The 57671-nt window shown below is 47.4% G+C and carries 44 protein-coding genes (2 of these 44 only partly in view); 20 read left to right on the top strand and 24 right to left on the bottom strand.

Features of this window, described 5'->3' with window-relative positions; all coding sequences use genetic code 11:
• The 4 genes in view from artM to artP are tightly spaced (at most 19 nt apart) and all read right to left on the bottom strand, a layout consistent with a single transcriptional unit that may run on beyond the window.
• Positions 1–80, bottom strand: partial view of an arginine ABC transporter permease ArtM gene (gene artM, locus Q1A40_RS02975; protein WP_299997560.1) — the start only. The gene continues 589 nt to the left of window position 1, outside the view; 80 of the gene's 669 nt are visible here — the first part of the coding sequence; it begins with the start codon at positions 78–80; its stop codon lies beyond the left edge, outside the window.
• Positions 80–796 carry an arginine ABC transporter permease ArtQ gene (artQ, locus tag Q1A40_RS02970; protein WP_299997558.1) on the bottom strand — a complete coding sequence of 239 codons (717 nt, stop codon included), beginning with the start codon at positions 794–796 and terminating at the stop codon, positions 80–82. Before artQ ends, artM begins: the two co-directional genes overlap by 1 nt.
• Before the next feature lie 8 nt (positions 797–804).
• Positions 805–1536, bottom strand: a complete 732-nt coding sequence (artJ, locus tag Q1A40_RS02965) for an arginine ABC transporter substrate-binding protein (protein WP_299997556.1) — start codon at positions 1534–1536, stop codon at positions 805–807.
• A 19-nt stretch (positions 1537–1555) separates the two neighbouring features.
• The gene (gene artP, locus Q1A40_RS02960) at positions 1556–2284 is read right to left on the bottom strand and encodes an arginine ABC transporter ATP-binding protein ArtP (RefSeq protein ID WP_299997554.1); all 729 of its coding nucleotides are present in this window, start codon (positions 2282–2284) and stop codon (positions 1556–1558) included.
• A 371-nt stretch (positions 2285–2655) separates the two neighbouring features.
• On the opposite strand from artP, the gene Q1A40_RS02955 reads away from it, so the two are divergent.
• On the top strand, positions 2656–3486 hold the full coding sequence (locus Q1A40_RS02955) for an N-acetylmuramoyl-L-alanine amidase (protein WP_299997552.1): 831 nt from the start codon (positions 2656–2658) through the stop codon (positions 3484–3486).
• A 138-nt stretch (positions 3487–3624) separates the two neighbouring features.
• On the opposite strand, the gene Q1A40_RS02950 is transcribed toward Q1A40_RS02955, so the two are convergent.
• The 3 genes from Q1A40_RS02950 to poxB all read right to left on the bottom strand — a co-directional run bounded on the left by Q1A40_RS02950 (position 3625) and on the right by poxB (position 7876).
• Entirely contained in the window at positions 3625–5073 is a 1449-nt protein-coding gene (locus Q1A40_RS02950; RefSeq protein WP_299997550.1) for a DUF2867 domain-containing protein, read from the bottom strand.
• Positions 5074–5086: 13 nt separating this feature from the next.
• The gene (gene ltaE, locus Q1A40_RS02945; RefSeq protein WP_299997548.1) at positions 5087–6088 is read right to left on the bottom strand and encodes a low-specificity L-threonine aldolase; all 1002 of its coding nucleotides are present in this window, start codon (positions 6086–6088) and stop codon (positions 5087–5089) included.
• Between the two features lie 66 nt (positions 6089–6154).
• Positions 6155–7876, bottom strand: coding sequence for a ubiquinone-dependent pyruvate dehydrogenase (gene poxB, locus Q1A40_RS02940; protein ID WP_299997546.1), 1722 nt, complete (start codon positions 7874–7876; stop codon positions 6155–6157).
• Between the two features lie 230 nt (positions 7877–8106).
• Here poxB and Q1A40_RS02935 point away from each other — a divergent pair, with 230 nt between their 5' ends.
• Positions 8107–9762, top strand: a complete 1656-nt coding sequence (locus tag Q1A40_RS02935; protein ID WP_299997544.1) for an ATP-dependent endonuclease — start codon at positions 8107–8109, stop codon at positions 9760–9762.
• 38 nt (positions 9763–9800) lie between these two features.
• Here Q1A40_RS02935 and Q1A40_RS02930 read toward each other — a convergent pair whose 3' ends face one another.
• Positions 9801–10748 carry a VirK/YbjX family protein gene (locus tag Q1A40_RS02930; RefSeq protein WP_299997542.1) on the bottom strand — a complete coding sequence of 316 codons (948 nt, stop codon included), beginning with the start codon at positions 10746–10748 and terminating at the stop codon, positions 9801–9803.
• Between the two features lie 151 nt (positions 10749–10899).
• Between Q1A40_RS02930 and macA the strand changes: the two genes are divergently transcribed.
• On the top strand, positions 10900–12015 hold the full coding sequence (gene macA / locus Q1A40_RS02925; protein WP_299997540.1) for a macrolide transporter subunit MacA: 1116 nt from the start codon (positions 10900–10902) through the stop codon (positions 12013–12015).
• A complete protein-coding gene (macB, locus tag Q1A40_RS02920; RefSeq protein ID WP_299997539.1) occupies positions 12012–13958 on the top strand; it encodes a macrolide ABC transporter ATP-binding protein/permease MacB in 1947 nt (648 codons plus the stop codon). The genes macA and macB overlap by 4 nt, the downstream gene beginning before the upstream one ends.
• A gap of 78 nt (positions 13959–14036) precedes the next feature.
• On the opposite strand, the gene cspD is transcribed toward macB, so the two are convergent.
• Positions 14037–14264, bottom strand: a complete 228-nt coding sequence (gene cspD / locus Q1A40_RS02915) for a cold shock-like protein CspD (protein ID WP_299997537.1) — start codon at positions 14262–14264, stop codon at positions 14037–14039.
• Between the two features lie 318 nt (positions 14265–14582).
• Here cspD and clpS point away from each other — a divergent pair, with 318 nt between their 5' ends.
• On the top strand, positions 14583–14903 hold the full coding sequence (gene clpS / locus Q1A40_RS02910) for an ATP-dependent Clp protease adapter ClpS (RefSeq protein WP_299997535.1): 321 nt from the start codon (positions 14583–14585) through the stop codon (positions 14901–14903).
• A 26-nt stretch (positions 14904–14929) separates the two neighbouring features.
• On the top strand, positions 14930–17203 hold the full coding sequence (gene clpA, locus Q1A40_RS02905) for an ATP-dependent Clp protease ATP-binding subunit ClpA (protein ID WP_299997533.1): 2274 nt from the start codon (positions 14930–14932) through the stop codon (positions 17201–17203).
• Positions 17204–17517: 314 nt separating this feature from the next.
• Here clpA and araD read toward each other — a convergent pair whose 3' ends face one another.
• From araD to Q1A40_RS02890, 3 genes are read right to left on the bottom strand one after another with little or no spacing between them, the layout of a single operon-like run.
• Complete coding sequence (gene araD / locus Q1A40_RS02900; protein ID WP_299997531.1) at positions 17518–18213, bottom strand: L-ribulose-5-phosphate 4-epimerase; 696 nt, start codon at positions 18211–18213, stop codon at positions 17518–17520.
• Between the two features lie 47 nt (positions 18214–18260).
• On the bottom strand, positions 18261–19763 hold the full coding sequence (araA, locus tag Q1A40_RS02895) for an L-arabinose isomerase (protein WP_299997529.1): 1503 nt from the start codon (positions 19761–19763) through the stop codon (positions 18261–18263).
• A gap of 32 nt (positions 19764–19795) precedes the next feature.
• On the bottom strand, positions 19796–21484 hold the full coding sequence (locus Q1A40_RS02890) for a ribulokinase (RefSeq protein ID WP_299997527.1): 1689 nt from the start codon (positions 21482–21484) through the stop codon (positions 19796–19798).
• 339 nt (positions 21485–21823) lie between these two features.
• On the opposite strand from Q1A40_RS02890, the gene araC reads away from it, so the two are divergent.
• The 8 genes from araC (at position 21824) to yjfF (ending at position 31596) form a co-directional block, all read left to right on the top strand.
• Positions 21824–22675 (top strand): arabinose operon transcriptional regulator AraC, encoded by an 852-nt coding sequence (gene araC / locus Q1A40_RS02885; RefSeq protein WP_299997525.1) that lies wholly within the window; start codon positions 21824–21826, stop codon positions 22673–22675.
• Positions 22676–23087: 412 nt separating this feature from the next.
• Positions 23088–24077, top strand: coding sequence for an arabinose ABC transporter substrate-binding protein (locus Q1A40_RS02880; protein WP_299997524.1), 990 nt, complete (start codon positions 23088–23090; stop codon positions 24075–24077).
• Positions 24078–24141: 64 nt separating this feature from the next.
• Positions 24142–25662, top strand: coding sequence for an L-arabinose ABC transporter ATP-binding protein AraG (araG, locus tag Q1A40_RS02875; protein ID WP_299997521.1), 1521 nt, complete (start codon positions 24142–24144; stop codon positions 25660–25662).
• A gap of 14 nt (positions 25663–25676) precedes the next feature.
• A complete protein-coding gene (gene araH / locus Q1A40_RS02870; protein WP_299997518.1) occupies positions 25677–26657 on the top strand; it encodes an L-arabinose ABC transporter permease AraH in 981 nt (326 codons plus the stop codon).
• A gap of 281 nt (positions 26658–26938) precedes the next feature.
• Entirely contained in the window at positions 26939–27895 is a 957-nt protein-coding gene (gene ytfQ / locus Q1A40_RS02865; RefSeq protein ID WP_299997516.1) for a galactofuranose ABC transporter, galactofuranose-binding protein YtfQ, read from the top strand.
• Between the two features lie 165 nt (positions 27896–28060).
• Entirely contained in the window at positions 28061–29563 is a 1503-nt protein-coding gene (locus Q1A40_RS02860) for a sugar ABC transporter ATP-binding protein (RefSeq protein ID WP_299997512.1), read from the top strand.
• Between the two features lie 10 nt (positions 29564–29573).
• Entirely contained in the window at positions 29574–30593 is a 1020-nt protein-coding gene (gene ytfT, locus Q1A40_RS02855; protein WP_299997509.1) for a galactofuranose ABC transporter, ATP-binding protein YtfT, read from the top strand.
• Entirely contained in the window at positions 30580–31596 is a 1017-nt protein-coding gene (gene yjfF / locus Q1A40_RS02850) for a galactofuranose ABC transporter, permease protein YjfF (RefSeq protein WP_299997506.1), read from the top strand. The genes ytfT and yjfF overlap by 14 nt, the downstream gene beginning before the upstream one ends.
• A 341-nt stretch (positions 31597–31937) precedes the next feature.
• Here yjfF and infA read toward each other — a convergent pair whose 3' ends face one another.
• The 5 genes from infA to trxB form a co-directional block, all read right to left on the bottom strand.
• The gene (gene infA / locus Q1A40_RS02845; protein WP_002211347.1) at positions 31938–32156 is read right to left on the bottom strand and encodes a translation initiation factor IF-1; all 219 of its coding nucleotides are present in this window, start codon (positions 32154–32156) and stop codon (positions 31938–31940) included.
• 284 nt (positions 32157–32440) lie between these two features.
• Positions 32441–33133, bottom strand: coding sequence for a leucyl/phenylalanyl-tRNA--protein transferase (aat, locus tag Q1A40_RS02840; RefSeq protein ID WP_299997498.1), 693 nt, complete (start codon positions 33131–33133; stop codon positions 32441–32443).
• A 55-nt stretch (positions 33134–33188) separates the two neighbouring features.
• Positions 33189–34907 carry a cysteine/glutathione ABC transporter ATP-binding protein/permease CydC gene (gene cydC / locus Q1A40_RS02835; protein ID WP_299997495.1) on the bottom strand — a complete coding sequence of 573 codons (1719 nt, stop codon included), beginning with the start codon at positions 34905–34907 and terminating at the stop codon, positions 33189–33191.
• Entirely contained in the window at positions 34907–36673 is a 1767-nt protein-coding gene (gene cydD, locus Q1A40_RS02830; protein ID WP_299997493.1) for a cysteine/glutathione ABC transporter permease/ATP-binding protein CydD, read from the bottom strand. The genes cydC and cydD overlap by 1 nt, the downstream gene beginning before the upstream one ends.
• Before the next feature lie 117 nt (positions 36674–36790).
• Entirely contained in the window at positions 36791–37759 is a 969-nt protein-coding gene (gene trxB, locus Q1A40_RS02825) for a thioredoxin-disulfide reductase (protein ID WP_299997490.1), read from the bottom strand.
• A 497-nt stretch (positions 37760–38256) separates the two neighbouring features.
• On the opposite strand from trxB, the gene lrp reads away from it, so the two are divergent.
• The 5 genes from lrp (at position 38257) to serS (ending at position 46298) form a co-directional block, all read left to right on the top strand.
• Positions 38257–38751, top strand: coding sequence for a leucine-responsive transcriptional regulator Lrp (lrp, locus tag Q1A40_RS02820; RefSeq protein WP_002439523.1), 495 nt, complete (start codon positions 38257–38259; stop codon positions 38749–38751).
• 120 nt (positions 38752–38871) lie between these two features.
• Complete coding sequence (locus Q1A40_RS02815; protein WP_299997481.1) at positions 38872–42801, top strand: DNA translocase FtsK 4TM domain-containing protein; 3930 nt, start codon at positions 38872–38874, stop codon at positions 42799–42801.
• Between the two features lie 148 nt (positions 42802–42949).
• Positions 42950–43561 (top strand): outer membrane lipoprotein chaperone LolA, encoded by a 612-nt coding sequence (gene lolA / locus Q1A40_RS02810; RefSeq protein ID WP_299997478.1) that lies wholly within the window; start codon positions 42950–42952, stop codon positions 43559–43561.
• 8 nt (positions 43562–43569) lie between these two features.
• Positions 43570–44913, top strand: coding sequence for a replication-associated recombination protein A (locus tag Q1A40_RS02805; protein ID WP_299997475.1), 1344 nt, complete (start codon positions 43570–43572; stop codon positions 44911–44913).
• Between the two features lie 92 nt (positions 44914–45005).
• A complete protein-coding gene (gene serS, locus Q1A40_RS02800) occupies positions 45006–46298 on the top strand; it encodes a serine--tRNA ligase (RefSeq protein WP_299997472.1) in 1293 nt (430 codons plus the stop codon).
• Positions 46299–46500: 202 nt separating this feature from the next.
• On the opposite strand, the gene Q1A40_RS02795 is transcribed toward serS, so the two are convergent.
• Positions 46501–48003, bottom strand: coding sequence for a hypothetical protein (locus tag Q1A40_RS02795; protein ID WP_299997469.1), 1503 nt, complete (start codon positions 48001–48003; stop codon positions 46501–46503).
• A 223-nt stretch (positions 48004–48226) separates the two neighbouring features.
• Complete coding sequence (locus tag Q1A40_RS02790; protein ID WP_299997466.1) at positions 48227–49723, bottom strand: hypothetical protein; 1497 nt, start codon at positions 49721–49723, stop codon at positions 48227–48229.
• Positions 49724–50296: 573 nt separating this feature from the next.
• On the opposite strand from Q1A40_RS02790, the gene Q1A40_RS02785 reads away from it, so the two are divergent.
• Positions 50297–51445 (top strand): MFS transporter, encoded by a 1149-nt coding sequence (locus Q1A40_RS02785; protein WP_299997906.1) that lies wholly within the window; start codon positions 50297–50299, stop codon positions 51443–51445.
• A gap of 81 nt (positions 51446–51526) precedes the next feature.
• Here the strand turns inward: Q1A40_RS02785 and pflA are convergent, their stop codons facing one another.
• From pflA to Q1A40_RS02760, 5 genes are all read right to left on the bottom strand, one after another.
• Positions 51527–52267, bottom strand: coding sequence for a pyruvate formate lyase 1-activating protein (gene pflA, locus Q1A40_RS02780; protein WP_299997463.1), 741 nt, complete (start codon positions 52265–52267; stop codon positions 51527–51529).
• A gap of 286 nt (positions 52268–52553) precedes the next feature.
• Positions 52554–54836 (bottom strand): formate C-acetyltransferase, encoded by a 2283-nt coding sequence (gene pflB / locus Q1A40_RS02775; protein ID WP_299997460.1) that lies wholly within the window; start codon positions 54834–54836, stop codon positions 52554–52556.
• A gap of 52 nt (positions 54837–54888) precedes the next feature.
• Positions 54889–55746: a formate transporter FocA gene (gene focA, locus Q1A40_RS02770; protein WP_299997457.1), complete on the bottom strand. Its 858-nt coding sequence runs from the start codon at positions 55744–55746 to the stop codon at positions 54889–54891.
• Positions 55747–56370: 624 nt separating this feature from the next.
• Positions 56371–57171: an inositol monophosphatase family protein gene (locus tag Q1A40_RS02765; RefSeq protein ID WP_299997455.1), complete on the bottom strand. Its 801-nt coding sequence runs from the start codon at positions 57169–57171 to the stop codon at positions 56371–56373.
• 14 nt (positions 57172–57185) lie between these two features.
• Positions 57186–57671, bottom strand: the 3' end of a protein-coding gene (locus Q1A40_RS02760; protein WP_299997452.1) for an ABC transporter ATP-binding protein. The gene runs 576 nt beyond the window's last position; only the last 486 of its 1062 coding nucleotides appear in the window; the start codon falls outside the window, past its right edge; its stop codon occupies positions 57186–57188.

Genomic DNA, 57671 nt, shown 5'->3' with positions numbered 1-57671 from the left:
AATGACAGGAAGATTGATGCCGCGGTGAGGGTCAGACTGGTATGCAGACCTTTCATCAGCTCTGGCAGGAAATCGAGCATCAGCCTGGTCTCCGTTCAAAGCGTGTGGCACGCAGGTCAATACGTTTCAATATATACTGACTGAATAACGTGATAACCAGATAAATTGCCGCGGCAACCATATACCAGGTAAAGGGTTCCTGAGTACGTGTCGCGATACTTTTGGTCTGTAGCATGAGATCATTTACGCTTATCAGTGAAACCAGCGCGGTATCCTTCAGTAATACCAGCCATTGGTTGCCTAACCCAGGCAGTGCATGACGCCACATTTGTGGCATCACCAGACGAAAGAATATCGCTGACTTAGATAAACCTAAAGCCTGGCCAGACTCCCATTGTCCAATTGGCACAGCTTTCAGGGCGCCACGTAAAGTTTGTGATGCATAAGCGGCATACAGTAGCGAGAGCGCAATTACCCCGCAAAGGAAGGGGCTGACATCAAAATTGGTGATCGGCACCTGAATCTGAAACGAGGCAAAGCCCAGATTCAGCGTAAAGCCATCTGCCAGTATCAACAGGATCTGTGATGAGCCAAAGTAGATAAACAGTACCACCAGAATCTCAGGCAAACCGCGCAGAATAGTAACCAGGGCGGTGGCTGTCCATGAGACTGGACGATATTTGCTTGACTCCCACACAGCAAAAAACATTGCCAGTGCAAGGCCAACTACCAAGGCACATACGGCAAGGCCGACGGTCATACCGGCGGCACTTGCTAATGGAAAAAATTCATTCATCGAATTGATTACTTCTGGAACCATTTGTCATAGATGGCCTGATAAGTACCATCTTTCTTCACTTTTTCCAGGGCCGCATTCAGTTTTGCTTGCAGCTCGGTGTTGCCCTGACGTACAGCGATGCCTAGTCCCGTACCAAAGTAATCTTTATCGGTGACTTTATCACCGATTGGAGCCAGATTAGAGCTGTCTTGCAGCCATTCTGTTACTACCGCAGTATCACCAAATACGGCATTGATACGGCCGCTTTGTAAATCCAGTCTGGCATTCTGATAACTGTCATACGGGACAGTGGTAATTTCTGGGTGCTTATCGGTAATAAATTTCTGGTGAGTGGTGCCGTTCTGAACACCCACTTTCTTACCTTTTAATGCTGCGATATCGGCATTTTTACCTGTCTGACCGACAAACAACGCAGAGTTGTCATAGTACGGCTGGGTAAACAGAACTTGTTTTTCACGCTCAGGAGTAATGTCCATACCGGCCATCACGACATCGAAACGACGGAATTTTAATCCCGGGATTAAGCTATCGAATGCCTGGTTAGTAAAAGTACAGGTGGCATCAATTTCTTTACACAGTGCGTTGGCTAAATCGACATCAAAACCAACGATTTGGTTACTGGCATCAATAGACTCAAACGGAGGGTAGGAGGCTTCGGTTGCGAAACGCAGCGTTTGCGCAGCGCTTGCTGAGAAAGTAACGGCAGCTAACAGTGTTGCCAACAGAACTTTTTTCATTGTCGTTTCCCGTTCAACATCAGTGAGAGAGGTAGGATTTAAACGCTTCGGTTTGCGGGTTGCTAAAACAGCTCGCATCACCTTGTTCAACAATATGGCCATTTTCCATATAAATCACACGACTGGCTGTTTTACGTGCCACTTCCACTTCGTGTGTGACAATGACCTGAGTAATCTTGGTTTCTGCCAGTTCGTTAATGATACTGACAATTTGCGCGGTGATTTCTGGATCCAGTGCCGCGGTAGGTTCATCAAATAACAAAACCTGTGGCTCCATCATTAACGCCCGGGCAATAGCAACACGTTGCTGCTGTCCACCGGAAAGATGCAGAGGATACCTGTCCATATAGGGTGTCAGGCGCAGACGATCCAGCAATTTATCAGCACGAGCGCGTGCTTTTTCCTTGCTTAGACCCAACACCCGGCAAGGAGCTTCAATCAGGTTATCCAACACGCTCAGATGCGGCCAGAGGTTATACTGCTGAAATACCATACCGACATTTTGTCGTAATTCACGAATGGCTTTATCACTGGGTACTTTTGAAAAATCGTATGTATTGCCAGCAATACTCAAAGTACCGGAGCGAGGCATTTCCAGCAAATTAAGCACACGCAATAGCGAGCTCTTACCCGCGCCGCTTGGGCCTAGCAACACCAGTGTTTCACCCTGCGGGCAATGTAGTGTGATATCAAATAGTGCCTGATGGACACCATAGAAGCAGTTAACGCCGTTTAGTTGAATACTCATGGGTTGCAGTTTGGAGGTTGAATAGCTCATTGAAGTCGAAAAGGGTACCTTTAACAGAATAGTTATGCAATCTTTGCGCGTTAAATCTTAAAACAAACCGATTTAGTCCCTTAAAATTAGCACAAAATAGTGTCTGGTGTCGGTGATGATGAGTAAATTGTCTGGAATTAAGCGTTGGTGGCCTTAATACGGGTTACAATGGCAATAAAGCTTGAACAGATATATACCCGTCATACTTCAAGTTGCTTGGGTGTTGCGTGCATGAGGCGCGCTGAATCACAGAGTTTATCTGTGCTCATCGACGCGCCTCACTTCGCGCCTACAAGCAATTCGAATTACTTGGGGTATAGCTGAAAAACAGAGAGGCTGGAATGTATTCACGGATGATATTGTGGTGTGTAATGATATTACTGACGGGCTGTGCCGGGCAGCAGGGGATAGTGGATAAAGGGGAATACCAGGTTGACTTACGGCATCCTGCCCGGGCTTCTTATCCACGAGTGAAAGTTGTGGTGATTCACTATACTGCCGATCACTTTCATGGCTCACTGCGTACCCTGACCGGGCCTGATGTCAGTTCACATTATCTTATTCCTGCACAACCCCCGCACTTATCGGGTAAACCGGTTATCTGGCAGTTGGTTCCGGAACAACAACTGGCCTGGCATGCTGGAGTCAGTTATTGGCGGGGAAATCAACGTATCAATGACATCTCCGTCGGTATTGAGTTAGAAAATAGCGGTTTTACGCAGCATGGGGATAAAAGACAGTTCTACCCGTTTGCGCCTTCACAGATAGCCGTACTGGAAAAATTACTGTCAGATATCATTGAGCGTTACCAGATTGCCCCCGAAAATATCGTGGCACACGGCGATATTGCCCCTCAGCGCAAAGTGGATCCTGGGCCGCTATTTCCCTGGGAACAATTAGCAGAACGTGGGATTGGCGCCTGGCCCTCCTCAGATCGAGTGGCCTTCTATTTAAATGGGCGATCGGTTTTCGAACCTGTCGACCAGGCCCATTTACTGGACTTACTGGCTCGTTATGGTTATCAAGTTACGCCTGAGATGACGGCCATGCAGTTACAGCAGGTGATTACTGCTTTTCAGATGCATTTTCGGCCACAAAATTACAGCGGACAAGCGGATGCGGAAACGCAGGCGATTGTTGAAGCGCTACTGGAGAAATATGGTCAAGGTTAACGTCGGGCAATAATACCCGGTACAGGATAAACCTGAGAGTGTATATCTGGCGCATCAATCTTCATGTCACTTAACTCAGAGAGACGAAGTTAATGTTACGTATTTTTCGTGAGATAATACGTAACGCAATGAAAATTATTATTTGATGCCGGAGGCTGAATAGTTTTCTGCTAAACGGACTATTTTGTGCGCCATTCCTCTGAAGATAAACAGGTGAGCGGGGCTCATCACTAACCAGTAGAGTAATCCAGGCATGCCTGCCGGATGCCACCATGCCCGGACATCCAGTTGACGTTGATGCCCATTATCTGAAAGTTGGAAGGTCAGACGTCCAAGTCCCGGTGCTTTCATCCCAAACAATAGCGTCAGTTCTTGCTGAGGTTCGACGACAATCACTTTCCAGCTATCAACATAATCACCGACTTCCAGCAGATCTCTTTCCGGACGACCACTCGCCAGTTTATGACCGATAACCCGGTCCATGAACGCACGCGTTTTCCACAGAGCATTACCGAAGAAATAGCCTTGTTCGCCGCCCAGTTGATTGACGACTTGCCACAGGTCTTCAAGACTTGCGTCAGTGGTGACGGTACAACCTGCCTGCCGGGCAAAAAAACCGTAATCAGGCTGCCAGCGATTGAGGGCTTGAGGATCATTCCCCCAGTTAAGTGCATCAGACAGTTTATGCTGATGATTGAGAGCAGATCGCACCGCATCATCAAAAGGAATCAGCGGCTGGGGGATAAGTTCACGTAGCTGACGATCATCTGCCAGCAAATCATGTTTTAACCCTTGAATCAGCGCGCTGGCAAGCGTTGGCGGGACGGACGTTATCAGGTTAAGAAACCAGACCGAAATCCAGCTTACCGGAAGCGGAATTGGAATCAAGGGCCGCTGCTTGCCACTTATAGCCATAAAACGCTTAAACTGTTGCTGATAACTGAGAACTTCGGGTCCCGCGGCTTCAAGGATACGATGCTCAGAAGCCGGAATATCTAACAGGTGCACCATGTAGTAGAGCAGATTATCCAGTGCAATGGGTGTGGTGCGTGAACGTACCCAGCGCGGTGGCGTTAATACTGGCAGATTTATGACCATATCCCGCATCACTTCAAAGGCTGCTGAACCTGAACCAATCACGATACCGGCACGTAATTCCGTTACCGGAATACCCGCGTCACGTAAGACTTCAGCCGTTAACTGGCGAGCCTGCAAATGCGGTGAATGTTGATTCTCAGCGACTTGTAATGAACTGAGAAAGATTATCTGCTTAACCGGCTGCTGTTTCAGCGCATTACGAAGTTGAGTCGCAGCCTGCTGTTCAAGGGCAATAAAATCAGCGCCATCCCCCATGCTGTGAACTAAATAGTAGAGAGTATCGACCTGTTCGAGAAGAGAGAGCGGAAACTGCGGGTCATGTAAGTCAACTTTACGATACTCAATCCCGGCTATGGCTTGTTTTTTTAGCGCATCGATATGCCGGGCTGCGGCGATGACCTGATGCCCGGCTTCGGCAAGCTGCCTAATCAGGTGCCGGCCAATATAGCCACTGGCACCCAGGACCAAAATTTTTTTCGGTTGTGTCATGACCCGTTCTCGTCTAGCGCTGAGTGAAGGTGCGCCAGTGAGCAACCACTTCTGCCAGTTGTTCACGGCTGACATCAAGGTGCGTCACTAGTCGCATATTTGCCCCCGCGCTGATGATAATATTTTTTTCGCGCATAAATTGACCAAATGCATGGGTCTGTTCAGCGGGCATACGCACAAAGACCATATTGGTATCCTGACGGATGACATCAACCCCAATCTCTTTTAATGCACAAGCAAGCCAGTGAGCATTTTCATGGTCTTCTTGCAGGCGAGAGATATTATTTTCCAGAGCAAACAGTCCGCCCGCCGCTAAAATTCCCGCCTGACGCATACCGCCCCCGGTCATTTTACGCCAGCGTTTTGCCCGCTGAATATAGTCATGGCTGCCGACTAACAGTGAGCCGACTGCTGTCCCAAGACCTTTTGAGAGGCAAAGCGTAAAGGTGTCACAGTAGCGGGTAACTTCTTCCAGCGTGCAGCCGTAGACAACGGTGGCGTTAAACAGTCGGGCACCATCAATATGCAATGCCAGATTATGCTCACGGGTAAATTCCCAGGCTTGCTGAAGATATTCACGCGGCAGCACTTTACCGTTATGGGTATTTTCCAGACTCAACAGTTTCGTGCGCGCGAAATGAATATCATCTGGCTTGATTTTAGCCGCCACTTTATCCAGTGGCAGTGAACCATCAGGATTAGCGTCAATAGGTTGTGGCTGAATACTGCCGAGTACTGCCGCACCTCCGGCTTCATAAAGATAATTATGGGCAACCTGACCGACAATATACTCTTCTCCACGTTCACAGTGACTCAATAAGGCGACCAAATTAGCCTGAGTACCGGTAGGTAAAAAAAGAGCCGCTTCTTTACCGCTGAGTTGAGCGACGAACGCCTGCAACTGATTAACGGTAGGGTCATCACCATAAACATCATCCCCGGTAGGGGCCGCCATCATTCTTTCCAGCATGGCTCGGCTTGGACGGGTTACGGTATCACTGCGTAAATCTATCATGGAAAGTCCTTTTGGCTTAGAATGAACACCCGAAATTTATTCAGGTGTTCAGAGAGGTTGGTTGTGCTATCGGAACCAATTTGTTTTCGCTAAATCGATAATCTCGTCACCGCGTCCATTAATGATGGCGCGCAGCATATACAAACTGAAGCCTTTTGCTTGCTCAAGTTTGATTTCGGGTGGCATAGCCAGTTCTTCTTTTGCTACCACGACATCAACCAGCGCCGGGCCGTCAAAAGCGAAGGCTTGTTCAAGAGCGTCATTCAGTTGCTCCGGCTGTTCCACCCGAAAGCTTTTGATTCCGCAGGCACTGGCAATAGCAGCAAAGTTGGTAGGATGTAAATCAGTACCGTTGGTCAGATAACCCCCCGCTTTCATTTCCATGGCGACAAAACCAAGTACACTATTGTTAAAAATGACGATTTTTATCGGCAGATTTAACTGCACCACTGAAAGAAAATCACCCATCAGCATACTGAATCCGCCGTCACCACACATGGCGACGACTTGGCGATCAGGTACGGTCGCTTTAGCACCTAAGGCTTGTGGCATGGCGTTAGCCATTGAACCATGGTTAAACGAACCAAGCAGCCGGCGTTTACCATTCATTTTCAGGTAGCGGGCAGCCCAGACGGTCGGAGTACCCACATCACAAGTGAAGATGGCATCTTCCTGGGCATAATGGCTAATTTGCTGTGCCAGATACTGAGGATGAATCGGTTTATCAGGTATCGGTTGCGCCAGAGCATCGAGTTCTTCCCGTGTTTTCTGGTAATGTTTTCTGGCTTTCTCGAGGAAATGTAGATCGGTTTTCTCTTCGAGCAACGGCAGTAATGCCTTCAAGGTTGCTTTAACATCGCCGACGATGGCCATATCGATTTTGCTGTGTGCTCCGATACTACCAGGATTAATGTCGATCTGGACAATATTGGCGTTAGTCGGATAGAACGCGCGATAGGGGAACTGGGTCCCGATTAATACCAGAATATCGGCATTCAACATTGTATGATAACCGGAGCTAAAACCTATCAACCCGGTCATACCGACATCATAGGGGTTGTCATACTCTACGTGCTCTTTACCTCGCAGGGCATGCACAATGGGGGCTTTCAGTTTTTCAGCCAGTTGAATCAGTTCCTGATGTGCTCCTGCGCAACCACTTCCGCACATCAAGGCGATATCGGCATCAGATTTTAACAGTTCCGCGAGCTTCTCAAGTTCTTCTAAAGGCGGAGTGATAATAGGTTGTGGTGCAGGATACCAGTCAGTACTGGCTGACTCAGGAGCCAACTTAAGGGCGATATCCCCCGGTAATACCACGACAGACACTCCCCGGTTAAGCACGGCTTTACGCATTGCTATGGCTAAAACCTGGGGGATTTGCTCGGGATTAGTGACTAATTCACAGTAGTGACTACATTCGCGGAATAACTCTTGCGGATGGGTTTCTTGAAAATATCCGGTGCCTATTTCGCTGGAAGGGATATGAGCTGCAATCGCCAGAACCGGAACATGATTACGGTGGCAGTCATATAATCCATTGATCAGATGCAGGTTGCCAGGACCGCATGATCCGGCACAGACTGCGAGTTCTCCCGTTAATGCTGCTTCTGCGCCAGCAGCAAACGCCGCAACCTCTTCGTGACGGGTTGCCATCCATTTGATGGTTCCCATACGATTGAGGCTGTCGCTGATGCCATTAAGTGAGTCACCAGTGACACCCCAAATACGTTTAACTCCTGCGCTTTCGAGCGTTTTTGCAAGGTAGGTTGCTACGTTCTGTTTCATCGTTTTCCTTATCTATTAACATAGTAAACAGGCCCTATCTCGGTCAGGAGATAGAAGAAGGCGTCAGATTGACGAGAGCAGGTATCATAGAAAGCCACAGACCAGGGCAAGCAAGCAAGAAGAAAGTGCCTGGGCAGACTCTGTGATTCGACTCTCGTCATGATAGCGATATCCAAGTATCCTGGATTATGGCAGGTATACTGGAAGCAGTTTGCACAGCAGGAGAAGCTATGTTTCTTGAACGGATAGAAATTGTGGGGTTTCGGGGTATTAATCGTCTGTCGTTAATGCTTGAAAAAAATAACGTCCTGATCGGTGAAAATGCCTGGGGTAAGTCGAGTTTGCTGGATGCACTCACGTTACTTCTTGCTGCTGATAATCGCTTGTATGAATTTACGGCGAATGACTTCTATTTTCCGCCAGGTGAGCAACAGGGGCGGGAAAACCATTTACATATCATTTTAACTTTCAGAGAACAGGCAGAAGGGAGTAGCCACAGCAGGCGCTGTCGCGGGCTGGCTCCGGTATGGATTACTGATACCGATAATGTTCAGCGCATCTTCTATCGCTTAGAAGGAGAACTGGGTGACGATGGTTCCGTCCTGACATTACGCTCGTTTCTTGATGAGCAGGGGCACCCGCTGGCGCTGGGTGACATTGATGCTTTAGCCAGAAAATTGATCGGTCTGATCCCGGTATTGCGCCTGAGAGATGCGCGTTTTATGCGACGTCTGAAAAGCGGTGCCGTACCGAAGATGCCAGATACTGAAATTACGGCACGACAGCTTGATTTTTTAACCCGTGAGTTGGTTGCTAATCCACAAAATCTTAGCGATCTTCAGGTGCGGAAAGGACTTTCCGCCATGGTGCAGTTGCTGGAGCACTATTTCTCTGAGCAGGGGAGTGAGTCTCATCAGCGATTATTGCGTCGTCAGACACATGATGAGAAAAAAGACTGGCGTTATCTGGATGCGATTAACCGCATGATAGATAAATCTAATACTCGTGCTTATCGCATGATTTTGCTGGGGATGTTTGCCACATTATTACAGGCTAAAGGTAATGTGTTACTGAGTCGTGATGCGCAGCCCTTATTGCTGGTGGAAGATCCTGAAACTCGGCTGCATCCTATTATGCTGTCAGTGGCCTGGAATCTGCTAAATGTGTTGCCGTTACAGAAAATTACCACGACTAACTCAGGTGAACTGCTGTCACTCACCCCGGTAGAGCAGGTTTGCCGTCTGGTTCGCGAGTCATCAAAAGTGGCTGCGTGGCGTCTGGGGCCTGGCGGAATGAATGCCGAAGAGAGTCGGCGAATAGCCTTCCATATTCGTTTTAATCGTGCTTCTTCACTGTTTGCCCGTTGCTGGCTGCTGGTTGAAGGCGAAACGGAGATTTGGATGATGAATGAACTGGCGCGACAGTGCGGGCATCATTTTGATACGGAAGGAGTTAAAGTCATTGAATTTGCACAGTCTGGTTTGAAACCACTGGTCAAATTTGCCCGTCGCATGGGTATTGAGTGGCATGTCCTGGTCGATGGCGATGAGGCTGGAAAGAAATATGCCGCTACGGTACGCAGTATTCTGGGGGATGATTCTCAGCATCTACGCGATCGTCTGACCACCTTACCGGCGCCAGATATGGAACATTTTATGTACCGACAGGGGTTTTCTGATGTCTTTCATCGGATTGCACAGCTGCCGCCAGGCGTCCCCATGAATACACGCCGTATTATCACCAAAGCCATTAGTCGTTCGTCAAAACCTGACCTGGCTATCGAGGTTGCGCTGGAAGCTGGACGGCGTGGGGAGAATGCCATTCCGTCCTTGCTGAAAAATATGTTTGCACGGGTTCTCTGGCTTGCAAGAGGACGTGCCGGATAAGAGTAGAGCACTGTAAACCTGCTGGGGAAGGTTCTGCGCTAAAAATGGCTGTCAATGCTATGAGTCAGCTTGTCGAGTAGCTCATAGCGACGGCGATATTCGGCGCGTTTTTTACTGGCAATATCTTCCAGTGATTTACGTTCAATCGCGGCTGGCAACAGAAACAGACCGTCGTTACGTAGTACACCGTTCATGGATAACCAGAAACTGTCGTAATCGGCATGCATCAGCTGTTTTTTCTTTTTTTCATAACGCCAGGAACGAAAGATATGGGTGCTATTCCCGACAGCCAGAATTTGCTCAACATGAAAGAATCCTGCGAGTTCACAGACTGTTTCTAACAACAAACGTTTAGGGAATAAGCCGTGGCAAGCTTTGGTTGCTACCTGAATAGATTCATGAGGAATCCAAGGTTTAGCTCCCTGCAGGCCGCCAATAAATAAAGTTTTTTTATGATCGTGCAGGCAAAGAGTAAAGGTTAATTTCGCCAGAATAACGCGTTTGCTATCGCAGAAATTCAACGTCACTTCCCCCTCTTTTCCTTGCATATCAAAGGCTGAAAGATCGATGAAATAAGATTCACCGTTTTTCCCCTGAATTTCTGCCAGGCAATAGCCCTGTTCAGTGAAATATTCTTTGAGCATCTGCTCAGAAAAGATGTCTGAGATATCCTTGTAGTGGCAAGCTATTGCTTCAACCGTTTCCGCACGCGGAATATTGACTGCAAGATAAGGGCGATGCAAACGACAAGGTAAACCCGGCTGGGCGGTCAACATGGAGGCCAGAAAAGGCTGACTAACCAAGTTTTTCATTAGCTTAACTGTTCTGAATGGCATGGCTAATGAACGTAAGATAAATTTGCACCGATAGGCGGGTTTATTCCATGAATGTCCTGGCTGCCATTTCCCTTGAGCCAGTAACATAAAAAGCTGCCAGCTATTTTTTGGTAAACTACCAGGGACTGAATGGACATTAATGTGTGACATAATACAGTGCTCAAAGAACGATGAATGAAAGAATTACAGCACAGCGTTTATCAACTGACGTTCAATAAACGGTACTTTCTTCACAAAAAACTACGTTTTGGTTGTTTTTTGAACAAACCATGTGATGGTTTTAAATGTCATTAGGACACTTATGAAAAATAAGAGACATATCAAGAAACTTTATTGGTTACTATTCCTGCTGGCAGGAATAGGCTTTTTCTGGTTGTGGTCAGTTTTGAATACGCCAGTTCCTCAGTACCAGACGTTAATTGTGCGTAAAAGCTCATTACAGCAAAGCGTACTGGCGACAGGAAAACTGGATGCACTGCGCAAAGTAGATGTGGGGGCTCAGGTTAGCGGGCAACTTCAGACTTTGTCGGTGAGTATCGGTGACAAGGTCAAAAAAGATCAGCTATTAGGTGTCATTGATCCTGAGCAGGCAGAAAACCAAATTAAAGAGGTGGATGCCACCTTGATGGAGCTGCGTGCTCAGAGAAAACAGGCTGTTGCACAAAGCGAACTGGCACGTTTGACACTCAACCGACAACAGGCTCTGGCGAAAACGCAATTGATTTCGCACCAGGACCTGGATATCGCCAGGACCGATTTGGCTGTCAAACAAGCACAAGTTGCCACTATTGACGCACAAATTAAACGCAATCAGGCGAGCCTGAGTAGCGCACAAACTAACCTCGAGTTCACCCGAATTATTGCCCCCATGGCCGGGGAAGTCACTCAAATCACCACTCTGCAAGGGCAAACGGTTATTGCTGCTCAACAGGCCCCTAATATTCTGACGCTGGCTGACTTAAGTACCATGCTGGTAAAAGCTCAGGTATCTGAGGCCGATGTCATTCATATAAAACCGGGGCTAAAAGTCTGGTTTACTGTGCTGGGTGCACCGACGGAACGTTATGAAGGGGTGATTAAAGATATCTTACCCACGCCGGACAAAGTGAATGAGGCTATCTTCTACAATGCCCGCTTTGAAGTGCCGAATTTAAATGGGCTGCTTCGTCTGGATATGACCGCACAAGTGCATATTCAACTGGCAGAAATTAAAGATATTATCACTATTCCTCTGGCAGCACTGGGCGAGCCGGTAGGCGATAATCGTTATAACGTGACTATCTTGCGCAATGGCGAAACCAAAGTGCGGGAGGTGACGATTGGAACCCGTAACGATACACAGGTCCAGATACTCAAGGGACTTGAGGAAGGCGAAGAGGTTGTCACGGGGAAACTCAGTGATGGAGGCTCATCATGACGGTGTTGCTCGAGCTAAAAGATATCCGCCGTAGTTATCCTTCCGGTGAAGAACAGGTGGAGGTACTAAAAGGTATCTCGCTGAATATTGAAGCGGGAGAGATGGTGGCGATTGTCGGTGCTTCTGGCTCGGGAAAGTCCACTCTGATGAATATTCTGGGATGCCTGGATAAACCGAGTAGCGGCAGTTATAAGGTTGCGGGTGTCGATACCGCTACGCTTGATGAAGACCAACTGGCGACGTTACGTCGCGAGCATTTTGGTTTTATCTTTCAGCGCTATCATTTGCTATCACATCTGAATGCGTCACAAAATGTCGAAGTTCCTGCTGTCTATGCCGGAACGACGCGAACCCAGCGTAAACAACGCGCAACTGAGTTACTCGCCCGGCTGGGATTGGGTGACCGAGTTGGCTACCGGCCTTCTCAGTTATCAGGTGGTCAGCAGCAGCGTGTCAGTATCGCGCGTGCGTTGATGAACGGTGGACAGGTGATACTGGCGGACGAACCCACGGGAGCACTGGACAGTCACTCTGGTGAAGAGGTCATGGCTACCCTGAAACAACTGTGCCAGCAGGGACACACGGTTATTATCGTCACCCATGACCCTACGGTTGCCGCCGAGGCGCAGCGAGTTATCGAGATCCGTGATGGTGAAATTGTGCGTAATCCTCCCGCTTTACCCCGGGATAGCGCATCTTTCACCGACAAACCGCAGTTAGCGAAAAATACCTCATTTCAGCAAATATTCAGTCGTTTCCGTGAAGCACTGAGTATGGCCTGGCTGGCCTTAGCTGCGAATAAAATGCGTACCTTGTTGACGATGCTGGGGATTATTATCGGTATTGCTTCTGTGGTGTCTATCGTGGTGATTGGTGATGCCGCCAAACAGCTGGTACTGGCGGATATTCGGGCAATAGGAACCAACACGATTGATATCTATCCCGGTAAGGATTTTGGTGATGATGATCCCCGATTTCAACAGTCGCTAAAGGACGCAGATTTAGCCGCTATTCTTAAACAACCTTGGGTCAGTTCTGCTACAGCCTCAATCTCCAGTAATCTCCGATTACGTTATGGCAATGTGGATGTTGCAGCCAGTGTCAACGGTGTCAGTGGCGACTATTTTAATGTCTACGGTATGACTATCAGTCAGGGGACGAGTTTCAATAATGAGCAAGTGCTTGAGCGTGCTCAGGTAGTCGTGATTGACGAAAACAGTAAGCGTCAATTGTTTCCTCATAAAACTCAGGTAGTGGGCGAAGTTATTCTGGTCGGTAATGTACCCGCTACGGTGATTGGGGTTGCCACTGAGAAGCAGTCGATGTTTGGTAGCAGTAAGGTATTACGTGTTTGGTTACCTTATAACACCATGGCGAGTCGGGTGATGGGGCAGCGTTGGCTGAATTCAATAACGGTGCGTGTTAAAGATGATTACGACAGTCAGGATGTAGAACGTCAGCTGAATCGGTTGCTTAATTTACGCCATGGTCAGCAAGACTTTTTTACTTATAATATGGATGGTCTGTTGAAAACGGCAGAAAAGACCACACGTACATTACAGATGTTCTTAACACTGGTGGCGGTGATTTCTCTTTTGGTGGGTGGAATTGGTGTAATGAATATTATGCTTGTTTCGGTTACTGAACGTACTAAAGAGATTGGTATTCGTATGGCGGTTGGGGCCAGAGCAAGTGACGTATTACAGCAGTTTTTAATCGAAGCTGTGCTGGTTTGTTTAGTCGGTGGGGCATTGGGCGTCGCGCTTTCATTGCTGATAGCGGTGGCCTTGCAGCTCGTCTTACCGGGTTGGGAAATCGGTTTTTCACCAGTCGCGTTACTGACCGCGTTTGGCTGTTCTACGGCTATCGGGGTTCTTTTTGGCTGGTTACCCGCTCGCAATGCGGCACGCTTGAACCCGATTGATGCCCTGGCAAGAGAGTAAATAAGAGCTGGTCGGTAAAATGTCAGCCCTGATGTGGCTGACATTTTACGCCAGTGGCTTAAGCTATGATGAGTGACCTCAGGCTATCGCTTCTGTCTCTGTCGTTAGTGGAACGATCAGGCTGGCATGATTACCTTTGGGTCCTTGATGAGTATCGAACTTGACAGTCTGTCCGGCTTTAAGCGTTCTGTAACCGTCCATTTGAATGGTTGAATAGTGTGCGAAGATATCTTCACCACCACCTTCCGGACAGATAAAGCCAAACCCTTTTGAATTATTAAACCATTTAACAGTACCCGTTCCCATACTTCTGCATCCTTCGTAAGACGTAATAGTGAGAGAATGAATCGGTGGTTAGAGCCGATTGTTCAAAAAATAACAGGCTCAAGCTGCTACTATGGAAATAAATGGCCAGTTTCGTCAAGCATGGTCAGGTGGGTTTACAGGTTAAATGTCTAAAAGTTTGAAGCAGTTAACGCTATTTCCCATTATGTGATCTTGGTCTCGTATACGGGTAAATAAACAGAAACATTTACTACGCGATGTATTACTGAAAGCATAGTAAACTCAATTTAAAACCTTGCCTGATACGCTTCGGGCTACAACAAATGATGAATTGCTGGAATGGGTAAGACAAAAGATTGGTTAAAATTAGACTTGGTGGCAAAGGATAAATTGCGTGAAGAGCTGCAGCCGCCTTCTATGTATAAAATCATTTTGTTAAATGATGATTACACGCCAATGGAATTTGTTGTTGACGTGTTGCAGAAGTTCTTTTCTTATGATGTAGAACGCGCGACGCAATTGATGCTCACGGTTCACTATCAGGGAAGAGCGATTTGTGGCATTTTTACTGCTGAAGTAGCAGAAACCAAAGTGGCACTGGTAAATCAGTACGCGAAGGACAATGAGTACCCTTTGTTATGTACGCTTGAAAAGGCCTGAATCGGGCAATATTTGGGGAGGTCTCTATGCTCAACCAAGAACTGGAACTCAGTTTAAATATGGCTTTCGCCAGAGCGCGCGAGCGTCGGCATGAGTTTATGACCGTCGAGCATTTGTTACTGGCATTACTCAGTAACCCATCGGCACGAGAAGCGCTTGAAGCCTGTTCGGTGGATCTCGTCGCGTTGCGGCAAGAACTTGAAACCTTTATTGAGCAAACCACTCCGGTTTTACCAGAAAGCCAGGATGAGCGTGAAACACAACCGACGCTCAGTTTCCAGCGTGTGTTACAGCGCGCGGTATTCCATGTTCAGTCTTCTGGGCGCAATGAGGTATCAGGAGCCAATGTGCTGGTCGCTATTTTCAGCGAGCAGGAATCACAGGCCGCCTACTTACTGCGTAAATACGAAGTTAGCCGCCTGGATGTGGTTAATTTCCTGTCACACGGTACGCGTAAAGATGAACCCGGCCAGGCGCCTGGCAATGAAAGTCAGGCTAGCGAGGAAGCTTCAGGCGGTGAAGACCGGCTGGAAAACTTTACGACTAACCTTAATCAGCTTGCCCGCGTCGGTGGTATTGATCCACTTATCGGGCGTGATAAAGAACTTGAGCGTGCTATCCAGGTGCTATGCCGTCGGCGTAAGAATAACCCATTGTTAGTGGGTGAGTCGGGCGTCGGTAAAACGGCAATTGCGGAAGGCCTGGCGTGGAGAATTGTTCAGGGCACTGTGCCAGAAGTGATTGCTGATTGTACGCTTTACTCGCTGGATATTGGTTCACTGCTGGCGGGTACCAAGTATCGCGGTGACTTTGAAAAGCGTTTTAAAGCGTTACTTAAACATCTGGAACAGGATAAAAACAGTATTCTGTTTATCGATGAAATTCATACTATCATCGGAGCGGGTGCGGCATCGGGTGGTCAAGTTGATGCGGCTAATCTGATCAAACCGTTGCTTTCCAGCGGTAAGATTCGGGTTATGGGCTCCACGACTTACCAGGAGTTCAGTAATATTTTTGAAAAGGATCGTGCTCTGGCACGTCGTTTCCAGAAAATAGATGTTACCGAACCGACAGTCGAAGAAACGGTTCAGATAATCAATGGCCTGAAACCGAAATACGAAGCACACCATGATGTTCGCTATAGCGCGAAAGCGGTTCGTGCGGCGGTAGAGCTGGCGGTAAAATATATTAATGACCGCCATCTGCCTGATAAAGCCATTGATGTCATTGATGAGGCCGGCGCACGTAGTCGCCTGGTACCTGTCAGTAAACGTAAGAAAACAGTTAACGTCACTGATATCGAAACGGTAGTGGCGCGCATTGCCCGTATTCCTGAGAAAAGTGTCTCTGTCAGTGATCGGGATACGCTGAAAGGGTTGGGCGATCGTCTTAAAATGCTGGTATTCGGTCAGGATAAAGCCATTGAAGCGCTGACCGAGGCGATTAAAATGAGCCGTGCCGGGCTTGGGCATGAGAATAAACCTGTTGGTTCATTCTTGTTCGCTGGTCCTACCGGGGTAGGTAAAACAGAAGTCACCGTTCAGCTTGCCAAATCTTTAGGCATCGAACTGCTACGTTTTGATATGTCTGAGTATATGGAGCGCCATACCGTCAGCCGCTTGATTGGTGCGCCTCCGGGCTATGTTGGATTTGACCAGGGAGGATTGTTAACGGATGCAGTTATTAAACATCCTCATGCGGTTCTGTTGCTTGATGAAATAGAAAAAGCACACCCGGATGTCTTTAACTTGTTGCTCCAGGTCATGGATAACGGGACGTTAACCGACAACAACGGCCGTAAAGCTGATTTCCGAAATGTGATTCTGGTCATGACGACTAACGCCGGGGTACGGGAAACAGAACGTAAATCGATTGGTCTTATCCGTCAGGACAACAGCACTGACGCGATGGAAGAGATTAAAAAGGTCTTTACACCTGAGTTCCGTAACCGTCTTGATAATATCATCTGGTTTAACCACCTCTCTACCGAGGTGATTCAGCAAGTGGTTGATAAGTTCATCGTTGAACTTCAGGTCCAGTTGGATCAGAAAGGAGTATCACTGGAGGTCAGCCAGGATGCACGTAACTGGTTAGCAGAAAAAGGCTACGATCGCGCTATGGGGGCTCGCCCTATGACACGTGTGGTTCAGGATTACCTGAAAAAGCCACTGGCTAATGAACTGCTATTCGGTAGCCTGGTTGATGGTGGGCAGGTAACAGTTGCGTTGGATAAACCACAGCAGCAGTTAACCTATAACTTTATCAGTGCTCAGAAACGTAAACCGGAAATTGCCCATTAATGGGGAATCGCAAAACCTAACTCAAAGGCCGGACTGATGTTCGGCCTTTGATTATGGCAACGATATTAGCACCACATCGTACCGGGATTTTCAATCCATTCTGGTCGATATGCCTCGTTCGCCAAAATTCCCCCTTGTTGCACCGAGAGGATACTCAAGAGCCCCCTCTGGCGTAGATGTTCACTTTGGCTGAGTCAAGGTTCAGGTCATGCCGAACGGCAAAGACGTTATGCCCCATCTTTGTTATAGGCTCACCGCTAAAAGAGCAGGTTAAGGAACTCCCCAATCCTGAGATCCTTAACCAGTTTGCCTGTTTATTGCCCGTAGTAAGCTTTCGCCCCGTGTTTACGCAGGTAATGTTTGTCCAGCAGTGTTTGCTGCATCGCGGGTAGTTCAGGGTTCAACTGGCGGCAGAAAATCCCCATATAAGCCACTTCTTCCATGACGATAGCGTTGTGTACTGCATCCTCGGCACTGACCCCCCATGCGAAAGGTCCGTGAGAATGGACCAGTACACCGGGTATCTGCATCGCATCGATGCCCTGCTCATCAAACATACTGGCGATTAGTTCGCCGGTCTGCCACTCATACTCACCGTTAATTTCCTCGTCCGTCATTTTACGGGTGCAAGGGATCGCACCGTAAAAATAATCAGCCTGAGTGGTACCGGTTGCTGGGATGGCTTGCCCGGCCTGCGCCCAGATAGTGGCGTGGCGAGAGTGTGTATGCACAATGCCGCCAATGTGCGGAAAACGCAGATACAGCAGGCGGTGAGTCGGGGTATCTGACGACGGTTTTTTGCTACCTTCGACGACTTTACCGGTTTCCAGACTGACCACCACCATATCTTCAGCTTTCATGGCACGATAGTCGACACCTGAAGGTTTGATAACAAGTACTCCCTGCTCGCGATCGACAGCACTGACGTTACCCCAGGTTAGCGTTACCAGATTATGTTCTGGCAGAGCCAGGTTAGCGTCGAGAACCTGGCGTTTAAGTTGTTCAAACATGATGTCCTCCGCAAAAGAAGAAGTCCCTCAGAGAGGGACCGCCCGAGTTAACGTTTAAAGTGGTAATACACTTCGTTCCAGCGCAGGGCATCTTTAAATGCAGGAAGCTGTGTATCATTGTCGATAACCGCAATTTCAATATCATGCAGTTCAGCAAAAAGACGCATATCATCAAGATTAAGTGCATGGCTGAACACGGTATGATGGGCGCCCCCGGCAAGGATCCAGGCTTCAGATGCCGTTGGCAGATCTGGCTGAGCTTTCCACAGGGCATTGGCAACCGGCAGTTTGGGTAATGCATGTGGCATGGCTACCGAGTCGACACAATTCACCAGCAGACGGAAACGATCGCCCAGATCAATCAGGCTGGCATTCACCGCCGGGCCTGTTTTAGAGGCGAAAATCAGACGAGCAGGATCGTCTTTTCCGCCGATCCCAAGATATTGCACATCAAGAATGGGTTTTTCATCAGTGGCAATAGTCGGACACACTTCCAGCATATGAGAGCCGAGGACGATATCGTTGCCATGCTCAAAGTTATAGGTGTAGTCCTCCATAAACGAGGTGCCGCCTGGCAGGCCTGTCGCCATCACTTTCATAATGCGTGTCAGCGCTGCTGTCTTCCAGTCACCTTCACCAGCAAACCCGTATCCTTTCTGCATCAAGCGCTGTACAGCCAGCCCCGGAAGCTGTTTTAAGCCATGAAGATCTTCAAATGTAGTGGTAAAGGCATGGAATCCTCCCTCTTTGAGGAAACGCTCCATACCTAACTCGATTCGGGCGGCATCGAGGACATTCTGCCGTTTATTACCATTAATTTGTGCCGCCGGTGTCAGACGATAACTTTGTTCATATTCATCGACCAGGGCATTGATATCCCCTATGCTTACGGCATTTACGACTGCAACCAGGTCGCCCACCGCCCAAGTATTGACCGAGAAACCGAACTTAATCTGAGCCGCGACTTTATCGCCATCGGTAACGGCGACTTCGCGCATATTATCGCCAAAGCGGGCCACTTTAAGTAACCGAGTATCCTGTTTTGAAACAGCCTGCCGCATCCATGAAGCAATACGTTGATGCGCTTGTGGGTCCTGCCAGTGACCAGTGACTACACTATGCTGCTGGCGCATACGGGCACCAATAAAGCCGAACTCACGACCACCATGAGCGGTTTGGTTCAGGTTCATAAAGTCCATATCAATGCTGCTCCATGGAATTTGCGCATTGAACTGGGTATGAAACTGTAATAATGGTTTATTCAGAAGCGTGAGACCATTAATCCACATTTTGGCCGGCGAGAAAGTATGCAGCCAGACGATGACTCCGGCGCACTTTTCATCATGATTTGCATCACGACAGATAGCGGTAATTTCATCCGGACGGGTACCCAGTGGCTTAAGCACCAGTTTGCACGGTAACTTCGCTTCGGCATTCAGGGCGGTCATCACTTGTTCAGCGTGCTGAGTGACTTGGTTCAACGTTTCCGGGCCATATAAGTGCTGACTGCCAATCACGAACCACACTTCATAATTATTAAAAATAGTCATTGTTTTTATCCTTAAAGGGCGGTCACAGCCGGTTAGTCTGCGCGAGCAGAAAGGGCAGGGACTAGGGGAAGATAATGTTGCTCTGCGCTGTTGGCCCATTGCTGGTAACGGCGGTAGAGCTGTTCAAACTGTTCAGCGCGTTGGGGGTCAGGTTGCAATGTCCATTCGATTTGACAGGCCATTGCGTTTTGTGCGCTGGAGATATCTTTATGCTGGCCGGAAGCAACGGCGGCAAAAATGGCGGCGCCTAAGGCACAGCACTGATCGGAAGCGGCAATCTGTACCGGACGGTTCAGAACATCGCAGCAGACCTGCATAATCACCGGTGATTTACGTGCGATACCGCCAAGCGTGATGACGTTTGTAACCGGGATATTCTGTTCGGTGAAACACTCCATAATGGCGCGAGCTCCGAATGCCGTCGCGGCGATTAGCCCACCGAAAAGGGCGGGAGCATCGGTCGCGAGATTTAAATCGGTTATTACACCTTTCAGGCGCTGATTAGCATCAGGTGTACGGCGGCCATTAAACCAGTCAAGGATCACTGGTAAATGTTCCAGTGAAGGCTGCTGTGCCCAGGCTTCTGTCAGGGCGGGAAGTAAATCTTTTTTACTGGTTTCGATTTGCTGACTGAGTTCTGGATGTTGTTGGGCTAGCCTGTCCAGTGGCCAGCAGAGTACGCGGCTAAACCAGGCATAAATATCACCGAACGCAGACTGCCCGGCTTCCAGACCAACAAAATCTGGGATAACACTGCCGTCGACCTGGCCACAAATACCTTTGATTGCCCGTTCGCCTACGGTAGTGTAGTCAGCAATCAGAATATCGCAGGTAGATGTACCTATAACTTTGACCAGCGTATTAGGCTGCGCCCCAGCACCCACTGCGCCCATATGACAGTCGAATGCGCCGCCAGAAATCACTACATTCTCAGATAATCCAAGACGGGCTGCCCACTCAGGACTCAGGTGACCGACAGGACGATCCGCAGTCCAGGTTTCGGTGAATAAAGGGTAGCTAAGATGCTGATTAATTGATGGATCCAGTTCATCAAAAAAGGATGCCGGTGGTAATCCTCCCCAGCTTTCATGCCATAAACTTTTATGGCCGGCGCTACAGCGTCCGCGCCGGATATCCTGGGGGCGGGTGGTGCCAGAAAGCAGGGCAGGAACCCAGTCACAGAGTTCAACCCAGGACACGGCAGCTTCAGCAACGGCAGCATCGGCCCGGGTAACATGTAAAATCTTTGCCCAGAACCATTCACTGGAGTAGGTCCCCCCAATATAGCGAGAGTAATCAACCTTATCGGGTTGGTGGCACAGGCGGGTTATCTCATCAGCTTCTTCGACTGCAGTATGATCTTTCCACAATACAAACATGGCATTAGGGTTATCCATAAATTCTGGATTAAGTGCCAGTACGTTCCCATTGGCGTCGACAGGTGCTGGCGTTGATCCGGTACTGTCAACACCAATACCTCTGATAGCTGCCCGTTGTTCGTCAGAGAGAGAGAGCAGAACCGAGACCAAAGCCCGCTCCATTGATTCGATATAGTCCAAAGGGTGGTGACGGAATTGATTTTTAGCAGCATTGCAGTAGCGTCCGTCCTTCCAGCGGGGATACCACTCGACACTGGTGGCCAGTTCAGCACCGTTTTGACAATCAACGGCTAATGCCCTTACAGAATCACTTCCAAAATCCAGACCCAGTGCAATTGACATGTTTTTGCTCCAGCACAGTAAACAGACATGTCATGAACAGTAAGTTTTGTAGCTGAAAAGAGTCAGGCGGGATCCGCTGAACTTATGGATTAAATTGCTGTTAAGAGAGAAACTGTGATGCTGTGCAAATATTCGATATGGATTTATTTGGCAAAAATATAGTAAAACTAATTATGCCATCCAGTCGCTATTTCACGCGCGGATATTGCATTGTCGCAGGTGAAACACGACGTTATCGAGAAATACAGGCTTTTCAGACTTCCCATAGTACCCCGCAGGCGCGTGAAAAATAGATATGGACAAATGGTTTCTGTTTTTCTTACTGGAGCGAATATCACGATGGCTGAAACACAAAACGATCCCCTGTTACCGGGCTACTCCTTTAATGCCCATCTTGTCGCCGGATTAACGCCGATAGAGGCCGGCGGCCCCCTGGATTTTTTTATTGACCGACCGCTGGGAATGAAAGGTTATATTCTTAATTTAACCATTCGTGGCGAGGGTATTATTAGCAATCAGGATCAGAGCTTCATTTGTAAACCCGGTGACATGTTACTGTTCCCGCCTGGTGAAATTCATCACTATGGGCGGGTGCCGCAGAGTAAAGAGTGGTATCACCAATGGGTCTATTTTCGTCCTCGGGCCTACTGGCTGGAGTGGCTAAACTGGGATCCTATCTTTGCAAAAACCGGTTTTTATCGACCTGATGAACAGCGACTTGATGATTTTTATAAATTTTTTCAGCAAATTATCGATGCGGGTCAGTCAGAGGGGCGTTACGCGGAATTACAGGCGATAAATCTGCTGGAACAGTTATTGTTGCGTCGAATGGAAATGCTCAATGCCACGCTACATCCGCCACTGGATAATCGGGTACGGGACGCCTGTCATTACATCAGCGAACATCTGGCAGACAGTGATTTTGATATTGCCAGTGTTGCTCAGCATGTCTGCCTTTCTGCATCACGTCTTTCACATCTTTTTCGTCAGCAGTTAGGGGTAAGTATTTTGAGCTGGCGTGAGGATCAACGTATTAGCCAGGCGAAATTATTACTCAGTACTACCCGCATGCCGATTGCCAGTGTCGGAAGAAATATCGGTTTTGAAGATCAGCTCTATTTTTCGCGCGTCTTTAAAAAATCGACGGGGGCCAGCCCAAGTGAGTTCCGTGCCGGGTACGAATCATCCTGACTATTTTTTGCTTATTCTTGCATGGTGCGGGAATAAGCAAATTTAATAAAACTATTCAAACTGTCATCTGCCAGTAAGATTTAATTATTTTTATAATATTACTGGGATTGATTAACGATATTTTATTCCTTATCAGTCATGCGAATTATTACAGCGAGAGAAATTGCTGGCCATATGGATAATTCGACCATTGCCTGATGAGTTCATTAACAATTGCTGTTTTTTTTATGGCAATAATCGCTGAATTCATGCACTGAATTACTGTATTTCTGCCATGTGACTCCGCTCAAATATGGACGATTAATTTTCCGTTAAAACTATCGTAGGCATCTGAGTATTGACTCATAAGTGCTAATACATTGTTTTAAATCGAACTTACTTGAAAAACCCTACAAGCAAGCTGGAGCATGTCATGCACAAATTTACTAAAGCGCTGGCAATAATTGGCCTGACCGCTGTTATGTCACAATCCGCTATCGCAGAAACAATGAAGCTCGGTTTTTTGGTGAAACAACCGGAGGAACCTTGGTTCCAGACGGAATGGAAATTTGCCGATAAAGCAGGAAAAGATCTTGGGTTTGAAGTCATTAAAATCGCAGTTCCCGATGGGGAAAAAACGCTGAATGCCATCGATAGCCTGGCAGCCAATGGCGCGAAAGGATTTGTTATTTGTACCCCAGACCCCAAACTAGGATCGGCCATCGTCGCTAAAGCGAACAGCTACGGTATGAAAGTGATTGCGGTCGACGATCAGTTTGTGACTGCCAAAGGTAAGCCGATGGATACGGTGCCATTAGTGATGATGGCCGCGACCAAAATTGGTGAACGGCAGGGACAGGAATTATATCAGGAGATGCAAAAACGCGGCTGGGATGTGGGTAACACGGCAGTGATGGCGATTACCGCTGATGAGCTGGATACTGCCCGGCGTCGTACTTCTGGCTCAATGGATGCCCTGAAAGCTGCAGGCTTCCCGGAAAAGCAAATTTATAAAGTTCCGACGAAATCAAACGATATTCCTGGCGCATTCGATGCCGCTAACTCCATGCTAGTTCAGCATCCTGAAGTAAAACACTGGTTAATTGTCGGAATGAACGACAACACGGTGCTGGGTGGCGTTCGTGCCACAGAAGGGCAGGGATTTAAGGCCGCAGATGTCGTCGGTATTGGGATCAATGGCGTTGATGCCGTCAGTGAACTGTCAAAACAACAGGCGACAGGCTTCTATGGTTCTCTGCTGCCAAGCCCCGATGTCCATGGCTATAAGAGTAGCGAAATGCTGTATGAGTGGGTGACAAAAGGTGTTGAACCACCAAAATTCACCGAAGTCACGGATGTCGTGTTGATAACAAGAGATAACTTTAAAGAAGAACTTGATAAGAAAGGGCTGGGTGGTAAGTAAATTCCAGACGAACGTCAGAGAGGCGGGGATAAAACCCCGTCGATGGCTTAAATATGGAGACATTATGCAACAGCAAACACCCCACTCGCCGTATCTTTCATTTCGCGGAATCAGCAAAACCTTCCCCGGCGTGAAGGCATTGCAGGATATCAGCTTTGACTGTTACGCCGGTCAGATCCATGCCCTGATGGGGGAAAACGGTGCAGGGAAATCAACCCTGTTAAAAATCCTTAGCGGTAACTATTCACCGACACAAGGCAGCATCATTTTGCGCGGTGAAGAAGTCACGTTTGCTGATACGCCTGCGGCGCTCAATGCAGGGGTAGCGATTATTTACCAGGAGTTACATCTGATCCCTGAAATGACGGTGGCGGAGAATATTTATCTCGGCCAGCTGCCTCATAAAAGCGGGATTGTGAATCGGTCTTTGCTCAATTACGAGGCCCGGTTGCAACTTGAACATTTAGGGCTGGATATCAGCCCTGATACGCCACTTAAATATTTATCTATTGGTCAGTGGCAGATGGTGGAAATTGCCAAGGCACTGGCCCGTAATGCCAAGGTTATTGCTTTTGATGAACCCACCAGCTCGCTGTCACGCCGCGAAATTGACAATTTGTTTCGGGTTGTTCGTGAGTTGCGCAGTGAAGGACGGGTGATCCTTTATGTTTCTCACCGTATGGAAGAAATTTTTGCTCTCAGTGATGCCATCACTGTATTTAAGGATGGGCGTTATGTCACCACCTTTGATGATATGCAGCAGGTCAATCATGACTCATTAGTTCAGGCAATGGTTGGACGGGAGTTGGGGGATATCTATGGCTGGCAGCCACGTGAGCAGGGCTCTGTTTGTCTGAAACTGGATAATGTTAAAGCTCCTGGAGTCAGGACACCGATTTCACTGACGGTGCGTTGCGGCGAAATTGTCGGATTATTTGGCCTGGTCGGGGCGGGCAGAAGTGAATTAATGAAAGGTTTATTTGGCGGAACACGTATTACCGGTGGCAAAGTTTTCATTGATGGCATGGAAGTGAATATCACTAAACCTGCTGATGCGATTCGGGCGGGAATGATGCTCTGCCCGGAAGACCGAAAAGCTGACGGGATCATTCCGGTTCATTCAGTACGCGATAACATCAATATCAGTGCCAGACGTAAGTCTGTCGGTGCCGGCTTCTATATTAATCGTCAGTGGGAAACGGATAACGCAGATAAACACATCCGTGCTTTGAACATTAAAACCCCCTCTGCTGAACAGCTGATCATGAATCTCTCAGGAGGAAATCAACAGAAAGCGATTCTGGGACGCTGGTTATCAGAAGAAATGAAAGTGATTTTGCTTGATGAACCAACCCGCGGTATTGACGTGGGAGCAAAACATGAAATTTATAACGTGATTTACGCCCTGGCAAAGCAGGGTGTCGCGGTGTTATTTGCCTCAAGCGATTTACCGGAAGTGCTTGGCCTTGCTGACAGAATTATCGTGATGCGTGAAGGTGAAATAGCCGGGGAGTTATTACATTCCGAAGGGAGTGAACAACAGGCGCTTAGCCTGGCTATGCCGAAACAGAGTGAGCCCGTATGATTAAGGAGCATAAAATGTCTACATTATCGCCCAGTGCTACCGGCAAATCGGCCTTCAGTTTTGGTCGCATTTGGGATAACTACGGTATGCTGGTGGTCTTTGCCGTATTATTTATTGTTTGCGCAATTTTTGTGCCTAACTTCGCTTCCTTCATCAATATTAAGGGGCTGGGTCTGGCTGTTTCTATGTCGGGAATGGTAGCGTGTGGCATGCTATTTTGCCTGGCATCGGGCGATTTTGACTTATCGGTCGCCTCTGTTATTGCTTGCGCTGGCGTCACCACGGCAGTGGTTATCAATATGACCGAAAGTTTGTGGTTGGGCGTATCGGCAGGGTTACTGCTTGGTATGCTGAGCGGTTTGGTCAATGGGTTTGTCATTGCTCGCCTGAAAATCAATGCACTGATCACAACGCTTGCCACCATGCAAATTGTCCGGGGGCTGGCCTATATCATTTCTGATGGTAAAGCGGTCGGGATCGAAGATGAGCGTTTCTTTGCTTTAGGGTATGAAACGTGGTTTGGACTTCCGGCGCCGATCTGGCTGACGGTAAGTTGTCTGATTATCTTTGGTTTTTTACTGAATAAAACCACTTTCGGACGTAATACTCTGGCGATCGGCGGTAATGAAGAAGCGGCAAGGCTGGCGGGTGTCCCGGTGGTACGCACTAAAATTATTATTTTTGTGCTTTCCGGATTAGTCGCTGCGGCTGCGGGGATTATTCTTGCTTCACGTATGACCAGTGGCCAGCCGATGACCTCTATCGGTTATGAACTGATAGTTATCTCGGCTTGTGTATTGGGTGGGGTATCGCTAAAAGGCGGTATTGGAAAAATTTCCTATGTTGTCGCCGGGGTGCTTATTCTCGGTACTGTTGAAAATGCCATGAACTTACTTAATATTTCACCTTTCTCGCAATATGTGGTTCGAGGTGTGATTTTACTGGCGGCGGTTATCTTTGACCGATATAAACAAAAATCAAAGCATGCTGTTTAAATTTAAAATAGCGTGGCTGTGAATTTGGTTTTTTATTTGAAGGCTGTCTGTGAAAATTTGTGCTTATCTTTTAATGCGTGATTTTATTTTATTGGAGGAAAGTGACGGCATAAAAATCCATATGGATAGTTGTTCTTTAATGTGTGCATAAATATGGGTTAATTATAAGGTTGTTATTAAATTTTTGCGATTTGTGACACAGCTTAATCAACTGTTTTGTTTTATTATTTATATGTAAACACGTTTGAGCCAATATTAATCATCATTCATGAGGATTTATTATGTGGAAGCGCCTGGTTTTAGTTACTGCAGTATCCGCAGCAATGTCATCTATGGTTATTGCTGCTCCCTTAACAGTAGGATTTTCTCAAGTTGGTTCTGAGTCTGGATGGCGGGCGGCAGAAACCAGCGTAGCGAAAAGTGAAGCTGAGAAACGTGGTATTACTTTAAAAATTGCCGATGCCCAGCAAAAACAAGAAAATCAGATTAAAGCAGTTCGTTCGTTTATTGCTCAAGGGGTGGATGCCATTTTCATTGCACCTATTGTTGCAACAGGCTGGGAACCCGTGCTGAAAGAAGCAAAAGATTATGAAATTCCTGTGTTTTTATTGGATCGTTCTATTGATGTAAAAGATAATTCACTCTATATGACAACCGTCAGAGCTGACAATGAACTGGAAGGTAAATTGATTGGTGAGTGGCTAATTAAAACCCTTGATGGTAAGCCTTGCAATGTCGTCGAATTACAGGGAACCGTGGGAGCCAGTGTCGCAATTGATCGTAAAAAAGGTTTCGCAGAATCTATTGCTAATGCACCTAATATTAAAGTAATCCGCTCTCAGTCCGGCGACTTTACCCGTAGTAAAGGTAAAGAAGTCATGGAGAGTTTTATTAAAGCAGAGAATAATGGTAAGAATATCTGCATGGTCTATGCCCATAATGATGATATGGTTATAGGCGCCATTCAGGCCATCAGAGAAGCCGGTCTGAAACCAGGAAGTGATATTCTTACCGGGTCAATAGATGGTGTTCCTGATATTTATAAAGCAATGCTTGATAAAGAAGCGAATGCCAGTGTTGAGTTGACGCCTAATATGGCGGGGCCTGCTTTTGATGCGCTGGAAAAATTCAAAAAAGATGGCGTAGTACCTGAAAAACTGATTATTACTGAGTCTAATCTCTATTTGCCTGATACCGCAGCAGCAGAATTAGAGAAAAAGAAAAATATGGGATATTAATTTTATATCTCCTGAGGAATTCGAGTTGCTTGTCGAAGTTGATTTTATTTAATTAATGGTAATGGATGATTTTACAGGATGTTGAAATCAACGCCCAAGCAACTTGAAGTATGACGGGTATAGCCCTCTTTTTACAGAGGGCTAATTTGTAGCGAGGAGAATAATATGACTGCGGAGCGGCATGGAGAGATCCTGCGTACCGAAGGACTCAGTAAAATATTTCCCGGTGTAAAAGCGCTGAGCAATGTTAATTTCAGCCTGAAAAAAGGGGAAATTATGGCTCTGCTGGGTGAAAATGGTGCCGGGAAATCGACCCTGATAAAAACACTGACCGGGGTCTATCATGCCAGTCAGGGAACCATCTGGCTTGATGGCAAACTTATTTCCCCACGTGATACCGCACATGCTCAGCAGTTAGGGATTGGTACGGTTTATCAGGAAGTGAATCTGCTGCCTAATATGTCGATTGCCGATAATCTTTTTATTGGTCGCGAGCCGCGACGTCTGGGCTTTATCTGCCGCAAAAAAATGGAAGAACAGGCAACCAAATTGATGGCCGAGTACGGCTTCTCTCTGGATGTCCGGGAACCACTCAATCGTTTTTCAGTGGCTATGCAGCAAATTGTCGCTATCTGCCGTGCAATTGACCTTTCTGCTAAGGTCTTAATCCTCGACGAACCCACCGCCAGTCTCGATAGTCAGGAAGTTGAAATGCTATTTACCTTGATGCGTCAGCTACGAGCTCAAGGGGTTAGTTTGATTTTTGTCACCCATTTTCTTGATCAAGTCTATGAAGTGAGCGATCGCATTACGGTGCTGCGTAATGGCGAATTCGTTGGCTGCCATGAAACCGCGAAGTTACCACAAATAGAACTGGTCAAAATGATGTTAGGCCGGGAGCTGGATACCAAAGCATTGCAGCGTGCCGGACGTACCTTATTGAGTGATAAACCGGTTGCTGAATTCAAAAATTTTGGCAAAAAAGGCACGATTTATCCCTTTGACCTACAAGTCAGACCGGGGGAGATTGTTGGTCTGGCGGGTTTGCTAGGGTCAGGACGCACAGAAACCGCAGAAGTCATTTTTGGTATTAAGCCAGCTGACAGCGGCGAGGCCTGGATAAAAGGCAAGTCTGTGAATATTCGGTCTCCGTCCTGTGCTTCTCGCACCGGAATGGGTTTCTGTCCTGAAGATCGTAAGACCGATGGCATTATCGGTGCGGCATCAGTGAGAGAGAATATTATTTTAGCACTACAGGCCCAGCGTGGCTGGCTAAGACCTATTTCACGTAAAGAACAGCAGGCTGTCGCCGAGCGGTTTATTCGCCAGCTTGGCATTCGGACCCCGAATTCAGAACAACCGATAGAATTGTTATCGGGTGGAAACCAGCAAAAAGTGTTGCTGTCGCGCTGGTTACTGACTAAACCCCAATTTTTAATCCTTGATGAGCCTACCAGAGGCATTGATGTTGGGGCGCACGCAGAAATTATTCGGTTGATTGAAACCCTCTGTGCAGACGGACTCGCTTTGCTGGTTATTTCGTCAGAACTTGAAGAACTGGTCGGGTATGCCGATCGCGTTATCGTTATGCGTGATCTTAAACAGATTGCTGAGATCCCATTAGCCGACCTTTCGGTGACGGCCATTATGAATGCCATTGCAGCATGAGGAGAACTACGTGAGAACTTTTTTTCAGTCTGCATCAGAAAAGGGGCGTTTCACCTGGCCGAAAGGGACACCGCAGGTGATAGCCCTGCTATTGGTGCTTATCGCCGATAGCTTGGTTTCAACCCACTTTTTTAATATTACTCTGCAAGATGGTCGGTTATTTGGCAGCCCTATTGATATTCTTAACCGTGCCGCACCCGTTGCTCTGTTAGCGATTGGTATGACACTGGTTATCGCAACTGGAGGAATTGACCTTTCAGTCGGCGCGATTATGGCGATAGCAGGCGCGACAGCTGCATCCATGACCGTAGCAGGACATAGTTTACCTGTGGTTCTGCTTGCTGCGATAGGATCTGGCGTGCTTGCTGGATTATGGAACGGCATCCTAGTCTCTGTTCTCAAGATCCAACCGTTTGTAGCAACACTTATTCTGATGGTAGCCGGTCGCGGTGTTGCACAACTGATAACCTCGGGGCAAATCGTCACTTTTACTTCTCCCGCGCTTGCCTGGATGGGCAGCGGGAGTTTTCTGTTATTTCCCACACCAGTCATTATCACGCTGGCGACCTTAATTGTATTCTGGTTATTTATCCGTAAAACAGCCTTGGGTATGTTTATTGAAGCTACCGGTATCAATATTCGGGCCGCGAAAAATGCCGGTGTCCGTACGCAAACGGTGGTGTGTTTAACCTATGTCTTGAGCGGAGTCTGTGCAGCGATTGCCGGCATTATTGTGATGGCAGATATTCGCGGAGCTGATGCTAATAATGCTGGATTATGGTTAGAACTGGATGCCATCTTGGCGGTTGTCATCGGCGGTGGGGCCCTCATGGGGGGGCGGTTTAATATTTTTCTCTCCGTGATTGGGGCTCTTATTATCCAGGGAATGAATACCGGGATCCTGCTTTCTGGCTTCCAGCCGGAACTGAATCAGGTGGTAAAAGCTATTGTTGTCTTGTGTGTGCTTATTGCCCAGTCGCCACGCTTTATCTCCCTTATCAAGAGAATATACAATCATGATAAAACGTAATTTACCGCTGATTATCACCATAGGTGTATTTATTCTCGGCTATATTTATTGCCTGACTCAGTTCCCTGCGTTTGCGTCAACGCGCGTTATTTGCAACATTCTTACGGACAATGCTTTCTTGGGCATTATCGCGGTTGGCATGACGTTTGTCATTATCTCTGGCGGTATTGATCTCTCTGTGGGGTCAGTTATTGCCTTCACCGGTGTGTTTTTAGCCAAAGCCATTATGGTGTGGGAGATTTCTCCATTCGTTGCTTTTCCACTCATGCTCGTGATGGGCTGTATGTTCGGCGCTTTTATGGGACTACTGATTGATGCCCTCAAAATTCCGGCATTTATCATTACCCTTGCAGGTATGTTTTTCTTGCGTGGCCTAAGCTATTTAATTTCTGAAGAGTCGATACCGATTAATAATCCGGTCTATGACACCCTGTCGACACTGGCGTGGAAAATTCCTGGCGGTGGGCGTTTAAGTATTCTTGCCTTAATTATGCTGGCAGTGGTGGTTCTCGGCATTTTTCTTGCTCATCGTACCCGATTCGGCAATCAGGTTTATGCTCTGGGTGGAAGTGCGACCTCTGCCAGTTTGATGGGCATATCAACCCGTAGCGTCACGATTCGAATTTATATGCTATCCAGCGGACTGGCGACACTGGCTGGAATTGTGTTTTCTATCTATACCCAGGCGGGTTACGCTTTATCAGGTGTCGGCGTTGAGCTGGACGCAATAGCCTCTGTGGTGATTGGTGGAACGTTATTGAGTGGTGGTGTAGGTACGGTTCTCGGGACACTTTTTGGGGTTGCTATTCAAGGTTTGATTCAGACTTATATTAACTTTGATGGTACGCTCAGTTCATGGTGGACCAAAATTGCTATAGGCATTTTATTGTTTATTTTCATTGCATTGCAAAGAGCTCTTACCGTTATATGGGAAAACAGACAAAATGCCCAAGTGACGCGTCTGACATCAATGCCGACGATGTCTGGTAAAAGCAATGAATGACGAATAAGCAGGTAACAGAGACAGAAAAGCAGAAGGCATCTTGCTAATCGCTCAAGGGCAGAATATCTGCCCTTGAGCCGTTGAAAAGAATGCCGCAATATTATCTATTGCGGCATTCTTGGAAGCTTAACTGCATTCTTGGAAGCTTAACTGATAGTATACGGACATTGTCCGGACGAATACCCACCATACTTCAAACTGCCAGGTCGTTGCCTGCGTTTAACCTGCCGAATCACATCGCTTGTCTGTGCTCATCGACGGGTCAAACCTGGCGCCTACAGGCAGCCCGAATTATTTAGAATATATTTGAGTCCGGTTACGTTAAGCGACGGGAAAAACCATCAACGGCTACGGAAGACAATGCGGCCTTTGCTCAAGTCGTAGGGGGTCAGCTCAACGGTGACTTTGTCGCCTGTCAGAATACGAATGTAGTTTTTACGCATTTTGCCGGAGATGTGAGCGGTGACCACGTGCCCGTTTTCCAGCTCTACGCGGAACATGGTATTAGGTAACGTATCAAGAACGGTACCCTGCATTTCAATATTGTCTTCTTTGGCCATCTAATCCTCTGAGGTATCGCTACCATAGTTTGAACCGGCAAGATAATGCCGAAGTTCTCTTATCATGTAAAGAATTGTTGGTGAATTCACCAGCAAAGTATATTTTGCCTGCCACCCGCAAATCAGCCGAATGCCACATTATATGGCTTACTGAATTTTCGAAGTGATAAATATCGAGGGTATTCCCTTTAATTACTCATCCTAAAAGGCAGCGGGGACACCAGGCAAAATTCACTTGGCGACGCTGATTATAACACCCTCAAATAAATTGTGCCGAAACATTATTACGCTAGATTTTGTTTATGCCAGCAACCGGAATCAACGGGCACTGAACGAAGTGAATCCAGCAGACTGAGGTAGTTTCGGCGTGAAATTTCTCTGACACCCAATGAAGCTGTGTGTTCGTTTAACACCTGGCAGTCAATTAATTTGCCGCCATAATGAATAAAGTGCTCGCAGAAAACAAGTAAAGCTGTTTTTGAAGCATTAACACGACGGCTAAACATGGACTCAGCACAAAACAAGGCACCCTGTGCAACGCCATACAGGCCACCGACCAGTTCACCTTCTTGCCACACCTCAACAGAATGCGCATGGCCAAGCTGATGCAAACGGCTGTACGCCGCGATAATCTCGGGAGTTATCCAGGTGCCATCTGTCCTGTCATCAGTACAACCCTCAATCACCTGATTAAACGCTGTATTCATCGTCACTTGATAGGGTGAACGGCGATGAAAGCGTTTCATGCTCCGGCTTTGATGGAACTGTTCCGGAGGGAGCACGGCACGTGGGTCTGGTGACCACCATAAAATAGGGTCTCCTGGTGAATACCACGGAAAAATACCGCGCTGATAGGCCGCCAGCAAGCGTGCCGGATGCAAGTCACCCCCCAGGGCCAATAATCCATTAGGCTCACGCAGGGCTTTTTCAGGGGCAGGAAAAGCCGTTGAGTCTGGAGAGAGTTGCAGTAATTGCATAACCTGTTAGCTCCGTATACTCATCGTGAGTGTTGATGCTCTGCTGATCCGGGAGTCAGACGCGCTGATGAAACTGATAATAACGCCCGCCTGAAGCCATCAGTTCATCATGATGTCCTTGCTCAACAATACGGCCATTATCCATCACAACAATGCTGTCAAAACGATTCAGACCCCGTAAGCGGTGGGTTACCATCAGCACGGTTTTATCGGCAGTAACGTCCTCAAGTAAGCTCAGCATCTGATGCTCGGTTTCTGCATCCAAGCCTTCGGTCGGTTCATCCAGCAGGAGTAGCGGGCCATTGTGCAGCAAGGCGCGGGCAATCGCCAGACGGCGCAGCTCACCGCCGGACAACTGACGTCCGCCTTCACCCAGCCAGCTATTGAGCCCGTCACCTTGTAATAATTTTTCCAAACCTACCCGTTCAAGAGTGATACTGAGTTGTTCATCTGTGGCTTCGGGCGCAGCCAGCTGTAAATTATCACGTAACGTTGCACTAAACAGATGGACACGTTGCGGAACAACACTGGTGCTTGCACGGAGCGTACTTTCATCAAAACTGTCGAGTGGCATGCCGTTCAGGGTTATTTCACCCTGCTGATTATCCCAGGCGCGCGTCAGTAGCTGCAACAGGGTAGATTTCCCACAGCCGGTGCTGCCGAGGATTGCGATACGCTGTCCGGAGGCAACTGACAGACTAATATCCCGTAGTACCGCCTGCGGCTGGCCTGGATAGGTAAAGCTGAGCTGCCGAATTTCCAGAGCCGCTTCATGTTGTCTCTCTTGCGACTGGTCGGGGAAAGTGACACTGGCTTTTTGTTCGGTAATCTGACTGACACGTAAAGCCGAAGAAATCACCTGACCCAGATGCTGAAACGCGCCTGTTACCGGGGCTAACGCTTCAAAAGCGGCCAGAGAACAAAAAACAAATAAGGCAATCAGTGCACCAGGAACGTCATGAGAGCCCACTCCCGCTGATGCCATCCACAATATGGTGATAACAGCAACGCCGCTGATCAACAGCATCAAAGCCTGGGATAAAGCACTCAGGGAGGCCTGATGGTACTGTGCTTCTTGCCAGCGCTGCTCTGAAGCTTCTAACTGAGCTCTCGCTCTGTCAGCTGCACCAAAAATTGTCAATTCTGCATGGCCTTGAAGCCAGGCCGTCAATTGCTGACGGTACTGTCCGCGCTGTTCCGTGACTTTTTCTCCACTGGGACGACCTGCACGATAGAACAATGGGGGAAGCAGAATTAAAGTTGCTAATAAGATCCCTCCCAAGGCCAAAGCCAGCTCAATATCCAGTATACTCAGACCCAAAGTGACAACGACGATGACGACAAATGCGCCAACCAACGGAGAGATCACGCGCAGGTAGAGATGATCCAGGGTATCGACGTCAGCCACCATGCGGTTCAGGAGTTCCCCTTGACGAAAACGTGCCAGCCCGGCAGGAGAGAGGGGAATAAGCTTGCTGAAGGTGGTCACACGTAAGTGTTCAAGTACCCGGAAGGTGGCGTCATGGCTGACCAGACGCTCACAATAACGTCCTGCTGTACGAATGATGGCACCCGCGCGAACGCCGGCGGCTGGCAGCATATAGTTAAAATAAACGCCGGAAAGACCAACAACTGCGGAGGCGGATAAAAACCATCCGGATAAGGTTAGCAGACCAATACTGGCTAACAGCGTAATAATGGCGAGCAATACACCAAGAGACAGTCGCCATTTATGACGGCGGTATAAAGCAAGATAAGGCAGCAGGGCGCGCATCAAATCTCCTCCAGACGATGAGCCAACAGAGCCGCAAAAGGACCGTCCTGTGTGGCTAACTGGGCATAGCTTCCTTGTTGGATAATTTTCCCTTCACGCATCAGCCAGACTTCGTCCCAGTCACTAATATAATCTAACTGATGGGTGACCATCAGGGTGGTTTGTCGGGTTGAAGCATCAGCCAAGGCGGCCATCACGCGTTGTTCGCTATGGGCATCAAGACTGGCAGCAGGTTCATCAAGTAGCATTAAACGACAAGGATTGATTAATGCCCGGGCAACGGCAACACGCTGTGCCTGACCGACTGATAAACGTGCAGCATCATCACCGATAATCGTATCCGTTCCGGCAGGCAATAAAGGTAAAAATTCGGTGACAGAGGCTTTATCCAGAGCGGTTTGTAACTGGGTATCATCAGCTTCTGGTGCCCCGAGTAAAACATTCTCACGCAGTGTTGCTGCTGGTAATTGCGGGTTTTGTCCAACCCAGCTGAGCAATTTACGCCATTCGTCAGGAGCAAGCTGTGACAGCTCAATGCCGTTGACGGAGACACTTCCCCGGTAAGGCAGAAAACCGGATAACACCTGTAACAGTGAACTTTTCCCTGCACCGCTTTGTCCGACCAGCACGACACGACGGCCTGCTTCAAGAGTAAAGTTCAGGGGACCCGCAAGGAGATGACCTTCAGGTGAAAGAATTTCCAGGTCCCGGGCCTCGATATTCAGTGCGACGCCCGGAGGCAGTGTTTGCTGACCTTGTTCCGGATGTTGCAGAGGGGCATCCATAAAGGTCATCAGTGAGTCAGCTGCGCCAACAGCTTGCGCTTTGGCATGATAAAAAGCGCCCATATCACGTAGGGGCTGGAAAAACTCAGGCGCCAGGATCAGTGCCAGGAAACCAGCAAATAGCGTGACGCCAGTACCATAGTGACCAAAATTGAGCTCGCCAAGATAAGAGAAACCAAAATAAACGGCGACCAGAGCAATAGATAATGAGGCAAAAAACTCCAGCACGCCGGAAGAGAGAAATGCCATCCGCAGTACTTCCATGGTGCGTTCCCGGAAATCTCGGCTGGCAATACGAATATTTTCTGTTTCCGCCGCTCCGCGATCAAAAACACGCAGTGTTTCCATACCCCGTAAACGGTCAAGAAAATGACCACTCAAACGGGCCAGTGCCTGGAAGTTACGACGGTTAGCATCTGCAGCCCCCATACCGACCATCGCCATAAATAACGGAATTAACGGTGCGGTACACAGCAGGATTAAGGCTGCAACCCAGTTGACAGGGAAGATAGTTATCACTACTAACAATGGGATAATGGTCGCCAGCGTCATCTGTGGCAAATAGCGCGCATAGTAATCATGCATATCTTCTATTTGCTCAAGAATAAGCGTTGCCCAGCTACCCACAGGTTTGCCTTTAATCCATGCAGGTCCTGCCTGATGCAGACGATCGAGGACTTTTTTACGAATCACTCTGCGGATATGTAATCCCGCATAATAGCCGACTTTTTCGCGCAGCCAGACGACCCAGGCGCGCAGCACAAAGACGCCTGCCAGTTGGATAAAAGGCAGCAATAAAGCTTCACGAGGAATCCCCTCCATAATCATATACTGGAGTAAGCGGGCCATAAGCCAGGCTTGAGCAATAATCAGCAAACCGCTCACCAGACCCAGCAAGCGTGACAGGGTTAGCCAACGGCGGGAAATGATACTTTGTTGTTTTAGCCAGCGGCTAATTTCTTGTTGACGGGTCTTATTCATCGCGTGCCAGATTGCAGTTAAAAGGAGGAATTCCCGGACAATTTTAGCGCATAATCTTACAGTGCAGGATGAATAAAGGCGACCCGGAAGGACGCCTTTTATTGTAAATTATTAAATTTATTTACTTTGTGTGGCTAAGCCATCGAGATAACGCTCAGCATCCAGTGCTGCCATGCAACCTGTACCGGCAGAGGTAATCGCCTGACGATAAATATGATCCATTACATCACCGGCGGCAAAAACGCCAGGAATACTGGTTTGTGTTGCATTGCCTTGGGTGCCTGATTGTACTTTGATATAGCCATTTTCCAGCTCTAGCTGGCCGTTAAAAATCGCGGTATTTGGGCTGTGTCCGATGGCGACAAACAGACCTGCAACTTCCAGCGTTTCCTCGGCAGCATCGTCTGCAACGCTGCGCAGACGGAGTGAGCTTACACCCATCTGATCGCCCAGTACTTCGTCGAGAACTTTGTGGGTGTGCAGAACGATATTGCCATTTTGCACTTTATCCATCAGGCGACTGATCAGGATTTTTTCTGCGCGGAAGCTGTCACGGCGGTGAATTAAATGCACTTCAGAAGCGATGTTAGCCAAATAAAGTGCTTCCTCAACGGCAGTATTTCCACCACCGATAACCGCAACTTTCTGATTACGATAGAAGAAACCATCGCAGGTGGCACAAGCGGAAACCCCCCGGCCTTTAAAGGCATCTTCAGAAGGCAGACCCAGGTAGCGAGCAGATGCACCTGTTGCAATAATTAATGCATCACAGGTGTACTCAGCATTATCTCCGGTCAGGCGAAATGGACGATTCTGCAAATCAACCGCTGAAATATGATCAAAAATGATTTCAGTATCAAATTTCGTTGCATGTTCATGCATACGTTCCATCAGCAACGGACCTGTCAGGTCATTAGGATCGCCCGGCCAGTTTTCGACGTCAGTCGTGGTGGTTAACTGGCCGCCTTTTTCCAGACCGGTAATCAATACCGGATTTAAATTAGCGCGTGCAGCGTACACCGCGGCGGTATAGCCCGCAGGACCAGAGCCAAGAATAAGGAGCTTACTGTGTTTAGCCGTGCCCATGACAACCTCATTAAACGTTTGTCTATATTTAGTTTCGATTGTAGGGAATTCGTGACGGTAAAAAAAGTGCTGAACCAAGTTGTCCGCAATTTATGTCATTGTGGTGGGATATAAGCATTATGAATATCGCAGCGTTATTGCATAAAAAATCATTGTGATCGGCACGGAATTAGAGTAGCAAAAATGGAAAAATTCATTAGAAGAATAGATAACTTGGTACGTTTCACTAAAAATAAATGTTTTGCTTTGACAATCCCCTAAGCATTTGCGAAAACATTCTAGGAAGAAAAATACATTAGGGTTAGAAAGGCTATCTGCTTTTCCTGCTCCGTATGCATATTTATCCGAGTCATTGATATTTACGCATGGCGTGGACAGACGCCATGCGTGATAGCGATACAGCCATAAGGCATCGGTCTTCTTACGTACACCCTGAGCAGAGTAACCTCATCAGGGTTATGGCAGGTGAAGGAAGGAATTAGAGAGAGACAATAATAATGGTAGACAGTAAAAAGCGCCCTGGCAAAGATCTCGATCGTATCGATCGCAATATTCTTAATGAATTACAAAAAGACGGACGCATTTCAAACGTTGAACTTTCAAAACGTGTGGGTCTTTCACCAACTCCGTGTCTTGAACGCGTGCGTCGTCTGGAACGACAGGGCTTCATTCAGGGCTATACTGCACTGTTGAATCCTCACTATCTGGATGCATCACTTCTGGTGTTCGTTGAAATTACGCTTAATCGCGGCGCACCTGATGTGTTTGAACAATTCAATTCAGCGGTACAAAAACTTGAAGAAATTCAAGAGTGCCATCTGGTATCCGGTGATTTTGACTATCTTCTCAAAACGCGTGTGCCTGATATGTCTGCATACCGTAAGTTACTGGGTGAAACCCTGCTACGCTTGCCTGGCGTAAATGACACCCGTACTTATGTTGTTATGGAAGAAGTTAAACAGAGTAATCGGCTGGTTATTAAAACCCGGTAACACTGTGCAGGTGCAAAGTTAGTGTATTTTAGTTACACTCCTGGGAATACATACAGCAACAGTCCCGGTATGGTCCGGTTCTGTTGTTCCCATTGAGTTTGAACACCTGGAGAGCCTTTCTTGAGCCAGGAATATACTGAAGATAAAGACGTAACATTAACGAAACTGAGCAGTGGACGCCGACTACTTGAAGCGTTGTTGGTGCTTGTCGCCTTGTTTGCTATCTACTTGATGGTTTCACTACTCAGCTTTAACCCTTCTGATCCTAGCTGGTCACAAACGGCGTGGCATGAGCCTATCCACAATATGGGTGGAATACCAGGCGCCTGGCTGGCGGATACGCTGTTCTTCATTTTTGGCGTTATTGCCTATAGCATTCCCGTCATCATTATCGGTGCGTGTTGGTTTACCTGGAAACAGCGGGATGAAGAATATTTCGTTGATTACTTTGCCGTCTCACTTCGTCTGATTGGCGTGCTTGCCGTGGTCCTGACGTCTTGTGGGCTGGCAGCTATCAACGCCGATGATATCTGGTATTTTGCCTCCGGTGGGGTGATCGGAAGTTTGCTGAGTACCGCTCTGCAACCGCTGTTGAACAGCAGCGGCGGAACTATCGTTCTGCTGTGTGTCTGGGCTGCGGGTTTGACATTGTTCACGGGGTGGTCTTGGGTCACTATCGCAGAAAAAATAGGCAGCTTCACGCTTAATATTTTAACCTTCGCCAGCCACCACACTCGTCGGGACAATACCTGGCAAGATGATGACGAGTATGAACAGCCAGAGCCTAAGGCACAGCCTTCCAGGAAAACACGTCTGTTACGAGGCGCGGTATCACGCAGACAGAAACTTTCGCAAAAATTTACCTCACGACATGGAAGCAACGTTGATGAAGCGCTGTTTTCAGGTAAGCGTATGGATGATGAAGAGGGAAAGACTGCTGTCACCCCCAGCGCTTATGCCGATGCCGATGATGTGTTGCTTTCCGGACATCCAGCCCCTGGCTCGTCGCCGCAAGATGATCCGTTGTTTAGTGGCCGCTCAGTACAAGATGACCCTCTTTTTAGTGGTCAGTCGGTACTTGAATCAGCCAGAACATTTCCTGATGCAGAACCTCAGTCAGCCAGAACCGCAGCAGTCGGGATGATGGGTGAGGGCATTGCGGCGCCTGAAACTGAAATCCGCTCTTCCATACCAGCATCCGAGCCGCTGTCGACACCGACACCAGAATCTCAGTGGTCTGCTCCTGAGCCTGAAATCCGTTCTTATGCACCCACACCAGCGCCAGAGCCCCAGTGGTCTGCTCCTGAGCCTGAAATCCGTTCTTATGCACCCACACCAGCGCCAGAGCCCCAGTGGCCGGCTCCTGAGCCTGAAATCCGCTCTTATACACCAGCGGCAGAGCCTCAGTGGTCTGCCCCTGAACCTGAATTCGTTCCACCGCTGGTGTCGCAACCTAAGCAGACGTCAGTGCATGATTACCCTGTCACGGATGCACTGAACGAGACTGAAGTCAGCCAGCCTGAACCTTTGGCAGAAACTAAATATGTTCGTCCACCGCTTTACCATTTTGAAGAGGTCGAGCAACAACGCGCCCGTGAACGTGAACAGTTAGCTGCCTGGTATCAACCGATACCAGAACCTGAACCGGAACCCTATCGTCATTCTGCACCAAAGTCACAACACTCTGCTCCGATTCCGGAACCATCGCTGACGGCGATGTCTGTTGCGGCAGCGAGTGGCATTCCGGCGGCTGTTACTGAAACAGTAAAAACAGCCGCGGCTACGGGCAGTTTTTCCCCGGTATTCAGTATCGCCAGCGACGCGCCGCGTCCTCAGGTCAAAGAGGGGATAGGTCCTCAACTCCCACGACCTAATCGTGTTCGGGTACCAACGCGTCGTGAGCTGGCTTCTTACGGTATTAAATTGCCGTCTCAGCGAATGGCAGAGGAACAAGCCCGACAAGGTCAGTCTGTGCGGGAAGATATTCCGGTCGATGAAGAGTATGAATTACAGCAACGTGAACTGGCTCGTCAGTTTGCCTCTCAGCAACAGCAGCGTTATGGTGACTATGCTGGCGACGACGCTGTTACCGATGAGCAAAATAAAGTAGAAGCAGAGTTATCACGTCAGTTTGCTGCCCGGCAGCAACAGCGTCACAGCGACTATGCAGAAGATGAAGCTGCCGAGGTTGAAGCCGAACTATCGCGTCAGTTTGCCGCTCAGCAACAGCAACGTTATAGCCAGCCAGCATCATCGTCTGCCGCGTCGTTTTCACTCGATGACTTTGATTTTCATTCACCGATGAAGGAGCTGGTTGATGAGGGGCCACTGGAACCCTTATTTACGCCTATTGCTGAGCCTGCTGTTTCACACCAGACGTCGAACGCATCGCCATATCATGCGCCGGGCTCAGTATCGACACATACTGATATCCCTGCTGCGGCACATCCAGCGGCATCTGCGCCGCAGTATCAGCCAGAACCGGTTGTTCCGGTAAAACCGGAGGCTGAGGAAAGTTTGCTTCATCCTTTCCTGATGCGTAATGGCGACAGCCGGCCGCTACAAAAGCCGACCACGCCATTACCGTCGTTGAGTTTGCTTTCACCTCCACCAACGACCGTTGAACCTGTCGATGAATTTGCGATGGAACAAATGGCACGTCTGGTTGAAGCAAGGCTTGCGGATTACCGCATTAAAGCCGATGTAGTTGACTATTCTCCTGGTCCGGTGATCACGCGTTTTGAACTTGACCTTGCGCCAGGGGTAAAGGCTGCCCGTATTTCCAATCTCTCACGCGACCTGGCGCGTTCACTCTCGACTGTCGCGGTACGTGTGGTTGAGGTTATTCCCGGTAAGCCCTATGTCGGTCTGGAATTACCGAATAAAAAACGACATACCGTTTATCTGCGAGAAGTCCTTGACTGTCCGGCATTTCGTGACAGCAGCTCGCCTTTGACAGTCGTGTTGGGTAAAGATATTGGTGGTGAACCTGTGGTCGCCGATCTGGCAAAAATGCCACATCTGTTGGTCGCGGGTACGACCGGTTCAGGTAAGTCGGTCGGGGTCAACGCCATGATCCTCAGTATGCTGTATAAATCGACGCCTGAAGAAGTTCGCTTCATCATGATCGATCCGAAAATGCTCGAATTGTCAGTCTATGAAGGGATCCCGCATTTGCTGACAGAAGTGGTTACCGACATGAAGGACGCAGCTAATGCGCTGCGCTGGAGTGTCAATGAGATGGAACGACGTTATAAACTCATGTCTGCACTTGGGGTACGTAATCTTGCGGGCTATAACGAACGTGTACTGGAAGCTGAAAAGATGGGACGACCTATTCCGGATCCGTTCTGGAAACCAGGTGACAGTATGGAAATTAGCCATCCGATGCTTGAAAAACTTCCGTATATCGTGGTTCTGGTTGACGAGTTTGCCGACCTGATGATGACGGTAGGTAAAAAAGTGGAAGAGTTGATTGCCCGATTGGCACAAAAGGCTCGTGCGGCAGGCATCCACTTAGTGCTGGCTACCCAGCGCCCTTCGGTTGATGTGATAACTGGTTTGATTAAAGCGAATATTCCAACCCGTATTGCCTTTACTGTATCCAGTAAAATTGATTCACGGACGATTCTTGATCAGGGGGGCGCGGAGTCTCTGTTGGGAATGGGGGATATGCTTTATTCGGCACCAAACTCAACCACGCCAATTCGTGTCCATGGTGCTTTTGTCCGTGACGAAGAAGTTCATGCTGTGGTCCAGGACTGGAAAGCCCGTGGGCGTCCACAATATATCACTGGTATCACCGCTGCTGAGGGAGCTGAAGGTGGCGGTGGGCTGGAAGGCGATGAAGAGTTAGATCCTCTGTTCGATCAGGCTGTGGCATTTGTGGTCGAAAAACGTAAAGCGTCTATTTCTGGCGTCCAGCGCCAGTTCCGTATTGGTTATAACCGAGCTGCGCGGATCGTCGAACAGATGGAAGCTCAGGGGATTGTCAGCCCGCAGGGGCATAACGGTAATCGTGAGGTTCTGGCACCTCCTCCGTTTGAATAACAATAACGCCGAGAATGAGAGGCAATGAGGTGGTTATGCAAAGAAGGGTAAAATAAGCCTGCTCTTCTATTGCAGCCGCGCGAACATCCTCTACAGTGAGCAACAGTAATACCATTACCAGATGGCAAAAGGATTCAGAGGAAAGATAATGAAAAAAGTAGTTATTGCCTGCGCACTGTTTACCATGATTCTCAGCAGTGCGGCCTGGGCTGATGCTGCCGGGGACTTGCAGAGCCGTTTAGATAAAGTTAGCACCTTTCATGCCAGCTTTACTCAAAAAGTAACGGATGGCAGTGGCGCTACGGTGCAAGAAGGAGAGGGTGAGTTATGGGTAAAACGTCCTAATTTGTTCAACTGGCACATGACACAACCGGATGAAAGTGTTCTTGTGTCTGACGGTAAAACATTGTGGTTCTATAACCCGTTTGTTGAACAGGTGAGTGCCAGCTGGCTGAAAGATGTTACCAGTAATACGCCTTTCATGCTGATTGCGCGTAATCAGTCTTCAGACTGGAGCCAGTACAACATCAAGCAAAATGGGGATGATTTTGTTCTGACCCCTAAAAATGACGCGGGTAACCTCAAGCAATTCACGATCAGTGTGGGTCGTGACGGTGCAATTCATAATTTCAGCGCTATCGAGCAGGATGACCAACGCAGTAGCTATGCATTAAAAGCACAGCCAGCGACGACGATTGATGCGAGTAAGTTTACCTTTACCCCTCCGGCAGGTGTGACGGTGGACGATCAGCGTAAGTAGAGGTTGCCGTGAGTAATCTGTCGCTCGATTTTTCTGAGAACAGCTTTAAGCCCTTGGCCGCACGTATGCGACCAGAAAATCTTGCACAGTATATTGGCCAGCAACATTTGCTGGCTGAAGGCAAGCCTTTACCCCGGGCCATAGAAGCAGGGCATTTGCATTCGATGATCCTCTGGGGGCCTCCGGGTACCGGAAAAACAACCCTGGCAGAAGTTATTGCTCACTATGCTGATGCGCAGGTTGAACGTCTCTCCGCAGTGACTTCCGGTGTGAAGGAGATCCGTGAAGCGATAGAACGTGCCCGACAGAACCGTCATGGTGGCCGCCGCACTATTCTGTTTGTCGATGAGGTGCATCGTTTTAATAAAAGCCAGCAAGATGCCTTTCTGCCACATATTGAAGATGGCACTGTGACCTTTATTGGCGCCACGACGGAAAATCCCTCGTTTGAGCTTAATTCCGCACTGCTGTCACGTGCGCGCGTCTATTTACTGAAATCGCTCACTGACGTGGAAATAGAGCAGGTGCTTGACCAGGCAATGAATGATGACCAGCGTGGTTATGGTGGTCAGAATATTGTCCTGCCGGACGAAACCCGACTGGCGATTGCCCAGCTGGTTAACGGTGATGCCAGACGCGCTTTGAATACGCTTGAAATGATGGCCGATATGGCAGAAATCAATGCTCAGGGACAGCGTGTGTTACCCGTAAGCTTACTGACTGAGGTGGCGGGTGAACGCAGTGCCCGTTTTGATAATAAAGGCGATCGTTTTTACGATTTGATTTCGGCATTACATAAGTCAGTGCGTGGTTCCGCACCTGATGCCGCACTCTACTGGTATGCAAGAATTATCAGTGCTGGTGGCGATCCGCTGTATGTTGCACGACGTTTATTGGCGATAGCTTCGGAAGATGTGGGGAATGCCGACCCTCGCGCCATGCAGATAGCGATTGCGGCCTGGGACTGTTTTACCCGAGTGGGGCCGGCTGAAGGCGAGAGAGCGATTGCCCAGGCGATTGTCTATCTCGCCTGTGCGGCAAAAAGTAATGCTGTGTATACCGCATTTAAAGCGGCAATGGCTGATGCGCGCGAGCAGCCTGACTATGAAGTACCGGTGCATTTACGCAATGCACCGACCAAACTGATGAAAGAGATGGGTTACGGGCAGGGCTATCGTTATGCCCATGATGAAGTTAACGCTTATGCTGCCGGTGAAACCTATTTTCCCGAGCAAATGGCACAAACGCGCTATTATTATCCAAGCAACAGAGGCCTTGAAGGCAAGATTGGCGAAAAGCTAGCCTGGTTAACTGAGCTGGATCAGAAAAGCCCCACAAAACGCTATCGCTAAAGCAGTCGTTGCGGTAAGGTTAGTAAGAATATCAAGCGGTCGCAGGCTGTGGCCGCATTCCTATCATTTACTTCGATAAGCACAGGATAAGCATGCTCGATCCCAATCTACTGCGTACTGAGCCAGACGCAGTCGCTGAAAAACTGGCACGCCGGGGCTTTAAGCTGGACGTAGAATTGTTACGCGCGCTCGAAGAGCGTCGTAAAGTATTGCAGGTTAAAACAGAAAATTTGCAAGCTGAACGTAACTCGCGATCGAAATCCATCGGGCAGGCGAAAGCACGTGGCGAAGACATTGAACAGCTGCGTTTGCAAGTTAACCAGTTGGGCGAAGAGCTGGATGCAGCTAAAGTCGATCTCGACGCTTTGCTGGCGGAAATCCGTGACATCGCGCTGACACTGCCAAATATCCCAGATGACTGCGTGCCACTTGGCAAAGACGATAGTGAAAACGTTGAAGTGAGTCGCTGGGGTGAACCTCGCAAGTATGATTTCGACGTTTGCGATCACGTGGCATTAGGTGAGTTATCCGGTGGTCTGGATTTTGCGGCTGCCGTTAAACTGACGGGTTCACGCTTTGTGGTGATGAAAGGGCAGATTGCGCGTCTGCATCGTGCTCTGGGTCAGTTCATGCTTGATTTACATACTGAACAGCATGGCTATACAGAAGCCTATGTTCCGTATCTGGTTAATCAGGATACCTTGTACGGTACCGGACAACTGCCTAAATTTGGTGGCGACCTGTTCCATACCCGTCCACTGGATGAAGAAGCTGAAACCAGCAACTATGCGCTGATCCCAACTTCTGAAGTGCCATTAACCAACCTGGTACGCGACGAGATCCTCGAAGAAGAATCTCTGCCGCTGAAGATGACTGCTCACACCCCATGTTTCCGCTCTGAAGCGGGTTCATATGGTCGTGACACCCGTGGTCTGATCCGTATGCACCAGTTTGATAAAGTTGAAATGGTGCAGATAGTGCGTCCGGAAGATTCAATGGATGCTCTGGAAGAGATGACCGGTCACGCAGAAAAAGTGCTGCAATTACTGGGGCTCCCTTACCGTAAAGTGTTGCTGTGCAGCGGTGATATCGGTTTCGGATCGCGTAAAACCTACGATCTTGAAGTCTGGTTACCGGCTCAGGATACCTACCGTGAAATCTCTTCATGTTCCAATATGTGGGATTTCCAGGCGCGTCGTATGCAAGCACGCTGCCGTAGTAAAACGGACAAGAAAACCCGTCTGGTTCACACCCTGAATGGTTCTGGTCTGGCAGTGGGGCGTACTCTGGTTGCGGTGATGGAAAACTACCAGCAGGCTGACGGCCGTATTGAGATCCCTGAAGTACTGCGTCCTTATATGAAAGGACTGGAGTATATCGGTTAATTGTCATCAATCGGGAAAACTGCTTGCGGAACATATCATTCTCCGCAAGCAGTCCTGAGTGACGCTATTCGAATCATTCACCCTCATAGTTCCCTGAATAATCTGACGCCGGAAAGAATATCGGCTAATGGCTGAAGAGTTTTCTACGCTATATAAAAGCGCCTGTGCGCGCTATTTTAATATATCGACTTTATCAGTCACATTAATTTATATTGACCGCTAATACTCTTGAGAACTCATATCTTTCACCGCGTTCAGGTGCAACCCCATAAATCAAGTAAATGCGATTTCCTCTTTCTGCATCAATCCATGCCCGTGGTATATCAAAAGTAACGGTACCAGAGTTATTTGCAGTCTGAAGACCAAAGTCACGATCGTGCGCACCATACCAGTATAAACTTACTATTTGTGAATTATTCATTCCTGGATATCTTATCGAAACAGTGCGAGTGGAAAGATTGATGTGTGCTATAGGTAACTCCATCGATTGTCTTTCAATGGATAGGTTGGTTATTCTGGAATGTTGTATATCGCCATTATTATCAAGCACAGAGTAGGAAATTTGTGCATTATTACCAATCGCATCGATAAAAAAAGGGCGGGGGACGGTGAAAAACGTATCACTCACGTTAGTGACAATTCTTGTCTCCCTGTAGTCCAGAAGTGAGTTAGGTCCTCTAAAGGTCATACGTATACTCTGGCCTTTTTGCATGCCCATGTAGGCAGGGATTTTTACCGTTAACGCTCTCATGGTATAGTAATCACTTCTCCACAATTGGTTATTGTTATTCCCTCTTGCACTTGGAACATCTGGTGAGGATTGTGAGACATTCATTCCAGAGCCAATTTCCTGAGAGCGGTTGAAAAAATTGAAACGCGCTCTTTCTGTTCTGTTTCTGGGCATGACAAATTCTATAATGGGTACCACTTCATTATAGAGTTCATAGTAACGCCTTTGGTCAAATCTGGCATTTTGTAATGCGTTCTCATTATTTCTTACATAGAAAAAAGAATGAATAGGAAGTCTGACACCCATGCCAGTATCCCATGTCTTAACACGTATCTCATTTTGTATGCGCCAAAAATTATCGTCCATTAAACTTCTTGCCCGAATATTTTCTATGAATCTGAAAGCTGTATCAGGCTGCCCCTGTCGGACATCCCATCCACATTGGATGCGATATCTGTTTACGTCGGGCAGGTTAAATAGAGTAATCCATTGATTTGCGCTACTAATACCAACTTCATTACATTGCCTGCTTTGTTGTGGATATGCGCGGCTTGCACCACATCCATTGTTATCTCTTGAAAATGAATCTGCATCCATGGGAAAAGCGCAAAGGATAGGAATGCTACGGATTTTTGTTGGCGGGATATCTTGAGGGGGATAAAAAATATACCCATTCTGATAGGTATAAACCAGATTGGAAAAATTGTTATCAGTTCTTAGCCAGGAGAAAGAAATGCCGCCATTAGCAATAGCTGTAGGAGCAGGGTCCCAGGGAAGAAACGCGGGATTAGTTTCCACCGCCCGTAACATTATACCACTACACATAAATGCAGGTCTGGTTGCATTGCCACAATTGTTTCTGGTTGTATTATACCAATCTATTACCTCTCTCAAAGACTGTTGACCTGTTGCTGAATTTGAGTTTGTTGTACTTGCTATAAAAAATAGCATAGAGGTGATTAATATTTTTTTCATAAGAGGCCTTTAGTTATGATAAGTAAAAACCCGCAAGCATTTTATTTAATAAAATCTTGGTGTTGAAAATTTAATTTGTAGAGTTGATGATGTGAAGATTTTTTAATGATTATTTGAATGTATTTCTTGTGGCATTGTTACTCGTTAAAAACAGATGCTCCGGAACAGACTAGTTGTAAGACTAGCCTGTTCACAAGGGAGTGTTAATAGTGTTCAGGTCGGATTAATTTATATTAACTACTAATACTCTTGAGAATATATTTCTTTCTCCAGGTTCAATTTCAGTTGAATAAATTAAATAGACACTTCTATCTCTGTTTTCTTCAATCCATTCTTGTGGTATTTCAAAAATGATGGTTCCTGAATTATTGGCTTGTTGAGGTTCAAATTTATGATTTTGTGAACCATACCAGTTTAAATTTACCGTTTGCGTATCATTCATTTCTGGATAGCTAATCGTAACTTGACGAGTGGAAAGATTAATACGTGCAATGGGTAGTGTTACAGGTTGTCTTTCAATGGATAAGATTGATGTCTGGGAATCAACAGTATTTCCCTCTAAATCAAGCACCGAGTAGGCTATTCGGACATTAGCTCCAGCCGCATCGATCACATTAGGCCGAGGTATGGTGAAAAATGTATCATCAATACCCGTGACAGTTTTTGTTTCATCATAGTCCAGGCGCGGATTAGGTCCTCGCCAAGTAACACTGATACTCTGTCCTTTTTCCATGCCTTCATAGACAGGAATTTTTACCGTCAATGCAGCCATAGCATAGTAAGTGCTTCTCCACAATTGATTGTTATTATTTCCTCTGGCATCTGGAATAATGGGTGAGGAGTCTGAAACAGTAATACCAGAGCCAATTTCCTGTGACTCATTGATATAATTGAAATCAGCATTTTCAGATTTATTATTAGGCAAGGTAACCTCCAGGATAGGAATGACTTGATTATATTGTTTATAGTGACTTCTCTGGTCTGACATGGCATTTTTTAATGCGTTAATATCATCTTTGATGTAAAAGAAAGAATGTACAGGCAGTGTTTCGTCGTGGAGCCATTTTTTTACTCTGATTTCATTTTGTATTTCCCAGGATTTACTCTCCATTAAGTTTCTGGCCAAAATATTTTCGTTAAATCTTTGGGCCCTGTCAGGTTGCCCTTCTTTGACATCCCATCCACATTGAATACGATATCTGTTTGCATTTGGAGTGTTAAATTGAGCAATCCATTGGGTTGCATCATAAATACCTGTCTGATCACATGGTTTGCTTTGTTGTGGGTATTCAGTGTTTGCCCCACATCCATGCGAATCTCTCGAAGATGAATCTGCATTCATAGGAAAAGCGCAAAGAAAAGATATATCACTTAAATTTGAGCTGGGTATATACTGATAGGGGTAAATAATAAATCCATTATTAGGCATATAGGCTAGACTGGAAAAATTATTATCAGCTCTTAGCCAGGAAAAAGAGATGCCTTCATTAGTAACATCTTCAGATATGGGAACCAAGGAAACAGGATCAGGGTTGGTTTCAATTGCCCGCAGCATGACGCCACTACATAAAAATGCAGGTTTAGTGGCATCACCGCAATCATCGACAGTATTATTATACCAGGTCAACACTTGCTCTAAAGCTTGTTCACCTGTTGAGGCGTTTGAGTTTGTTGTATTGAATATAAACAGTAATGTTGAAGTGACTATTATCTTTTTCATAAGTAGCCTTTGGTTTTAATAAATGAAAACTCTTAAATATTTAATCGAGTAATAATTTAATCTCGGCAGTCAACCTATCGAACAGATAATGAAGATATTGTTTGATTTTTTTACAGCATATCCGAAGTAACTAATGAATATTGATTGATTCAAACACAGATATTCTCTTATGTTCAATCGCAATAATTAGATGTCAGCATGGCAATAAATGCTGTTTTCTTTGCTCACTGCCCGGACGTAAAGAACTCTCCGTCCCGTAGCAGTACTGGTAGACATTTGTTTCACTAATCTTGTGATCAGCTCCTCATCTGTGAGCCAAAAAATGTCCTCAATGAGAAAATATCACTCAAAGATCCATGAAATTTTTCGTCCCTGAAAAAACCATACTTTTTGTGTTATTATATCAAAAACAGAGAGATAGCTTTTCTGTCAGGGCTAAATTTCAGTTGCAGGATAAATTTTTTAAATCGATACCCAAAAAAACCTCTCAGCCCCCGTCAGCACTGGATTGACAATCATTTTTCTGGTGGCATGATGCGCACAATTTCTTACTTCTTCACGGTTTTTTTATCCATGCCAACCTATACCCGTCCCATAAAGTTATTGCTTTGTGGGCTTATGCTATTGACCCTGGTCATAGCGGTTCTCAACACGCTGGTCCCTCTCTGGCTGGCGCACGAAGACCTGCCCGTATGGCAAGTGGGGCTCGTGAGTTCAGCCTATTTTACGGGGAATCTTGCAGGCGCGATGGTAGCGGGTGGCGTCATTAAATATCTTGGTTTTAACCGCAGCTATTACTTGGCTGTATTGCTGTTCGCACTGGCTTGTGCCGGACTCGGCTTGATGGTAGGCACCTGGAATTGGATGATATTTCGTTTCATCGGCGGGGTAGGCTGCGCGATGATCTGGGTTATCGTGGAAAGTGCGATGATGTGTAGCGGCACCACACAAAACAGAGGACGCCTGCTGGCGGCCTATATGATGGTAACCTATATCGGCACGGTACTTGGACAGTTTGCTGTCAGCCAGTTACCAACAGCACTGGTCAGCGTACTCCCTTGGGCGACAGCGCTGATAATGGCAGCTATTCTACCGTTGCTCTTTACGCACATCATTAATCACAGCGAGTCCCATCACGAGAGCACCTCTGTTCGATTAATGCTGCGTTTACGTAATGCCCGTCTTGGTATTCATGGTTGCGTTATCTCAGGCGTCATTCTGGGATCATTATACGCGTTAATGCCGCTTTATCTGAATCATCAGGGACAAAGTGATGCCGAAATTGGTTTCTGGATGGCGATGATGATCAGTGCCGGGGTGATTGCTCAGTGGCCGATTGGCCGTCTGGCTGATAAATATGGTCGACTGCTGATATTACGCGGACAAGTGTTTGCTATTATCGTTGGTAGTGTTGGCATGTTAAGCCATGAAGCGATGGCACCGGCTCTGTGTATTCTGGGGGCAGCAGGTTTTACCTTATATCCGGTAGCGATGGGCTGGGCCTGTGAAAAAGTGGATCATCACCAGCTAGTTGCTATGAACCAGGCGCTACTGTTGAGTTACACCGCGGGGAGTCTGTTAGGTCCCTTGCTGACAGCGGCCCTGATGCAGAATTACTCTGACAGTTTGCTGTTTATTGTGATTGCTGGCGTTTCACTGGTATACCTGATGCTGCTCTTGAGCAAAGCAGGTCAGCATTCAACACCAATTGCCCATGCCTGAAAAGCAACAGGCGCTCTTCTGAGCGCCTGTAAGTATGAGATGAGGTAAAAGCTTAAGTGATGCGTTTTACTCTGCTCTGTGTTAGTACATCACTTTATGGCCGTACTGTTCAAGAATACCTTTAACGCGCTCCATGGTTTCTTTGCCCGGCGGATTGACTCCATCCAGTTTATATTCTTCCCCCATCGCCACCCATTTATGTTTACCCAGTTCATGGTAGGGAAGTAGTTCGATTTTTTCGACATTTCCCATATCACGGGTAAATTCGCCCAACCGGTGAGCAGAGTCATCGTCGTCAGACCAACCGGGTACGACAACGTAGCGGATCCAGACATTAATATTCTTTTTCGACAGGTAACGAGCAAACTCCAGGGTGCGCTGATTAGAAACACCGACCAGGTTTTGGTGAATTTCATCGTTTATTTGCTTCAAATCTAGCATCACCAAGTCAGTGACTTCCAGTAACTCATCAATTACCGGATCGTAACGACGGACAAAACCATTGGTATCAAGACAGGTATGAATGCCTTCTTTATGACAGGCACGGAACCAGTCACGTACAAACTCAGCTTGCAGAATTGCTTCACCGCCTGATGCTGTGACACCGCCACCTGAAGCATTCATAAAATGCCGGTAGCTCACAACATCTTTCATTAACTCCTCAACGGTAATCTCCTTGCCTCCGTGCGTATCCCAGGTATCTCGGTTATGGCAGTACAGGCAGCGCATCAGGCAGCCCTGGAAGAAGGTAATAAAACGGATGCCCGGGCCATCTACGGTGCCACAGGATTCAAAAGAGTGGATTCGTCCAATAACTGACATTGCGGCGTTTCTCCAGCTATGACCCATTCCGGGTCTGTTTTTCACAGACTTCAATGTCTGTGTTTAGTCTGTTTTGCCGATTATCTTCCTACACAGGTAATTGGCAAAACAGGCTGTCAGCCAGATGACAGACTAATAGCGTTGTTAATGGTAAAAATAACAATAAAATCAGTGTGTTAATGTTTTTTAAATGCAAAGAGGGAAAAACCACGTTTTTCCCTCTTTGTTGATAAGGACTCTACTGTAGCAGAATCCTTATTCCAGGTCTTTTGCTTAAGCTAAGACGTTAGATACTCTTAGTAAATGTACGAGTAATTACGTCTTGTTGTTGCTCTTTAGTCAGAGAGTTAAAGCGCACAGCATAACCTGATACACGAATGGTCAACTGTGGATATTTCTCTGGGTGCTCCATCGCATCAAGCAGCATTTCACGGTTCATTACGTTCACATTCAGGTGCTGACCACCCTCAATGGACGCTTCATGGTGGAAGTAACCATCCATCAGACCCGCAAGGTTGGTTTTACGCACATCGTCATCTTTACCCAGCGCATTTGGTACGATAGAGAAGGTATAAGAAATACCATCTTTTGCGTAAGCAAACGGCAGTTTAGCAACGGAGGTCAGAGAGGCAACAGCGCCTTTCTGGTCACGACCGTGCATTGGGTTAGCACCCGGGCCAAACGGTGTACCTGCGCGACGACCATCTGGGGTATTACCGGTTTTCTTACCGTAAACCACGTTAGAGGTAATGGTCAGTACTGACTGAGTCGGAATCGAGTTGCGATAAGTTGTCAGTTTCTGAATTTTTTTCATGAAACGTTCAACCAAGTCTACGGCGATATCATCGACACGCGGGTCGTTGTTACCGAACTGTGGATACTCGCCTTCGATTTCGAAGTCTACAGCCAAACCATCTTCATCACGAACAGGTTTTACCGTTGCATATTTAATCGCAGACAGGGAGTCAGCGGCAACAGACAGTCCTGCAATACCACAAGCCATAGTACGAACAACATCACGGTCATGCAGCGCCATCAGAGAGGCTTCGTAGCTGTATTTATCATGCATGTAGTGGATGATATTCAGCGCAGTGACATACTGTTTTGCCAGCCAGTCCATAAAGTGATCCAGACGAGCCAGAACAGTGTCATAGTCCAGCACGCTATCCATGATAGGCAATTCTTTAGGACCCACCTGCATTTTCAGTTTTTCATCAATACCACCATTGATGGCATACAGCATGGTTTTTGCGAGGTTAGCACGTGCGCCAAAGAACTGCATTTGCTTACCGATAATCATCGGGCTTACGCAACATGCAATCGCGTAGTCATCATTGTCGAAGTCAGGGCGCATCAAGTCATCATTCTCATACTGCAGAGAAGAGGTGTCGATGGAGACTTTGGCTGCATATTTTTTGAAGTTCAATGGCAGTTTTTCAGACCACAGAACAGTGATGTTTGGCTCCGGAGACGGTCCCATGGTGTAAAGGGTGTTCAGGAAACGGAAGCTGTTTTTAGTCACCAGGGTACGGCCATCGACACCCATACCGGCGATGGACTCAGTTGCCCAGATTGGGTCACCAGAGAACAACTCATCATATTCAGGTGTACGCAGGAAACGAACCATACGCAGTTTCATGACCAAGTGGTCAATCATTTCCTGAGCATCAAGCTCAGTAATTTTGCCCGCTTTCAGGTCACGTTCAATGTAAGCATCCAGGAAGGTTGATACGCGTCCAAAGGACATCGCAGCACCGTTCTGAGATTTTACTGCTGCCAGATAACCAAAATAGGTCCACTGAACAGCTTCCTGAGCATTTGTCGCAGGACCAGAAATGTCGTAGCCATATTTTGCTGCCATTTCTTTAATCTGCGCCAGAGCACGATGTTGTTCAGAAATTTCTTCACGCAGACGGATGGTTGCTTCCAGGTCTTCGCCATTTTCCAGTTTGCTCTGTAAAGAGGTGAACTGAGCAAATTTGTCTTTCATCAGGAAGTCGATACCGTACAGCGCAACGCGACGATAGTCACCGATGATACGACCACGACCATAAGCATCAGGCAAACCGGTGATCACACCTGATTTACGGCAGCGCAGGATGTCCGGAGTATAAACGTCAAATACACCCTGGTTATGCGTTTTACGATATTCGGTAAAGATTTTTTTCAGCATTGGGTCGAGTTCACGACCGTATACTTTACAAGAACCCTCAACCATCTTGATGCCGCCAAACGGAATGATTGCACGTTTCAGTGGGGCATCAGTTTGCAGGCCTACGATAGTTTCAAGGCTTTTATTGATATATCCCGCGTCATGAGCGGTGATAGTGGAGGCAAGATCGGTATCAAAATCGACAGGGGCGTGAGTACGGTTTTCCTGTTTAACGCCTTCCATGACGGAATCCCACAGCTTAGTGGTTGCGTCTGTAGCACCTTCAAGGAAAGACTCGTCGCCTTCATACGGGGTGTAGTTTTTCTGAATAAAGTCACGTACGTTGACTTCATTCTGCCAGTCGCCTTTCGCAAAGCCTTCCCATGCGGTGGCCAGTTTTTCATTGAGATCGGACATATAGCACCTACCTTCTAAATGTGGAGTTCTTCATCCTGCCTGCGACGTTATACTAATGCTTAGCGCCAGCACGCAGATATATTACCCAGTACGTCAACCCGACCAGTAAACCACCGCCGATAATGTTGCCGATGGTAACGGGGATCAGATTGTCAGTGATAAAGTTCATTACAGTCAGGTGAGGAAAGTTCTCTGCAGAAGACCCCACCGCAGTCCAGAATTCAGGGCTGGCAAAATCACGTACTGCAATTGCCATGGGAATCAGGAACATATTTGCAATACTGTGTTCAAAACCGCTGGATACAAACATAGCAACTGGCAGAATCATCGCAAACATTTTATCCATCAAACTGCGGCCTGAATAACTCATCCAAACGGCAAGACAGACTAATAAGTTGGCCAGGATGCCCAAGCAGACGGCTTCAATAAAAGTATGGTGCATTTTATGGTCAGCGGTTTGTAAAAGATTTAAACCCCATTGACCCTCTGCCGTCATATACATCCCGGCAAAAAATATCAGTGCCACAAAGACCAGTGCGCCGACCAGGTTACCGACATAAACGTTAAGCCAGTTTTTAGCCAGTTGTGTCCAGGTAATGCGTCCACTGGCTTTCGCAACCACAATAAGCACGGTCGAGGTGAAGAGGTCAGCCCCGCAGACCACACAAAGAATGAGTCCGAGGGAGAAACATACGCCACCAATGAGCTTTACAACCCCAAAGGGTAATGCGCCGCCGCCAGTGGTTGATGTAATGTAGAAAACAAAAGCGATAGAAATGAAAACACCTGCGGTAATCGCCAAGAAAAACGTCGTTAATGGATGTTTTGTGGCTTTATAGACTCCCGTATTTTCGGCAACTTTCGCTACCTCAGGAGGAAGTATCAGGTCAAAAGGGTTGTCAGCTTTCACACTAACTCTCTCTTATTTTTATTCGGCGAAGTCATATTAACAAAGCATTATAGTGTAAAGTTTGATATAGATCATATCACGCCCCGCCAATAAGCCTTTTTCCGCTGTGGTTATTGAATTTTTATCAAATAACTAATTGATAAATATGGTTAAAATTTTTTTTAATGTTTGCAATTAAAATTGAAATTAATGGCACTTAACGCAAACTGAACATGGCGATGCAATATTATTGCAACATCTGTAATGGTATTTATAAATAATATTTCACTTTAAATTCACTAAAAATAGACAGAATAAAAGCAATTATCTTCATAATAATACAAATCAATAAAGAGAGTAGACTATACCCGTCATACTTCAAGTTGTTTGGGTGTTGCGTCCATAAGGTGCGCCGAATCACATCGTTTATCTGTGTTCATCGAGATACTTCACTTCACGCCTACAAGCAATTCGAATTATTTTGGGTATACAAGGGAAGAAAGTTGCAGGATATGAGTCAGATAATAAAGAATAATGTGGAGCGTATTTTTATGGACAATAACGTGGTTGGTAGTGAGTAGAAGAGGGCGGATAATCCCCCGACCAGAAAGGATTATCCTGTGATAAGGTTCTCTGTAAACGAGATTATATCCCGGCAATACGTTTTAAATCGGTCTGAGCGCCTGGTGCTACCGCCAACACTTGAGCACCTTTAAGCAGACGATCACCCTCGGTATTAAACGGGTGGTACCAGCCACCGGCTTCTTTCACCAAACAATAACCTGCCAGACAATCCCAGGCGTGCATATAAGGTTCGTAATATCCCACGACTCGGCCAGCGGCAACCCATGCCAGCATCAAGGCACCAGAACCAATACGAATAAAATTCCCGCCCGCCTCAAGTAAGGCTGCGAGAATATTCCCGACTTCTGTCGGGCTGACGTGGCTGTTGGCACCAAATCCGGTGACATGGTTTTGCAGCGTTCGGGAGGGATCAACCTGTAAACGACAACCATTAAGTGTGGCCCCTTGGCCGAGTGCTGCGACATAACACTCCTCATAATAAGGAGCATAAATCACGCCAATAACCGGTATCCCTTCGTGCAGAACCGCGATCGACACACACCAGTTAGGCATGCCGTTCAGAAACGGACTGGTACCATCAATCGGATCGACAACCCAAGTATACCCAGAGTTTCCTTCCTGTAAGCCGTATTCTTCGCCAAGAAAGCCATCCTCAGGAAATTGCTCCCGGATTTGCTTATCTATCATTTGTTCCACATCCCTGTCGGCGTGTGAAACGACATCCTGCAAATCGTATTTAGTTTCCACCACCAGAGCGTCTCGCTGGTGAAAGTATTCCAGTGCTTTTGCACCGCCTGCGCGTGCCACTTTTTCTGCTAAATGCAGACGTGCTTTTAGTGCATGGAGTTTAGTATCACTCATTGTCTACCCTTACATTAACCAGTAATCAGGGCCAGACCCTGAGGTTTAAAATCAACAGAAACACGAGATGTTAAAGGGAGTCGTTGTTCCATTTGTGTATCAATAATAAATAGTGAGCCAAGCTCTGTGAGCACTTCATATTCGATATGGCTACCGAGCCAAGTACTGTGTGTCACTTCACCCGGCAGTGCACCATTATCCCCATCACGCAAGGTAATGAACTGGGGGCGTACCGAAATCTGCGCTGTACCTGTCTGCAGACCGTTGCCACGCACCCGGTAGCACTGACTGCCAAGTCGGACCAGAGCCTCTGTACCCTCGACTTGTTCCACTTCGCAGGGCAGGATATTGGCCTCGCCCATAAAATCAGCGATAAAGACCGAATTAGGGGAGTGATACAAACTTTCAGGCGCCCCCTGCTGAGCAATATTGCCGTCTTTCATCACAATAATTTTATCTGATACCGCGAGCGCCTCTTCCTGATCGTGAGTGACATAAAC

The organism is uncultured Cedecea sp., from assembly GCF_947498825.1.
In the GTDB taxonomy this organism is placed as follows: domain Bacteria; phylum Pseudomonadota; class Gammaproteobacteria; order Enterobacterales; family Enterobacteriaceae; genus JGM124.
The sequence above is the reverse complement of the archived record's forward strand: the minus strand, read 5'-3'. Positions and strand labels throughout refer to the sequence as shown.

Coding starts and splice junctions, on each gene's coding strand:
- infA (WP_002211347.1), bottom strand. CDS start 32,156: ATGGCCAAAGAAGACAATATTGAAATGCAGGGTACCGTTCTTGATACG.
- artQ (WP_299997558.1), bottom strand. CDS start 796: ATGAATGAATTTTTTCCATTAGCAAGTGCCGCCGGTATGACCGTCGGC.
- clpS (WP_299997535.1), top strand. CDS start 14,583: ATGGGTAAGACAAAAGATTGGTTAAAATTAGACTTGGTGGCAAAGGAT.
- araG (WP_299997521.1), top strand. CDS start 24,142: ATGCAACAGCAAACACCCCACTCGCCGTATCTTTCATTTCGCGGAATC.
- araD (WP_299997531.1), bottom strand. CDS start 18,213: ATGTTTGAACAACTTAAACGCCAGGTTCTCGACGCTAACCTGGCTCTG.
- Q1A40_RS02765 (WP_299997455.1), bottom strand. CDS start 57,171: ATGAGTGATACTAAACTCCATGCACTAAAAGCACGTCTGCATTTAGCA.
- yjfF (WP_299997506.1), top strand. CDS start 30,580: ATGATAAAACGTAATTTACCGCTGATTATCACCATAGGTGTATTTATT.
- macB (WP_299997539.1), top strand. CDS start 12,012: ATGACGGTGTTGCTCGAGCTAAAAGATATCCGCCGTAGTTATCCTTCC.
- Q1A40_RS02785 (WP_299997906.1), top strand. CDS start 50,297: ATGCCAACCTATACCCGTCCCATAAAGTTATTGCTTTGTGGGCTTATG.
- Q1A40_RS02955 (WP_299997552.1), top strand. CDS start 2,656: ATGTATTCACGGATGATATTGTGGTGTGTAATGATATTACTGACGGGC.
- clpA (WP_299997533.1), top strand. CDS start 14,930: ATGCTCAACCAAGAACTGGAACTCAGTTTAAATATGGCTTTCGCCAGA.
- Q1A40_RS02790 (WP_299997466.1), bottom strand. CDS start 49,723: ATGAAAAAGATAATAGTCACTTCAACATTACTGTTTATATTCAATACA.
- pflB (WP_299997460.1), bottom strand. CDS start 54,836: ATGTCCGATCTCAATGAAAAACTGGCCACCGCATGGGAAGGCTTTGCG.
- araC (WP_299997525.1), top strand. CDS start 21,824: ATGGCTGAAACACAAAACGATCCCCTGTTACCGGGCTACTCCTTTAAT.
- artJ (WP_299997556.1), bottom strand. CDS start 1,536: ATGAAAAAAGTTCTGTTGGCAACACTGTTAGCTGCCGTTACTTTCTCA.
- lolA (WP_299997478.1), top strand. CDS start 42,950: ATGAAAAAAGTAGTTATTGCCTGCGCACTGTTTACCATGATTCTCAGC.
- Q1A40_RS02930 (WP_299997542.1), bottom strand. CDS start 10,748: ATGTCACACATTAATGTCCATTCAGTCCCTGGTAGTTTACCAAAAAAT.
- Q1A40_RS02950 (WP_299997550.1), bottom strand. CDS start 5,073: ATGACACAACCGAAAAAAATTTTGGTCCTGGGTGCCAGTGGCTATATT.
- cydD (WP_299997493.1), bottom strand. CDS start 36,673: ATGAATAAGACCCGTCAACAAGAAATTAGCCGCTGGCTAAAACAACAA.
- artP (WP_299997554.1), bottom strand. CDS start 2,284: ATGAGTATTCAACTAAACGGCGTTAACTGCTTCTATGGTGTCCATCAG.
- poxB (WP_299997546.1), bottom strand. CDS start 7,876: ATGAAACAGAACGTAGCAACCTACCTTGCAAAAACGCTCGAAAGCGCA.
- araA (WP_299997529.1), bottom strand. CDS start 19,763: ATGACTATTTTTAATAATTATGAAGTGTGGTTCGTGATTGGCAGTCAG.
- serS (WP_299997472.1), top strand. CDS start 45,006: ATGCTCGATCCCAATCTACTGCGTACTGAGCCAGACGCAGTCGCTGAA.
- pflA (WP_299997463.1), bottom strand. CDS start 52,267: ATGTCAGTTATTGGACGAATCCACTCTTTTGAATCCTGTGGCACCGTA.
- ytfQ (WP_299997516.1), top strand. CDS start 26,939: ATGTGGAAGCGCCTGGTTTTAGTTACTGCAGTATCCGCAGCAATGTCA.
- araH (WP_299997518.1), top strand. CDS start 25,677: ATGTCTACATTATCGCCCAGTGCTACCGGCAAATCGGCCTTCAGTTTT.
- cydC (WP_299997495.1), bottom strand. CDS start 34,907: ATGCGCGCCCTGCTGCCTTATCTTGCTTTATACCGCCGTCATAAATGG.
- cspD (WP_299997537.1), bottom strand. CDS start 14,264: ATGGGAACGGGTACTGTTAAATGGTTTAATAATTCAAAAGGGTTTGGC.
- Q1A40_RS02860 (WP_299997512.1), top strand. CDS start 28,061: ATGACTGCGGAGCGGCATGGAGAGATCCTGCGTACCGAAGGACTCAGT.
- trxB (WP_299997490.1), bottom strand. CDS start 37,759: ATGGGCACGGCTAAACACAGTAAGCTCCTTATTCTTGGCTCTGGTCCT.
- Q1A40_RS02880 (WP_299997524.1), top strand. CDS start 23,088: ATGCACAAATTTACTAAAGCGCTGGCAATAATTGGCCTGACCGCTGTT.
- Q1A40_RS02795 (WP_299997469.1), bottom strand. CDS start 48,003: ATGAAAAAAATATTAATCACCTCTATGCTATTTTTTATAGCAAGTACA.
- Q1A40_RS02890 (WP_299997527.1), bottom strand. CDS start 21,484: ATGTCAATTGCACTGGGTCTGGATTTTGGAAGTGATTCTGTAAGGGCA.
- lrp (WP_002439523.1), top strand. CDS start 38,257: ATGGTAGACAGTAAAAAGCGCCCTGGCAAAGATCTCGATCGTATCGAT.
- Q1A40_RS02935 (WP_299997544.1), top strand. CDS start 8,107: ATGTTTCTTGAACGGATAGAAATTGTGGGGTTTCGGGGTATTAATCGT.
- aat (WP_299997498.1), bottom strand. CDS start 33,133: ATGCAATTACTGCAACTCTCTCCAGACTCAACGGCTTTTCCTGCCCCT.
- ltaE (WP_299997548.1), bottom strand. CDS start 6,088: ATGATAGATTTACGCAGTGATACCGTAACCCGTCCAAGCCGAGCCATG.
- macA (WP_299997540.1), top strand. CDS start 10,900: ATGAAAAATAAGAGACATATCAAGAAACTTTATTGGTTACTATTCCTG.